The 57671-nt window shown below is 62.5% G+C and carries 50 protein-coding genes, 1 tRNA gene and 1 pseudogene (2 of these 52 only partly in view); 19 read left to right on the top strand and 33 right to left on the bottom strand.

The features are described 5' to 3' along the window. The 5 genes from C7402_RS22160 to C7402_RS22140 all read right to left on the bottom strand — a co-directional run. Window positions 1-847: the 5' portion of a c-type cytochrome gene (locus C7402_RS22160; RefSeq protein WP_208948976.1), read on the bottom strand. Its footprint begins 488 nt before the window's first position; the window shows 847 of its 1335 coding nt (coding positions 1-847); it begins with the start codon at window positions 845-847; its stop codon lies off the left edge, out of view. 32 nt (window positions 848-879) lie between these two features. Continuing rightward, complete coding sequence (locus C7402_RS22155; RefSeq protein ID WP_116612116.1) at window positions 880-3084, bottom strand: xanthine dehydrogenase family protein molybdopterin-binding subunit; 2205 nt, start codon at window positions 3082-3084, stop codon at window positions 880-882. Window positions 3085-3095: 11 nt separating this feature from the next. Next, complete coding sequence (locus C7402_RS22150; protein ID WP_116612115.1) at window positions 3096-3551, bottom strand: (2Fe-2S)-binding protein; 456 nt, start codon at window positions 3549-3551, stop codon at window positions 3096-3098. 273 nt (window positions 3552-3824) lie between these two features. Beyond that, window positions 3825-4457, bottom strand: a complete 633-nt coding sequence (locus tag C7402_RS22145; protein WP_116612114.1) for a flavin reductase family protein — start codon at window positions 4455-4457, stop codon at window positions 3825-3827. 97 nt (window positions 4458-4554) lie between these two features. Next, on the bottom strand, window positions 4555-5433 hold the full coding sequence (locus C7402_RS22140) for an NmrA family NAD(P)-binding protein (RefSeq protein WP_116612113.1): 879 nt from the start codon (window positions 5431-5433) through the stop codon (window positions 4555-4557). A 411-nt stretch (window positions 5434-5844) separates the two neighbouring features. Between C7402_RS22140 and C7402_RS22135 the strand changes: the two genes are divergently transcribed. Together C7402_RS22135 and C7402_RS22130 are read left to right on the top strand one after the other, a co-directional pair. Further along, window positions 5845-6234, top strand: coding sequence for a tautomerase family protein (locus C7402_RS22135; RefSeq protein WP_116612112.1), 390 nt, complete (start codon window positions 5845-5847; stop codon window positions 6232-6234). Between the two features lie 244 nt (window positions 6235-6478). Beyond that, a complete protein-coding gene (locus tag C7402_RS22130; RefSeq protein ID WP_116612111.1) occupies window positions 6479-7591 on the top strand; it encodes an alkene reductase in 1113 nt (370 codons plus the stop codon). Window positions 7592-7760: 169 nt separating this feature from the next. Here C7402_RS22130 and C7402_RS22125 read toward each other — a convergent pair whose 3' ends face one another. Together C7402_RS22125 and C7402_RS22120 are read right to left on the bottom strand one after the other, a co-directional pair. Beyond that, a complete protein-coding gene (locus C7402_RS22125) occupies window positions 7761-8672 on the bottom strand; it encodes an EthD domain-containing protein (RefSeq protein ID WP_116612110.1) in 912 nt (303 codons plus the stop codon). A 195-nt stretch (window positions 8673-8867) separates the two neighbouring features. Continuing rightward, a complete protein-coding gene (locus C7402_RS22120; protein WP_116612188.1) occupies window positions 8868-9929 on the bottom strand; it encodes a LysR family transcriptional regulator in 1062 nt (353 codons plus the stop codon). Between the two features lie 353 nt (window positions 9930-10282). Between C7402_RS22120 and C7402_RS22115 the strand changes: the two genes are divergently transcribed. Then, window positions 10283-11179, top strand: coding sequence for a metal-dependent hydrolase (locus C7402_RS22115; protein ID WP_165841953.1), 897 nt, complete (start codon window positions 10283-10285; stop codon window positions 11177-11179). A 14-nt stretch (window positions 11180-11193) separates the two neighbouring features. Here the strand turns inward: C7402_RS22115 and C7402_RS22110 are convergent, their stop codons facing one another. The 7 genes from C7402_RS22110 to C7402_RS22080 form a co-directional block, all read right to left on the bottom strand. Next, entirely contained in the window at window positions 11194-11862 is a 669-nt protein-coding gene (locus tag C7402_RS22110) for a DsbA family oxidoreductase (protein WP_116612108.1), read from the bottom strand. Window positions 11863-11922: 60 nt separating this feature from the next. Further along, the gene (locus C7402_RS22105; RefSeq protein ID WP_116612107.1) at window positions 11923-12519 is read right to left on the bottom strand and encodes a helix-turn-helix domain-containing protein; all 597 of its coding nucleotides are present in this window, start codon (window positions 12517-12519) and stop codon (window positions 11923-11925) included. Between the two features lie 258 nt (window positions 12520-12777). After that, window positions 12778-13632, bottom strand: a complete 855-nt coding sequence (locus tag C7402_RS22100) for an urea carboxylase-associated family protein (RefSeq protein ID WP_112171615.1) — start codon at window positions 13630-13632, stop codon at window positions 12778-12780. Between the two features lie 134 nt (window positions 13633-13766). Further along, window positions 13767-14441, bottom strand: coding sequence for a GntR family transcriptional regulator (locus tag C7402_RS22095; RefSeq protein ID WP_224041269.1), 675 nt, complete (start codon window positions 14439-14441; stop codon window positions 13767-13769). Window positions 14442-14449: 8 nt separating this feature from the next. After that, window positions 14450-15976: an amino acid ABC transporter permease/ATP-binding protein gene (locus tag C7402_RS22090; protein WP_116612105.1), complete on the bottom strand. Its 1527-nt coding sequence runs from the start codon at window positions 15974-15976 to the stop codon at window positions 14450-14452. A gap of 74 nt (window positions 15977-16050) precedes the next feature. Continuing rightward, entirely contained in the window at window positions 16051-16920 is an 870-nt protein-coding gene (locus tag C7402_RS22085; RefSeq protein ID WP_116612104.1) for a transporter substrate-binding domain-containing protein, read from the bottom strand. Window positions 16921-17260: 340 nt separating this feature from the next. Continuing rightward, window positions 17261-18496, bottom strand: a complete 1236-nt coding sequence (locus C7402_RS22080; protein WP_116612103.1) for an NADH:flavin oxidoreductase/NADH oxidase family protein — start codon at window positions 18494-18496, stop codon at window positions 17261-17263. A gap of 315 nt (window positions 18497-18811) precedes the next feature. On the opposite strand from C7402_RS22080, the gene C7402_RS22075 reads away from it, so the two are divergent. Both C7402_RS22075 and C7402_RS22070 read left to right on the top strand, forming a co-directional pair. Continuing rightward, a complete protein-coding gene (locus C7402_RS22075; RefSeq protein WP_116612102.1) occupies window positions 18812-20056 on the top strand; it encodes a saccharopine dehydrogenase family protein in 1245 nt (414 codons plus the stop codon). Between the two features lie 81 nt (window positions 20057-20137). Continuing rightward, window positions 20138-20620 (top strand): MerR family transcriptional regulator, encoded by a 483-nt coding sequence (locus tag C7402_RS22070; protein ID WP_116612101.1) that lies wholly within the window; start codon window positions 20138-20140, stop codon window positions 20618-20620. Window positions 20621-20707: 87 nt separating this feature from the next. Here C7402_RS22070 and C7402_RS22065 read toward each other — a convergent pair whose 3' ends face one another. From C7402_RS22065 to C7402_RS22055, 3 genes are all read right to left on the bottom strand, one after another. Next, window positions 20708-22921 (bottom strand): penicillin-binding protein 1A, encoded by a 2214-nt coding sequence (locus C7402_RS22065; RefSeq protein ID WP_116612187.1) that lies wholly within the window; start codon window positions 22919-22921, stop codon window positions 20708-20710. A gap of 163 nt (window positions 22922-23084) precedes the next feature. Further along, window positions 23085-23363 carry a hypothetical protein gene (locus C7402_RS22060; RefSeq protein ID WP_112171622.1) on the bottom strand — a complete coding sequence of 93 codons (279 nt, stop codon included), beginning with the start codon at window positions 23361-23363 and terminating at the stop codon, window positions 23085-23087. 268 nt (window positions 23364-23631) lie between these two features. Further along, window positions 23632-23868 carry an Arm DNA-binding domain-containing protein gene (locus C7402_RS22055; protein ID WP_116612100.1) on the bottom strand — a complete coding sequence of 79 codons (237 nt, stop codon included), beginning with the start codon at window positions 23866-23868 and terminating at the stop codon, window positions 23632-23634. Between the two features lie 168 nt (window positions 23869-24036). Here C7402_RS22055 and C7402_RS47435 point away from each other — a divergent pair, with 168 nt between their 5' ends. Beyond that, window positions 24037-24768, top strand: a complete 732-nt coding sequence (locus C7402_RS47435; RefSeq protein ID WP_208948969.1) for a DNA-methyltransferase — start codon at window positions 24037-24039, stop codon at window positions 24766-24768. Window positions 24769-24782: 14 nt separating this feature from the next. Here the strand turns inward: C7402_RS47435 and C7402_RS22045 are convergent, their stop codons facing one another. From C7402_RS22045 to C7402_RS22025, 6 genes and pseudogenes are all read right to left on the bottom strand, one after another. After that, entirely contained in the window at window positions 24783-25277 is a 495-nt protein-coding gene (locus C7402_RS22045; protein ID WP_208948968.1) for a lysozyme inhibitor LprI family protein, read from the bottom strand. Window positions 25278-25328: 51 nt separating this feature from the next. After that, window positions 25329-26063: an Imm52 family immunity protein gene (locus tag C7402_RS22040; protein ID WP_116612097.1), complete on the bottom strand. Its 735-nt coding sequence runs from the start codon at window positions 26061-26063 to the stop codon at window positions 25329-25331. Window positions 26064-26070: 7 nt separating this feature from the next. Continuing rightward, a complete protein-coding gene (locus C7402_RS22035; protein ID WP_116612096.1) occupies window positions 26071-26682 on the bottom strand; it encodes a restriction endonuclease fold toxin 5 domain-containing protein in 612 nt (203 codons plus the stop codon). Continuing rightward, window positions 26682-27029, bottom strand: a complete 348-nt coding sequence (locus C7402_RS46350; protein ID WP_133254523.1) for a hypothetical protein — start codon at window positions 27027-27029, stop codon at window positions 26682-26684. The genes C7402_RS22035 and C7402_RS46350 overlap by 1 nt, the downstream gene beginning before the upstream one ends. Next, window positions 27013-27519 (bottom strand): DUF4123 domain-containing protein, encoded by a 507-nt coding sequence (locus C7402_RS22030; protein ID WP_165841951.1) that lies wholly within the window; start codon window positions 27517-27519, stop codon window positions 27013-27015. Before C7402_RS22030 ends, C7402_RS46350 begins: the two co-directional genes overlap by 17 nt. Before the next feature lie 58 nt (window positions 27520-27577). After that, window positions 27578-29911 (bottom strand): annotated as a pseudogene (locus tag C7402_RS22025) (type VI secretion system Vgr family protein). Between the two features lie 359 nt (window positions 29912-30270). On the opposite strand from C7402_RS22025, the gene C7402_RS22020 reads away from it, so the two are divergent. Together C7402_RS22020 and C7402_RS22015 are read left to right on the top strand one after the other, a co-directional pair. Next, entirely contained in the window at window positions 30271-30690 is a 420-nt protein-coding gene (locus C7402_RS22020) for a hypothetical protein (protein ID WP_116612094.1), read from the top strand. Window positions 30691-30745: 55 nt separating this feature from the next. After that, on the top strand, window positions 30746-30949 hold the full coding sequence (locus tag C7402_RS22015; RefSeq protein ID WP_165841940.1) for a hypothetical protein: 204 nt from the start codon (window positions 30746-30748) through the stop codon (window positions 30947-30949). Between the two features lie 188 nt (window positions 30950-31137). Here C7402_RS22015 and C7402_RS22010 read toward each other — a convergent pair. Then, a tRNA-Met gene (locus C7402_RS22010) sits at window positions 31138-31214 on the bottom strand. A gap of 522 nt (window positions 31215-31736) precedes the next feature. On the opposite strand from C7402_RS22010, the gene C7402_RS22005 reads away from it, so the two are divergent. Continuing rightward, complete coding sequence (locus C7402_RS22005; protein WP_116612092.1) at window positions 31737-32861, top strand: hypothetical protein; 1125 nt, start codon at window positions 31737-31739, stop codon at window positions 32859-32861. Between the two features lie 91 nt (window positions 32862-32952). Beyond that, complete coding sequence (locus tag C7402_RS22000) at window positions 32953-33963, top strand: alpha/beta hydrolase family protein (RefSeq protein ID WP_116612091.1); 1011 nt, start codon at window positions 32953-32955, stop codon at window positions 33961-33963. Between the two features lie 37 nt (window positions 33964-34000). Here C7402_RS22000 and C7402_RS21995 read toward each other — a convergent pair whose 3' ends face one another. Further along, window positions 34001-35128 (bottom strand): aromatic ring-hydroxylating dioxygenase subunit alpha, encoded by a 1128-nt coding sequence (locus tag C7402_RS21995; RefSeq protein WP_116612090.1) that lies wholly within the window; start codon window positions 35126-35128, stop codon window positions 34001-34003. Window positions 35129-35542: 414 nt separating this feature from the next. On the opposite strand from C7402_RS21995, the gene C7402_RS21990 reads away from it, so the two are divergent. Both C7402_RS21990 and C7402_RS21985 read left to right on the top strand, forming a co-directional pair. Then, window positions 35543-36334, top strand: coding sequence for a cysteine hydrolase family protein (locus C7402_RS21990; RefSeq protein ID WP_112171840.1), 792 nt, complete (start codon window positions 35543-35545; stop codon window positions 36332-36334). 75 nt (window positions 36335-36409) lie between these two features. Further along, window positions 36410-36970 (top strand): helix-turn-helix domain-containing protein, encoded by a 561-nt coding sequence (locus C7402_RS21985; protein WP_112171630.1) that lies wholly within the window; start codon window positions 36410-36412, stop codon window positions 36968-36970. Window positions 36971-37035: 65 nt separating this feature from the next. Here C7402_RS21985 and C7402_RS21980 read toward each other — a convergent pair whose 3' ends face one another. After that, window positions 37036-37719, bottom strand: a complete 684-nt coding sequence (locus tag C7402_RS21980; protein ID WP_112171631.1) for an MgtC/SapB family protein — start codon at window positions 37717-37719, stop codon at window positions 37036-37038. Between the two features lie 234 nt (window positions 37720-37953). Between C7402_RS21980 and C7402_RS21975 the strand changes: the two genes are divergently transcribed. Genes C7402_RS21975 through C7402_RS21965 form a run of 3 tightly spaced genes read left to right on the top strand, consistent with a single transcriptional unit; the run spans window position 37954 to window position 43589 of the window. Further along, the gene (locus C7402_RS21975) at window positions 37954-38373 is read left to right on the top strand and encodes a PGDYG domain-containing protein (protein ID WP_116612089.1); all 420 of its coding nucleotides are present in this window, start codon (window positions 37954-37956) and stop codon (window positions 38371-38373) included. Between the two features lie 53 nt (window positions 38374-38426). Continuing rightward, window positions 38427-40310: a hypothetical protein gene (locus C7402_RS21970; protein ID WP_116612088.1), complete on the top strand. Its 1884-nt coding sequence runs from the start codon at window positions 38427-38429 to the stop codon at window positions 40308-40310. Between the two features lie 57 nt (window positions 40311-40367). Beyond that, the gene (locus C7402_RS21965) at window positions 40368-43589 is read left to right on the top strand and encodes a DUF4062 domain-containing protein (RefSeq protein ID WP_116612087.1); all 3222 of its coding nucleotides are present in this window, start codon (window positions 40368-40370) and stop codon (window positions 43587-43589) included. Window positions 43590-43596: 7 nt separating this feature from the next. Here the strand turns inward: C7402_RS21965 and C7402_RS21960 are convergent, their stop codons facing one another. From C7402_RS21960 to C7402_RS21940, 5 genes are all read right to left on the bottom strand, one after another. Further along, window positions 43597-44406 (bottom strand): aminoglycoside phosphotransferase family protein, encoded by an 810-nt coding sequence (locus C7402_RS21960; RefSeq protein WP_116612086.1) that lies wholly within the window; start codon window positions 44404-44406, stop codon window positions 43597-43599. Window positions 44407-44659: 253 nt separating this feature from the next. Then, entirely contained in the window at window positions 44660-44980 is a 321-nt protein-coding gene (locus tag C7402_RS21955) for a DUF4148 domain-containing protein (RefSeq protein ID WP_112171636.1), read from the bottom strand. Between the two features lie 168 nt (window positions 44981-45148). Beyond that, window positions 45149-45862 carry a phosphatase PAP2 family protein gene (locus tag C7402_RS21950; protein WP_116612085.1) on the bottom strand — a complete coding sequence of 238 codons (714 nt, stop codon included), beginning with the start codon at window positions 45860-45862 and terminating at the stop codon, window positions 45149-45151. A gap of 842 nt (window positions 45863-46704) precedes the next feature. Next, window positions 46705-49290 (bottom strand): bifunctional aconitate hydratase 2/2-methylisocitrate dehydratase, encoded by a 2586-nt coding sequence (acnB, locus tag C7402_RS21945; protein ID WP_112171638.1) that lies wholly within the window; start codon window positions 49288-49290, stop codon window positions 46705-46707. A 328-nt stretch (window positions 49291-49618) separates the two neighbouring features. Further along, window positions 49619-50785, bottom strand: a complete 1167-nt coding sequence (locus C7402_RS21940) for a mandelate racemase/muconate lactonizing enzyme family protein (RefSeq protein WP_116612084.1) — start codon at window positions 50783-50785, stop codon at window positions 49619-49621. A 131-nt stretch (window positions 50786-50916) separates the two neighbouring features. Between C7402_RS21940 and C7402_RS21935 the strand changes: the two genes are divergently transcribed. Next, window positions 50917-51882 carry a LysR family transcriptional regulator gene (locus C7402_RS21935; RefSeq protein WP_116612083.1) on the top strand — a complete coding sequence of 322 codons (966 nt, stop codon included), beginning with the start codon at window positions 50917-50919 and terminating at the stop codon, window positions 51880-51882. A gap of 94 nt (window positions 51883-51976) precedes the next feature. Here the strand turns inward: C7402_RS21935 and C7402_RS21930 are convergent, their stop codons facing one another. Next, window positions 51977-52720 (bottom strand): type IV toxin-antitoxin system AbiEi family antitoxin domain-containing protein, encoded by a 744-nt coding sequence (locus tag C7402_RS21930; protein WP_116612082.1) that lies wholly within the window; start codon window positions 52718-52720, stop codon window positions 51977-51979. A 291-nt stretch (window positions 52721-53011) separates the two neighbouring features. Beyond that, window positions 53012-53926: an AraC family transcriptional regulator gene (locus C7402_RS21925; RefSeq protein ID WP_116612081.1), complete on the bottom strand. Its 915-nt coding sequence runs from the start codon at window positions 53924-53926 to the stop codon at window positions 53012-53014. Window positions 53927-54201: 275 nt separating this feature from the next. On the opposite strand from C7402_RS21925, the gene C7402_RS21920 reads away from it, so the two are divergent. The 3 genes from C7402_RS21920 to C7402_RS21910 all read left to right on the top strand — a co-directional run. Then, window positions 54202-56442: a TonB-dependent siderophore receptor gene (locus C7402_RS21920; RefSeq protein ID WP_224043038.1), complete on the top strand. Its 2241-nt coding sequence runs from the start codon at window positions 54202-54204 to the stop codon at window positions 56440-56442. A 105-nt stretch (window positions 56443-56547) separates the two neighbouring features. Beyond that, a complete protein-coding gene (locus C7402_RS21915; protein WP_116612080.1) occupies window positions 56548-57369 on the top strand; it encodes an ATP-binding cassette domain-containing protein in 822 nt (273 codons plus the stop codon). Between the two features lie 11 nt (window positions 57370-57380). Next, window positions 57381-57671, top strand: the 5' end (the start) of a protein-coding gene (locus tag C7402_RS21910; RefSeq protein ID WP_116612079.1) for an ABC transporter substrate-binding protein. Its footprint extends 612 nt past the window's final position; the window shows 291 of its 903 coding nt (coding positions 1-291); the start codon lies at window positions 57381-57383; its stop codon lies off the right edge, out of view.

Here is a 57671-nt window from a genome sequence, read left to right as displayed (position 1 = left end):
CGGCCTCGGCCATCGGGCCACCGGCGGTACCGCGTCCCGTTGCATGCCCTGACGAGAGGTAGCTTGCGAGTTCGGCTGGCGTCCAGTTGCCGACGCCCGTGCCCTTGTCCGAGGTGATGTTATAGGCGTTCCAGCCTTGCACCACACCGCCGGAGAACTTCAGGCGATTGTCGAGCGACTGGAACATGTTCCGCGGCGTGTGGCATTCGCCGCAGTGCGCGAGCGCTTCCACGAGGTACGCGCCGCGATTCCATTCGGGCGACTCGCTATCGACCGGTCTGAAGCGGTCGTTGCTGTTGAACAGCATTGCCCAGAAGAGCATGAGCCAGCGCTGGTTATACGGGAACTCGAATGTATTCGGTAAGGTATCCTGATGGACAGGAGGCAACGAAAACAGATATGCCTTGATGGCCAGCACGTCGGAGTCGCTCAGCATCGTGTAGGAGGCGTACGGGAACGCCGGATATAGCCGCGTACCGTCGCGTGCGATGCCTCGATGTACCGCGCGAAGAAAATCCGCGTCGGTCCATTCGCCGATACCGGTTTCCTTGTCGGGTGTGATATTGGGCGCATACAGCGTCCCGAAGGGCAGCGAAAACGCGCGTCCACCCGCGAAAGGTCTCCCGCCTTGTGCGGTATGGCAGGCTTCGCAATCCGCTGTTCGAGTGAGATATCGGCCGCGCGTCACGAGATCTGCGTTTGCCAACTCCGCGGGTACACCCGTTGGCGTATGGCCAGGGTAAGAGGCGAGGCTTACCGGCTTGCCGTTTGTGAATTCCATGGGCCCGGGCTGCAACCCCACCCAAGCGGCCACACCAAGACCGGCCACGACGACGAGCGCTGCCACGCCGATCAACGTGTTGCGTGCTGTTCGCGCGGTCATGTTGTCTCCCGCTTCTTCAGCAACTTCGGGTTGATGGGCATGCGCGTGAGTTGCACGCCGGTGGCGGCGTAGACGGCATTCACGATTGCCGGTTGCACGACCACGGTTCCCGGCTCGCCGATGCCGCCTGGCTTCTCCCTGTTGTGGATGAACCAGGTCTCGATTTTCGGCACTTCGTCCAGCCTGAGGACGCGATAGTCGTGGAAATTGCTTTGCTGTACCCGGCCTTGCTCAACGGTGACCTGTCCATATAGAACGGCCGTAATGCCAAAGATCGTGCCGCCCTGAACCTGTGCTTCCAGTGTGTCGGGGTTGACGATGAGGCCCACGTCGGTGGCCGTTACGGTTCGGGTCACGCTCACGTTGCCTTCGTCGGAGACAGAGACTTCGGCAACACAGGCGAGGTAGCTGCCGAAAGCGGACAGGACGGCGATACCGCGGCCCACGCGCGCACCCGCGGGAGCGGGAGGAAGCGGATGCGTCCATCCTGCCTTTTGCGCGGCAAGCTCCATCACCCCGAGGGCACGTGGGTCGTCTTGCAGCATCCGGCGGCGCAACGCCAGCGGGTCCGTGTTCGTTGCGTGCGCAATCTTGTCGACGAGGCTTTCGATTGCGAACACGTTCGCGTTAGGGCCTACACCGCGCCAGAAACTCGTGGGGATCGGCGTTTCCTGACGAACGTATTCGACGAGCAGGTTTGGCACGCCGTACGGCAAGTCCACGGCGCCTTCCACGGCATCCAGGTCTACGTTCTTGATGAAAAACTCGGGCAACCATCGAGCGAGCAGCGCCGGGCCGGTTATCCGGTGGTGCAACGCGAGAATTTTACCGTTCTGCACTTTCGCGCGCGCGTGCATGTGATACATGGGGCGATAGTTTTCCTGCTGGATGTCCTCCTCGCGTGTGTAGACCACTTTCACGGGCCCGCTAACGTGCTTGCCGATGCGTACGGCTTTGCTGATGCCGTCCATCTCCAGCCGCCGGCCGAATCCTCCACCGATCATGTGATTGTGGATCGTGACCTGTTCGGCCTTGAGCCCCGAGGCCGCCGCGGCTGCGTCGCGAGCCTTGCCCATGGCCTGCGTGCCGACCCATACATCGCAGGCGTCGGCGCGCACGTCGACGGTGCAGTTCATGGGCTCCATGGCGGCATGAGCGAGAAATGGCAACTCGTACGTGGCCTCGTACACGCTGTCGCCATTGAGATGGGCGAGGGCGTCGCCCGTCTTTTTTGCGGGAACGCCTGGCGCTTTCGCACCGCTCTCCAGGGCGGCCCAAAGATCGTCTTGCGAGAGGTTTGCGTGGGGGCCGTCGGTCCAGTGGATGGTGAGCGCCTCCAACCCCTGTTTGGCGGCCCACATGTGCTCACCTACGACTGCCACCAGATCGTCGAGTACGACCACCTGCCGCACGCCTGGAACCTTCAGCGCTTTGCTATCGTTGACGTGGGCGACCTTGCCGCCGAATACCGGGCTGCTCTTCAGCGTGGCGAATGTCATGCCGGGCAGCATGACGTCGATACCGTATTCCGTCTTGCCGTTCACCTTGTCGGGCGTATCGATGCGTCGAACGGGTTTGCCGATATAGCGGAAGCTGGCCTCGTCTTTCAGCGTTGGCGCTGCCGGCGGCTTGACGGTAGCGGCCTCGTCGACAAGCGTGCCGTATCTTGCAGATCGCCCGGTCGCGTCGTGCGTGACCATGCCGTCGTGCGTGCGAAGCGCGGCGGGGTCGACATTCGACCGGCGGGCGGCAGCGGCCACGAGCATGTAACGCGCGCTTGCTCCTGCCTGGCGCAGGGGCATGAACCAGCCCATCGTCGTCGTGGAACCGCCGGTGAGTTGCTCGATATAGATCGGGTTCCCGTAGTGCCGCTGGTCAGCCGGCGCATGTTCCGTCGTCACGTGTGAGAGGTCAATGTCGAGTTCTTCAGCCAGCAGCATCGACATCGATGTATAAGCGCCTTGTCCCATTTCGACGGACGGCATGATGAGCGTTACGGTATCGTCCGCGGCGATCCGGATGAATGCATTGGGAACGAATGGCGTTGCGCTCGCCAAGGGCGCGCCGGTTTGCGCTCCGCGCGCCACGAAAGTGAAGCCGAGCAGTAATCCGCCTCCGGCGATTGCACCTGCTTGTTGCATAAAGCGGCGACGCGCGGTGCCGATTGGTGTCAGAGTCGCGCGCTTTTCGTGATGTCGCATCTCGCCTGCCCTCACGCCTTGGTTGCCGCGTGCTTGATGGCAGCTTCGATGCGCACGTAGGTGCCGCACCGGCAGATATTCCCGGACATCGCCGCACGAATGTCGTCATCGGTCGGCGACGGATTGTTTGCGAGCAGTGCGCTCGCCGACATGACTTGTCCCGACTGACAATAGCCGCATTGCACCACTTCTTTCTCGAGCCACGCCTGCTGGATTTTTTTCCCGGCGGGCGTGTCGCCGATGCCTTCGATCGTGGTGATGGCATGGCCTGCGGCCGAGCCGACCGGCAGCTGGCAAGAGCGTATTGGCGCGCCGTCCAGGTGCACCGTGCAGGCGCCGCATTGCGCGATGCCGCAACCGAACTTGGTACCCGTCATGGAGAGCACGTCTCGTAGTACCCAGAGAAGCGGCATATCGGGGGGGACATCAACGGACTTCGATATTCCGTTTATCCTTAGTGTTTGCATATGAAGCCAGCCTTCGCGCCATCCAGTGCGCTTTAAAGGTGAACGTCGGCTGTCTCTTGAACAGCGCTTGAGCCGTTGTGCGGGGAGAACCATGCGACTCCCTGCATATTCGCCGAGTCGATGCGAAACTGCATTAAGACCGTAGTTTAAGAAGGCGATCTTTTGCGATATAGCCTGTGCGTTAAAAAACTCATGTTAGGTTTGGCTAACAATGAAAGCTCAGAGCGAATACGATTTCCATCGCGCGGTACGTACGCCGCGAACATGCCGGCATCAGGATTGAACCGGATTCCAGGCATCGAGGGGAATACGTGGCAACTGAAGAATGTCGGAAGTGCGAACATACGAATTCGCTTCCATGCGGCCCACCAACCTTAGTTTCCGTGTGTCGATATAACATTTTGCGGCGTCGATCACTGCATCGTCGTCGATGTGCATATGGACAACCTCGCCCAGTACCAGCGAGCGCAGCGGGCCAAGAGGAACGATCTGCGTGAGGCGGCACTCGAACGCGACATGACTCTCAGCGATGCGGGGCGTTTCGATTTTCGTCGACCGGGCGGGCGTCAGTTCCGCTTCGGAAAACTCACTGAAATGCGGCGGAAACTCGATCGCGGAGATATTCATCTTTTCGAGGTTATCTTCACTGACGAGGTTGACGACGAATTCCCGGTGAAGCCGGATATTCGATCCTGTATCTTTCATGTCGGCTTCCGATCGATGCTGAATCGAGAAGCCGACGACAGCCGGGTCTTCGCCAAACACGTTGAAGAACGAGAAAGGCGCCGCATTCAGCTTGCCGTTGGGACCGAGCGTCGAGACCCAGGCGATGGGGCGCGGCGTGACCGTCGAGCCAAGCAGTTTGTACCTTTGCTTGCCGTCCAGCGCGTCAAAATCAAATTCCATTGTCGTACCTCTTTGACTCGTATTGAGAGAACACATCCATAGACGGCGAGCACGCCGTTGCGAAAAGCCGCGCCGAGCCTGAACGGGCGGCGTGGCTTCAGTAATCGAACCGGGCGCGGTGCTTGTGCGCGAACATCGGCCATGTCGTGCCCGGCCGACCAAGAACGGATTCCATGACGGCAAACGGCGCACCGTCCTCCGGCTCCGACCCTTCCGAGTAGCGCGCATAGTTCTCGTAGGCGGAATGCATGTAGGCATGGTCGGCGCCGGCAGCGAGCGCCTTGTCGAGGAATTCGGCGGCGGGGCGCGGTTCATAAACGAACGGCTTGCCTATCGCGTCCGCAATGTCACGCGCGACCTCGTAATACGACTTGACATCGGATGCGAGCCGATAGATCTGTCCTGAATGCTTTTGGGTGTCGGTCAGACAGGCAGCGGCGACGGCCGCGACGTCGTCGGTATCGACCCAGCTGATGCGCGCCCCACCCACATAGTGTCGAACGACACCCTTGTCGACGGGGCGAGCGCCGCCATAGCCCAAGAGATTCTGCATAAAGATATCCGGGCGAAGATGGGTGAACGAAAACCCCGCCCACTCAATGTAGCGCTCGACAAATTGCTGCCACCCCCAGTGCGCGACCTGGGTGTCGTTCGTGCCGCAAGCGCCCAGGTGCACGATGTGCCTGACACCGGCCGCTTTTGCCGCGTTCACGAACGCTTTGCTCTGACGAAACATATCGACTGTGTAACCCGTCATCATGAACACGGTGTCGATGCCGTCCATCGCAGGCAACAGCGTCTCGACCTTGTCGAAGTCGAGATGGGCAGTGGTTACGCCCAACGTGGCGGCTTTTTCGGGGGAGCGAACCCCTGCCACGACGTCGTGAGCGGGGTTGTCGCGAAGAAGCGAGACGAGCGCGGACCCCACTTTTCCCGTCGCGCCCGTGACCAGAATTCTCGATCCGGTATGGCTCATGCTGAATCTCCCAATGCGGCTGGTCCTGCGAAGTTGCACCGTCGCGGCATCGCGCATCCCCGGTGCCCGGGATGGATATTACCTCGAAAACATACTACCGAGTATGTTGCTTCGTGGTCAACTGCCGAGGAAGTGAGGGGCGAGTCTCTCGAAGTCAAGAGGGCGCCGATCATCTGGATGACGTCAACAACGCTTGACGGGCCGCTTCCGCGCGGGTTACGCGGCAGACGGCGGTGGCGGTGCCTCGCGCATGCGACGAGGGTAACGACTCATCGCGGGCGCATTGTTTAGCGGCGATGAAAACTCTATTTATTCGCGGGGTGTGACGCGAGATTTCAGCGAGCAGTAGAGTGGGGCCGCGTGCTTGCGGCCGAGGAATACGCGAGTGCATTTGCTAACCGGGAGACACTCATGCCCTTGCTTCGCTTCGACATTCTCAAAGGACATTCCGAGACCTATATCCGGAACATGCTGGACGCGGCGCATCGCGCTGTCCTGAAGGCCTTTGCCGTTCCCGAGAGGGACCGGTATCAGATCGTGCACGAGCACGACATCGGCAGGATGGTGGTCGAGGACACCGGACTCGGCATCGTGCGGTCCCAGAACGTGGTGGTAATCACGGTCGTCAGCCGTCCACGTTCAGAAGACGCCAGGCGGCTTTTCTATGAGGCGGTATGCAGCGAGCTGAAGGCGGCATGCGAGATTCGTCCGGAGGACGTCGTCGTGTCGTTCATCATCAACAGCGACGCCGATTGGAGCTTCGGCAATGGCCGTGCCCAGTTCCTGACCGGTGAACTCTAGTGGACGCTGCAAAGAACGTCGCCGGTTCAGCGGGCAGCCGCCAGGGAAACGGTGTCGCGACTGCGGGATTGTTGGCGAAACGTGAGAACTGTATTGGAAGCGACGCGGACAAACCGGACGATATGTGCATATACACTACGATCCAACGATGTCGCGGCGGAGTTAGCGAATTCTGCGGCTTCGCCCCTGTCACGTCGGACAACCAGTGATCGACGCGCTTTCCAAATTTTTCTTCGAGTGAATCATGTCCAAGCTCTTTTCTGAAGTCAAAGTCGGCCCTTACACGTTCTCGCACCGAGTCGTTCTGGCGCCGTTGACCCGTATGCGCGCCGAAAACGGTGCGATTCCCGGCCCGCTCATGGCGGAGTATTACGCGCAGCGCGCGTCGGCCGGCGCGTTCCTGATTGGCGAGGCCACCATTGCTGCGCCGAACGGCAACGGATATCTTGGCGCGCCGGGTTTGTACGACGATAGCCAGATCGCAGGCTGGAAACTCGTGACTGACGTCGTGCACGCGAAAGGCGCGAAGATCTTTCTTCAGCTCTACCACGCCGGGCGTCAATCGAACTCGGAGTTGCAACCCGATGGCGGTCGACCCGTTGGCCCTTCCGAAGTGCCTCACGGCGGTGTCGCGTACACGGACGCCGGCTGGGTTCCGAACACGCCGAATCGCGCCCTGGAGACCGACGAAATTGCGGGTATCGTCGAAAGTTTCCGCAGCGCGGCGGCGCGCGGCGTTGCGGCGGGTTTCGACGGCGTGGAACTGCATGCCGCAAACGGTTATCTGTTCGACCAGTTCTTGCAGGACGGCAGCAACAAGCGCGCGGACATCTACGGCGGTTCGTTTGAAAACCGTGCTCGTCTGTTGATGGAAGCCACGCGGGCGGTGATTTCCGTGTGGGGAAGCGACAAGGTCGCGGTGCGCCTGGGTCCGAGCGGCTCATGGGGAGATATGTCCGATAGCGACCCGGTCGGTTTGTTTACCTATGTCGCGCAGGAACTGGCGAAGTTGGATCTCGCGTACCTGCACCTCATCGAGCCGCGGATTCTCGGCAACGTCGAGGACGAAAACGCCAACCCGAATCCGATTGCTTCACAATTGATCCGTCAGCACTACGCGGGCACGATCATCGCCGCCGGCGGTTTCGACGGTGAGAAGGCCGAAGCCATCTTGAAGGCGGGCGACGCCAACCTCGTTGCATTCGGACGCCATTTCATTGCGAATCCCGATCTTCCGGAACGGTTGCGTCTCAATCTTGCGCTCAACCCGTACGACCGTCCGACGTTCTTTGGTGGCACTCATATTGGTTACACGGATTATCCGTTCTATCAATCGGAGTCCGAAGCGGTAGCCTGACACGCGAATGAGTAACGGCAAAGAAGGGCGGCGCGGTGCGGCTGCCCTTCTTTGCCGTTGCCAACCGGCTTGTGCCGAAGCACGACGTTATTTATCGTGCTGGTCAATGTTGTCGCGATGGAGGCTGCCGTAAGCGAACAGGCGAACATCGGTGGCAGCGGCAATGTTGTCAAAAACCGGCGCTACCCGCCGCCGGGAGAATGCCGAACAAGGAGACGACCTCGTCGGCGACCTGATTGGCCGCGCCGAGTGTTTGAATCAGCTCGGCGGGCCGGCTCCCTCGCACGCCGGCGAGGGTAGGTTGTCCGTCGCGAACGAACGTGTAGAAGCCCGTGACGCGATAGACACCGATGGCTTCGATGTAGCGCGCTTGCTCACTGTGTACGCTTTTGAATGCGCGAGAGGAGAACAGAGTGCGCGCAGCGAGCACGCTGGTGAACGCAATTTCCGCGATCGCCAGATTCAGGCGGTCGGGTCCAACGATGTGATCGACGTTCGGCGACGGCGGCGCGGGATGCGTGTTGTCGTATGGCTCCGGAAGATGGAGTTTCAACCTCACGACGCTGTCATGCGTGGCCAGCGACGTGCACGCTTCCTTCAACCACACGGACGAATCTTGATCCGGCTTTCTGCTCATGTACACGTGAATCCGGTGGAACGGGTCCGGGCCGTTTCGATGCGCGTCTGCATCGCGGTCGACAAAGGTGAGCGAGCCGTTGGGCAGGTTGTAGGCGACAGCTTCACCGATGAAATTCGACTCGTCGCTGTAGAGGATTTTCCCGGCTTCAGCGAAGATGGCCTGTTCTTCGAGGTTGGCAAACCCCAACTCGGCGGAGCCGTCGAGGGGGGCATCAATGCGACCGACGCCTTCAGCGACAGGCCAGAAGTTCGCAAAGTGGTCGCGGTCGAAATGCTGCTGGACGTAAAAGTTGAGGCCAGGGAGGCGCGAGCATAGCGTCGAGTGCACGTCGCGCCAATAGTGGGCGAAGAGATCGTGCGGAAGCCCGTCACGCCGCCGCACAGACGCATAGACGTTATGTTTGACAACCTTGTCGCGCGCCGAGAAGTCCGGGTTTGGCATGTGATGCTCCTTGCAATAGCGGGTTATGCCCTTTCGAATGCGATCTGGTCGAGTGAGATTTTCGGATGTGTGAATCTGCGTAGGGCGGCGAGATTCGGCGGTGAATTCCGGGTCATCCAAATGTGCCTTTGCTAAACCCGGACAATCGCGTCGAGGAACGACAGCAACGTGTCGCTGATGGACGGTGCTACTGCGTCAGCTTGCACAGAATGACGCCATAGCCGCATTGGCGTCCTGTACAGGCGCGTATCTAGACGTCGCGTTGCGCATGGCCGATACATCGGCTTGCGGTGCGCTTTCGCTTTCGGCCACCCTTGCGGCCACGTCTGGTTCCTCTCGCGTAGCGGGCGCCGGGGCAAGGAGTGCGTGACTCCGAAATAGCGCAGCGGTCCAATCGACGAAGACACGAACGGTCAGCGACAGATGCCGGCTTGTCGGGTAGACCATCGATATCGGCATGGTCGGCGCCGGAAAATCGGGGAGGATTTCCCGCAACCGTCCGCTCTGCAAATAGGGCAACGTCAGGAAACGAGCAGACTGAATGATGCCCATACCGTCGAGCGCGCCTTGCAGGTGTGCGTCGACATCATTGACGGCGACATCGCTCGTCATATAAACCTCTTCAATGCGCTCACCGACGACGAAATTCAGGCCGCAGACGCGCCCCGTGCAATGGGAGAAGTAGTTCGCGGCGTGGTGCCTGGCAAGATCGCCGATCGACTCGGGCGTGCCGTGGCGGCGCAGATACAGGGGACTCGCGACGGTGATCTGCTGATAGATGCCGATTTTCCTGGCGACGAGCGTCGAATCCTCGAGTTCGCCGACGCGGATAACGCAGTCGATGCCTTCCTGAATCAGATCGACGCGCCGGTCGCCAAAGCCGAGAACCAGGTCGATATCCGGGTACTGTGCACAAAATTCGTGGATGCGGGGCATCACGACCGCGCGGCCAAGCGCCGTCGGCATGTCGACGCGAAGCCGTCCACGGGGGCGCGTTGCCTTGGCGTCGAAGCCGCCCTCTGCCTCGTCGATGTCCGTGAGGATCCGAACACAGCGCTCGAAGTAGGCGGCGCCGTCCGGAGTGAGTTTGAGCTGGCGCGTAGTGCGTTGCAGTAGACGGACTTTCAGATAAGATTCGAGCTGCTGCACGGCAATGGTCACGGACGCGCGCGACAATCCAAGCAATTCCGACGCGCGAGTGAAACTGCCGCTTTCGACCACGCGTACGAAGACGGTCATAGCGTGAAGTCGGTCAATACGCATATCGCCACTCCATCACGATTTGTTGAAGGCTCGAACTTTCCGGTTGGTTCGGGTGAGGCGCGACTGTCAAGAACAGAGATGTGCGTGCATCGTAGCCGTCGGGAAGTCATGATGAAAAGGCTTCCAGGGCTGAAATTGGTACGAGAATGCTGAATTGTTTCGCGCGACGCCCTGCTGGCGAATCTCGTGGCTTTCGAAATATTTACAAAATCGGCCCGTTGATTTGCGCAGCGCGGCACGCCGACATATCGCGTTCGTGAGCGAACGATTTCAACGCTGAAGTGACGGAGGGATGCATGGCCAGCCTTCGGAAATCCACCGAGTCCGTGCTTCCAACGGACCATCCCATGGATGGGATTACGATCAGGCCATTGGACTTCCGGTTAGCTTTGAAAACCTCAGACGATTGCATCTGGAATCGTCGCCGCCCCGAGTGCGCGGTGTTCCTGAACGCGCTTGGCGTGCATGTCCCGCATTTCGAGCGCTATCTGGTCTTTGCGCTACGCAAGGCGCGGTCGTCGACGCAGGATGCGCGGCTCAGGAAGAATATGGGCGGCATCATCGGCCAGGAGGCACACCATGCACACAATTACACCCAGTTCTCGGCGGCGCTCTTTCAGCGCTACGCAGCGCTGAGCGGTGTCGACGAGCGCGCAATGCGCTACTTCGAAAGGCACGCACAGTGTGATTCCGATCGTCGCCTGCTGGGATTTACAGCAGGGTACGAGACGTTCACGTTTCTTGCCGGGCTTCTGCTGCTGGATGAGTTCGAAGACTGGTTTGGAAGCGCGGATCCGGAAGTCGCGGCGTTCTGGATCTGGCATCAGGTCGAAGAAGTGGAGCACGGCTGCGTGGCGTTCGACACGTACAAGCACTTCTACGGCGACAACGAACTCTATCGAAAATGGATGATTGTCGTCGCGATGTTCGTCCTGGCGCGGGAAACGGTGGTGGCGTATCGCGTCATGATGGTGGCGGAAGGGTGGTGTAACCGTCCGTGGTTTGCGATTGCGCGTGCACGCTTTTGCGTTTCGATGTTGTTGCGGTTTGCGAGAAATGCGCTGCCGGCGTTCAGGCGCAGCTACCACCCGCGTAACCATCCTTTGGTGACCAGTCGACAGAACCCCGTGCAGCAAGGCTGGCGACGCTTCAGTGCCTCGGGAGGCAACGTCCTCAGCTTCGACCGGGACAAGATCAATGAGGTCATCGGATGGGCACGGCGGAGATCATCTGACGCGCAATGATCACTGCATGCACCTCACCCGGCTGCCGCGCGTGGGAGGCCTTCCGGGAAGAGATGGGAAATGGCTTGCCTGAAATCCTGTAGCGGTGCGGTTCCATGAATGCCGACCGTTGGCGAAGCCGAGTCCCGGATATCGCCATCGGATCGGGAAACGAGGGCGAACGGCACGCCGGTGATCCCAATGGATTCGGCCAGACGAATATCGGCCACGATATCGTTTTCGAGCGTCGAGCTTCTCAGCAGGTTCGCGACATCTGCTTTATTGAGTCCGCAGGAATACGCGATATCGAGCAATGCGGAGGTGTCGCTGATGTCGACACCGGCAACAAAGAAGGCGCGAAAAATGGCGCGCTGCAATTCTTCGAACTTACCGGCGTCGCGAGCCGCGAAAGCTGTCATGAACGCCTTGCGCGTACGCGGCACCTTGCTCTTGGGGAGTTTTAGTTCGACCTGACGCTCGCGTGCGAGGGGAAAGACCTTCTCGACGCACAACGCGATCAGGGTTTCGTCGTCCATGTCGATGGGCGGCGCCGGGTCCGGGCAAATTTCGAAGGCTCGCCAGCGCAGCTTGAGCGCGTCGCCATATTGCGCGCGCAACTGGTCAAAAACGGGTAACTGGACATAGGAAAACGGGCAGATAAAGTCCAGCCATACGTCCACCCACGCATGAGATCCGGCTTTCATTTCGTTTCACCTGAAAAGTTTGAGGCGATGACGGCGTCGCCGCCGAGGTTTACGCAACGCCTACGCGCAACGCTGGCCGCCGGCGTTGTTCTGCGTCTGCCTTCGAATAATCGCGACGCCACGCGGATCCGTCTTGCGACGCAGTCGTTGCCACGCCTTGGGCGTGAGTCCGGTTGCGCGCTTGAACCAACGTCCGAAATGTGAGTGATCGACAAATCCACACTCGTCAGCGATTTCGGGAATGGAGCGCGTTGTGCGCAGGAGCATGTCCTTCGCCCGAGCGACCTTGTTCAGCAGGGCCCACTGGTGTGGCGGGAAGTTCGTGGACTTCTTGAATTCCCGGGCGAAGTGCGCCGTGGATAGCCCGCAGGCTGCGCTAAGCGCCAGCAGCGTCACGCTGTCGTGGTCCCGCACGGAGAGCATCGCTTTCGCGAGCTTTAGATGATGGGGGGCCAGGCCGCCTTTATGTCTCCGCCGTCCTGCGTTCGCGCTGCGGTCCGCTTCGAAAACGTAAGAGACGATTCTCCGTGTCGATACCTCGAAGAAAAGCGCAGGAGGCAGTTCGTTCTCGAGCAAGCCGCCTTCAGAGCCCCCTCCGGCGAGGTCGCTCGACGAAAAGCGAAGGCTTTCGACAGCCGGGAGATGTCGTTTCAGCATGGATCACCTTGGACCAGGGCGAAGCTGTCAAACGGTGGTGGAGACGGTTTTGCAGCATCTTACTTCGCCCCGTGCGTCGGCGTTTGAATACGGCGGGGACCTGTAGGGAAATGCTATCGATGCCGTATTTTGCACCAATATTCTGTTCCCCCGGCATTTTCAGTTTGTAATCTACGTGTCGGCATTTCCACCAGACTCGTCAGAGCGCCACCGGCCGAGGCTAACCGCCCGGCCGGCGGCATCGCTACTCACTCGCGCTCAGCACCCGCACTTCCATTGCGGCTGCGTCAGACTCATACCGTGCTGGCCTTTGTACGCGGCAACCGAAGGCGACGTCCACCCTTCAAGCATCGGCGGCGCAAGCCGGTAGATCTCGATGCCCAGCGGCCGGCACACTTCCAGCGGGTCGCGCGCGTCCGGTCCCCACATGGGCAACGACAGATCGCCGCCCGGGCAGGTCGACAGCGCGCACAGCAGGTCGATTTCCGCGAAGAATTCGAGGTAATCGCCCTTCTTGGCGGGGCATGCCTTCATGAAATACTTGTCCTCGAGATTCAGCCCCGTGCACTGGAACACATTCAGCACATCGTGCACATCGTATTCGGTCAAGCCATACGGCGCGATGGCCCGTGTCAGGTTCGAGTGACAGTGGAAATGAAAATCTTCGCCAGTCAGCATGCGGTTCACGTACGGGTCGCAACGTGTGCCGAGCAGATCGTGAACGCGGCCGCCATGTTCGTCGACGCCGTAGTCGGCGAGACTGTCGTCGGTGATCGTCACCATCGGCCGCAGGAACGGCAGCGTCGACCACAGGCGATCGAAGGTGCTCACGTGCGCCTGCTGCAATTGACGCGTGCGCGAGGCCCACATGCGCTCGCGCGGGTTGTGCAGGTTCCACATGTTCAGGTCGGCCACTTGCGGACCTTCGATGGTGACGATGCGGAACACGTGTCCGGCCGGAACGGTCCACGCCTGGCCCGAGCGGATCGGCACCACGATCGATTCGACCAGCGTGCGCGTATCGTGCTCCGAGGCGATGCGCCGGTAGAAGTCCTTGTCGGGATCGAGCGCGGAACCCTTCGTGGATTGATAGGCGGCAGGGTAGTTCAACATGATAAAGACTCCTTATTGGACACGCGAACAGGCTGGCTTGGTTGTGCTAGCTCGCCCGTTTAAACGTTACGCATTCAATGCGCAACGGTGTGGATGAGATATCGATGAATGAAACGCGAAAGCGCGGCAACAAATCAAAGGTAATCGAGCAGGGCGTGCTCCGATTGCGTCAGGTAATCCGCGAGGGCGGCGCGGGCCTCGGTCACGCGAGCGCTCGCGATCAGTTCCAGAATCTGCCCGTCCTTTTCGATCCAGGGGCGCTGGAAGCGCCGCTCGTCAGGGGCGGAGGCAAACACCAGACGCAGTTGCGCCAGGATCGTCGTGAAGAACGTGTCGAACAGCGGGCTGGCGAGCAACTGCACGATGCGGCGGTGAAACAGCAGGCTGTACGTGCCGACACTGCGCCAGTCGCCTTCGTTCGCCGCCGCTTGCGCACGCTCGACCGCGTCGCGCATCGCGGCGATTTCCTCTTCCTCGATCGGGGCCTCGCGCATCAGGGCCTGAAGTTCGAGCGTGCGGCGCACGCGATAAATGTCGCGCACGTCGTGACGCGTCAAGGTGCGCACGATCACGCCGCGATGCCGGTAGTGCACCGCGAGCCCTTCACGGCACAAGAGTCGCAACGCTTCACGCAGGGTGTTGCGCGAAACGTCGTGCGCCTGCGTGAGATCGTTCTCGACGAGCGCGGTGCCCGGCGGCAATTTGCCTTCGATAATCTCGTCGCGAATCGTCGACAGGATTCGGTCCGTGACCGATTGCGCGGACTCCTGGTCAGTCAGTGCGGTTGCGGCCGGGTAAGAGGTAGGCATACGGTTTGTCATGCAAAGTGAACGTCTTTGAGGAAGCCGCCGATTCGCGAAGCTTTGTCGAGCCTGGCCAGTTCGTGCGGTGGTGCATCGTTCACGATCATGCCCGATTCCATGAACACGATGCGGTCCGAAATGCGGAACGCAAAATTGATTTCGTGGGTGACGATAATCATGGTCATGCCTTCGCGCGCCAGTTCCTCAATGACCTTGAGCACTTCGCTGACCAGTTCCGGATCGAGCGCCGAGGTCGGCTCGTCGAACAGGACGATCGAAGGCTGCATCGCCAGCGCCCGCGCAATCGCCACGCGCTGCTGCTGGCCGCCTGACAACTGATGCGGATACTTGTGCGCATGCGCCGCCATTCCCACCTTGGCCAGCAAGCGCATGCCCGATTCGTCGAGCGACGCCCCGTTTTGGCGCCCATGATAGCGCGGCGCGAGCGTCACATTCTGGAGCACGGTCTGATGCGGGAACAGATTGAAGCTCTGAAACACCATGCCGATATCGAGAATCCCGCGCATGTGCTGCGCATGCGGCACCTTGCCATGCCTGGCGCGCGGCGGCCACAGGAAGGCCTTGGCATGCAGGCGCACTTCGCCGTCGTCGAGCGTTTCGAGGCCATTCAGCGTGCGGATAAGCGAAGTCTTGCCCGAGCCTGACGGGCCGATAATCGACACGACCTCTCCCGCGCGCACAGTCAGATCGATTCCTTTGAGCACTTCATGATCGCCATAGCGCTTGCGGATTCCGATGGCTTCCAGCGCACGCGTCGCGCTACCGCCTCGCGCCTTGCCGTCGCCCGTCATGGCCGCGCCGGTGCGCGGTGTTTCCGCAGGCGCGACGGCGACGGCAGCGTGCGTGCGGCGCGTGACGTCCAGATGCTTTTCGAGCATTTTCAACACGTGGCCGAACACGGTGACGATGAGCACATAGTAGAACGAAACGGCCAGCATCGTCTCGAGCACCTTGAAGTTCTGCGTGTACAGGCGCTCGCCGACCAGCAGGATTTCGGCCAGCGAGATGACCGATACCAGCGACGTCAGCTTGACGATCGTGATGTACTCGTTGATGAGTGCCGGCAGCGCAACACGAAACGCCTGCGGCAGCACGATCAGCCGTTGCAGCCCGACGAAGCGGATCCCCAGCGCCTTGCCCGCTTCGAGCTGGCCCTTGTGTAGCGACAGCAGGCCGCCGCGATGAATCTCCGCAATATAGGCGGCCTCGCTGATCGAGAGCGCAAGGAGACCGGCCCAGAACGGATCGGACAGCAGGCCGCCCGTCCAGGGCAGCACCTGCGGCAGGTTATAGACGAAGATGAGCAGCACCAGCAGCGGCAGGCTGCGAAAAAGCCAGATGTAGGCGCTGCATGCCACGCGCAGCGGCATGATCGTGGACTGCTTGCCGAGCGCGAGAGCGAAGCCCGCGACGATGCCGATTATCCAGGTTGCCGCGCTCAGTTCGATCACGAGCCACGCTGCTTTCCAGAAGGCGGTGTCGAACAATAACGAAGCCGTGTAGTGCCAGTCGAATACCATGTGCGTTCTCTCACGAAGCGCAGTCACGAGGGCATGGGCGGCTGCCCGGCCGCATGCCGCACGCGATCCTGCCTTTAGTTCGATGCCGTGCCGAGCGCACGGGCGATGTCGTCGTCGGTCGGCTCGGCCACGTTGTATTGCTTCAGGAGCGCCTGGTATTCGCCCGCCTGCTTCATCGACGCGAACGCGGTCTTCAACTGGCCGAGCAGCGCGTCATTGCCTTTCTTCACGCCGAGCCCGATGACGACCGGATAGAGCTGGGCGGTCGAGGTGATCGCCACACGGCCGTCGAGCTTGTTGACAGTCATCTGCGCGACGGCCGAGTCTTCGAACTGCGCGTCGACCGCGTGTGCCAGCACGGCCTGGGCCGCTTCCGGCGACGTCTCGAACTCGCGCACGTCGATCGCGCCGCGGCCGGCCGGCACGCAGACCTGCTTCGACACGTCGTTGAGTTTCGGAATCCACGAGGCACCCTTGATCGAACTCACGCGCTTGCCGCACAGGTCTTCCGGCTTCTTCGGTGCGAAACCGGAGTGACTGAGGGCCAGCAGCGAGCCGCCGGTCTTCAGGTAGGGCACGAAGTCGATCTGCTTCGCGCGTTCCGGCGTCACATAGAGCGCGGAGGCGATCACGTCGAACCGGTTCGCGTTGACGCCGAGGATCAGGTTGGCGAAGCGCGTATCGACGAAGCCCGGCTGGAGCTTCAGGTGCCCGGAGAGCTTCGCCATGAACGCGGGATCGAAACCGGCGGGCGTGGCGCCCTGCGTGTAGTCGTAGGGCGGATACGTCAGATCCGCGCCGATCGTCAGCTTGCCGGGCGCGACGGTCGGAACCGCGCTCGCAGCGAACGCGTGAACCGTGCCGCACAGCGCGAGCACGGCGGCGCACTTCGAAATGCGCGGCAGGCAGGACAGGACAGACTTCAGATCAAGTTGGGCTTTCATGGGGTGCTCGCTCGTCCGCGTGAAGGTGGCTGAAATGATTGTAGAACAACTCATAATCGATTGTTCAACAATATTCAGAACCTAAGCATGAGTCATGCCAGGATGGTGGGAAGGTGGCGAACACCGGTATGGAAGGCGGTCAGGCGCGGCTCGACGACCGCGTATCGAGTTTCCGACGGGCGATGAGACTATCGTCGATGCACCAGTTTCGAGCGCCTGCATGCGGGGTGGAATGGCGGGCGCGTGCCGGAACGGTGCATGTCGTGGCGAGGAATGGGGCACGGGTCTGGACGCCTGGGGCGTACGATTTCGCAGGTCCGTGCCGGGATGTCCGCGAAGACTAGGGCTTCGAGCGCAGCGCTATCCAGCGCCGGTATTCGCGGCTGCGTGCTGCATCGGCCAGCTGTTGCAGGATCAGCGCGCGCAAAGGCGACACGTTCGGGTGCGGCGGCTTTCCCAGGCTCAATCGGCGCAATTGAAACTTGACGGCGGCCATGTTGGCCAGAGACGCCAGCGGCTTGTTCTTCCATGTGATTGGCGCGAGTGCCGGCGCGCTGTCCTTGCCGGCCCGCCATTCACGGGGCAGATCCGGTTCGATAGCCAGCGCCGTACCGATCCCGACCATATCCACCCCGCTCGTGATGACCTGTTCGGCGACAGTCCGGCGGCGGATGCCGCCGGTGACCATCACGGGCATCGTTGCGATCGTCCGGATGTCGCGCGCGAATTCCACGAAATAGGCTTCGCGGGCGAGGGTGCGGCCGTCACGCGCGTCGCCTTGCATGGCCGGCGCTTCATAGCTTCCGCCCGATAGCTCGACCAGATCGACTGCCAGATCGTTGAGTTGCTTCACGACCTGGCGGGCCTCGTCGGCACTGAAGCCGCCGCGCTGGAAGTCGGCGGAATTCAGCTTGACGGAAACGGCGAACCGGGGAGAAACGGCCGCACGAACGGCTTTGACGATCTCCATCAACAGGCGAGCCCGGTTCTCGAGCGACCCACCCCATTGGTCCGCTCTCTGATTGGTGAGCGGCGACAGAAACTGGCTGAGCAGGTAACCATGAGCCGCGTGGATCTCGACGCCCGTGAAGCCGGCCAGTTCGCCCAGTTGCGCAGTGCGCGTAAAGCGCTGGATTACCGCATTGATCATCTCGTGCGTCATCGCGTGGGGCGTATTGAAGTGCCTGGACATCTTGCCCAGTGCCAGCGGCACCGCCGAAGGCGCCCATGTCGGCTGCCCGAGATTGGCCCGCATCTGGCGGCCCGGATGATTGATTTGCAGCCAGAATTGCGCGCCTTTCGATCGACCGATCTGCGCCCATCGTCTGAATGCTTCGATGTGCTTGTCATTTTCGAGCACCACGCCGCCGGGGCCCGTCATGGCGCGGCTGTCGACCATTACGTTGCCGGTAATGAGCAGGCCGGCGCCGCCTTCCGCCCACGCTTGATACAGACGCATCAGCGACTCCGACGGGGCGTGATCGGCGTTCGCCATGTTTTCCTCCATGGCGGCTTTCGCGATGCGGTTCCGGATGGTCGAACCGTTGGGTAAGGCTAGCTTGTCGAACACGTTCATGGATTCACCTCGTTTGAGCGTGGTTCGACTCTAAGATTAAAGGTAACTTGAATGTCAATGCCTCTTGCGGGCTTGAGCGGTCTCCGGGCGGATCTTCATGCTTGACCTTCAAGTTGGGTTTAACCTTATAGTGCTCGCTGACACGCCGCGTGCCGGGTGAGCCATCGAGAAAGGTCAGCGAACCTGGGGCGAAGCGGCGCGGGAAATATCGATTGTTATAAAGGATTCCAAACTAATGGGTTGCTTCGCGAGTCGGTCCCACGTGGATGCCCGACTTCCACTACTGCACCAGAGAGCGCGTGCGAGGAAACATCCATGAGCACGCTCCGCTATGACATCGTCGTGTTTGGCGCCAGCAGCTTTGTGGGGCAGATCCTCACGCGCTACCTAGCCGAATACTTTTCGGCGCAGGGGGAAACCCTGTGCTGGGCGATTGCGGGCCGATCGGAAGCGAAGCTCAACGATGTCAAGCGCTCGCTCGGCGCTGAGTGGCAGTCCTTGCCTGTCATCGTCGCGGACGCGGCGAGCGAAATGCAGTTGCGAGCGCTGTGCGAGCAGACCCGTGTGGTCGTGTCCACGGTCGGCCCCTATGCGCTCTATGGCGAACCGCTCATCAAGGTTTGCGTTGAGAGCGGCACCGATTACTGCGACCTCACTGGCGAAACCCAGTGGATCAAAAGGATGATTGAGCAGTACGAGTCGACGGCTCAGAGGACAGGGGCGCGCATCGTGCATTGCTGCGGCTTCGACTCGGTTCCCTCGGATATGGGCGTGCGATTCCTTCAGCAACACGCGATGCGGCAATTCGGTACGCCGGCTACGCACGTCAAGATGCGCGTCAAGACCCTCAAGGGAGGCGCCTCGGGCGGCACGGTGGCGAGCCTGATCAACGTGGTCCAGGAGGCGGCTGCCGATCCGTCGTTGCGCCAGGCGCTGATCAATCCCTATGCGCTTTGTCCCAACGCTCACGGTTACACGGCGCGCCAGCACGTCGTCAGGCGCGCGGAGTTCGATGCCGCGTTCGACGCATGGATCGCCCCCTTCGTGATGGCGGCGATCAACGAGCGCGTCGTGCACCGCTCCAATGCCCTCAGCGGCAACGCCTATGGCAGTCAGTTCACCTATGACGAAGCCGTCCTCACAGGGCCGGGCTTGAAGGGGCGGCTGAGAGCAATGACCACCGTGGCAGGGCTGGCGGCGTTCATGGCGGGCATCGTCATCGGCCCGGTTCGCCACGTGATGCAACGCTTCCTGTTGCCCAAGCCGGGTGAGGGTCCAAGCCCGGAGGCTCAACGGACCGGGCGCTACGATTTGCGGTTTTTCGGCCGGACCGATGAAGGCCAGGTGGTGCGCGTGAAAGCGACCGGGGATCGAGATCCTGGGTACGGCTCGACCGGCAAGATGCTGGGGCAGGCTGCCATCAGCCTCGCTCACGATCTCGTCGAGGACGGCGTCAAGGTCGGGCGTGGCGGCGGCTTCTGGACACCGGCCACGATTTTCGACGAGCGCTTCATCGAGCGTTTGACTCGCCATGCGGGTTTGCGTTTCGAGCGGATATGATGTGTCAGCACGGTTGAAGTTGCTGTGGGGCAGCCGTCAAGTCGATGGTCAGTTGCGGCCTGGGCGGGGAGGATGGGAAACATGAAAATTGGCGAGCTTGCGCAGCGCACGGGTCTTGCGGCTTCGCGCATTCGCTTCTACGAAGATATCGGTCTGCTCAAGCCCGAGCGTGAGCCGAATGGCTACCGGACGTATTCGCCTCAAGCCGTGCTGGTGCTCAATCTGATTGCGACGGCCCAGCAGGCCGGTTTCAGTCTGGACGAGATTCGCATGTTGCTGCCGCCCGACATGGCGCAATGGCAGCACGGCTCGTTGATCGAAACGCTGCGCGGCAAGGTGCAGGATATCGAGGCACTGGAATCGCGACTCGCGCAGAGCAAGGCGCATCTCGTCGCGCTCATGGCGGAGATCGAGGCGAAACCCGAGGACATGGACTGCACGACCAATGCGAAGCGAGTGCTGTCCCGGCTACGTTCGGGGGAAGTGAAAACACCGGCGCTGGAAGCCGCAGACGTCACGACGCTTCGCAAAGCGAAGCGTCGCGTGCCGCTCAAGCGTGGCTAGAAGGCAGCACGCTTTCGCTGGAGACCAGGCTATGACGCCATACGCCGCCGTCATCACGGGTCTGCCAGCCGGTGCCTCGCAAGCGCCCTAGAAGTTCCAGAAGAGGAAATGGTGGCGCTTGTGCGCACGAGGTGCGCGCGGCGTAACCCTCCCTGGGGCCAACTGCTCGTGTGCGTCGATAACCCGGGCACGCAGCGCCATGTCATAGAAGGCGCCGACCACCGGCAAGGCGCTGTGCGCACCTTCACCCCAGTAGTCGTTGCGTAGCGTCACGCGCGCGTCGTCGAATCCCACCCATGCACCGGCAACCAGTTGGGGGTGAATCAGGATGAACCAGCTATCGGTGCTGTCCTGCGTGGTGCCCGTCTTGCCGGCCACGTCGGCGTGAATCCCGAAGCGTGTGCGGATGTCGCTGCCCGTGCCGCGGTCGACGACATCGCGCATCGCGTCGACCAGCTTCAGTGCCGCACCGGCCGGCAGCGCCTGCTCCGGTCGTGCAGCGGGAAAATCGGCGAGCACGTTGCCGTCGCGATCCTCGATGCTTGTCACCATGCGCGGCTCGACATAGGCGCCGCGGTCGGCGATCGTGCAATACGCCGAGACCATCTCCCTGAGCGTGACCGGGCTCGTGCCCAGCGCGAGCGACGGCACCGGGTCGAGCGGGCTCTCGCGCACACCCATCGCACGCGCGAGTGCGGCGACCTTCGCTGGCCCCTCGCGTTGCATGAGCTGGGCAGTGACGCGGTTACGTGAAAAAGCCAGGGCGTCACGCAGCGACATCGGCCGGCCGGTCGGCGGCTCCGCGTCGGTCGGCTTCCATACCGCATTGCCCTTCAACGGGATCGCGACGTTGCGATCGACGATCGTGTCGCCCGGCTGCGCGCCATCCGCGAAGGCGGCGCCATAGACGAACGCCTTGAACGTGGAACCCGGTTGCCGTCGTGCTTGCTGAACATGATCGAACGGCTCGTCGTGAAAGTCGGGGCTGCCGACCCATGCCTTGATGTCTCCGTTGCGCGGATCCATGGCGACGAATCCGGCCTGAATCTGCGTCTTGCTGTGGCAGAGGCCATCGACAAACGACGCGTCCATTGCCAGCTTCCTGATGGTGGCCTGATCCGATAGTCCGGTATCCCGTGCGCTCCGGTACTCCGCCGTTTGCCTGATGAACGACTGGAACAGCGCGTTGCCCGGCCAGCAGCCCGTGCGCGTGTTCCACGCGCCGTTGGCGATCGACTGCAACTGGCCGGTCTGCCACGCAACCGCCTGCGTCGCCATTGCCTGAAGCCGGGAGTCGATGGTGGTGCGCACAACGAGCCCGTCGGAATAGATGTTGTAGCCGTTTCGATCCGCCCACGCGGTCAGCCACCTGCGCAACTGGGCCGAGAAGTGTGGAGCTGAGCCAACGGCCTCGGCCTGGGGCTCAAAGTTGACGTTGAGCGGCTGGCGCATGAGCCACGCGTAGGCACCCGGCGGGAGTTTGCCGAACTTCACCATTTGCTGGAGCACCGTGTTGCGGCGCTCCAGCGCGCGATCCGGATTGAGCACCGGGTTATAAGCGCTGTTCGCTTTCAGCATGCCCACGAGCGTTGCACTCTCGAGGACATTCAGCTTCGCGGCGGGCTTGCCAAAGTACGTGCGGGCAGCCATCTCCACGCCGTACGCGTTGTACAGAAAGGGCACCGTGTTCAGGTACGTCTCCAGAATCTGGTCCTTGCTGTACACGGATTCGATCTTGAGGGCGGTGATGGCTTCCTTGAGCTTGCGCGTCAGCGTGGGCGCGCGGCCGATTTCATCCGGATACAGGTTGCGTGCGAGCTGCTGCGTGATCGTGGAGCCGCCCTGGCGACTGCTCGTGAACGTATGAAGCGCGGCCCCCGCAACGCGCTGGAGGTCAATGCCGTGATGCTGGTAGAACCGGTGATCCTCGGTCGCAATCAGCGCGTCCACCACATGCGGAGAAATCTGGTCGAGCGTGACCCACTCGCGATTGACCGGCTTGAACTCGGCGAGCACCTTGCCATCGGAGGAAAGAATCAGCGCGGGACGGTCGACGCGGGCCTTGCGGATGTCACCCAGGCGCGGCGTGAACGGCACCAGCGCCAGCGTGTAGGCCAGCACAAACAACGGCAAGGCGGCGAGCGCCAGAAGGATGCCGCGACGCGTCGGATGGCGCATGCCGTGCAGCGTCGCGCGGACAAGGCGGCGTGACTGCGCGCCGGCGGAGGCGGCGAGCGAGCGCCCACGGTTCACCCAGCGTGCGCAGAGTTCACGAAATAGCGACACATACGGGTGGTTCACAGTGGCGGCGCAATGGACGAAAGGCGGGATCGTACCAAAGCGCAGGCGCGGTTCCGGCGGCAAAACGGGCCGATGCGCCTGCCGCTAACAGATCATTACACTTGTTTCGATTCTCAGAGGTCGCGCGCCGTGTGCGCGGACTGCCGCAGAGGCGCGGGTGCGATCAGCACTCGCCTTTCTTGGCGTGGCCGGGCGGGCAATGCCAACCCTTGCCGTGATGATGGTGCTTTTCCCAGTCGTCACGTTCCCAGTAGCGGTGGCCATCCCAGTAGCGGTCGCCATGCCAGCCCGGCGTAACGACGATGGCGGCAGGAGGGGGCGGCGCGACCACGACAGGGCCGCCCACGTTGATGCCGACATTGACGTCGGCGGCGTGTACTGCGCCAGACAGGGCGATGGCAGCGGCTACGAGTGCCCACTGTGCGAGTGCTTGTTTCTTCATGGAACGGTCCTCCAGATTTCAACGCGTGCCGGATCGAATTTCGCTGGACAACAAAAAACCCACGCTACGGTGGGTTCTTTGGCACGACGGCTTCTTGCAGGATTTGCAGGAAGCCTGACTGGGTGTTGGTTGCGGGGGTAGGATTTGAACCTGCGACCTTCGGGTTATGAGGGCGAATTTTCAGTGCCACCCAGTCCCACTCAGTGCCAAATCGTTTGATTTTAAGCCATTTCCGGTTCTGTTGTGTCTCTCTCAATGTCACCCGGTATCACCCGGTATCGCCCTTGCGGTCGATAATCTCGCTTTCGCGGCGGGCCGCGTCGCGCGCTTCGCCCGGCTGCATGGCGGGGTAATATCCGATCGTGCGGCGGCCCTGGGTGCCGTCTGGTTTCGTCCAGCGGTACGTGTACGACTTCGCGCCCGTGGGCGTCACCTTGATGCCAAAGCCGCGCAATTCCGTATCCTGGAACGCCTGGTATTCGCCCGTCGCGCGCAGCGCATCCATGAATTTCCGGTCAATCTACGAAGCGCACTGAGCTAACCAGGGCGGTGCGCGGCGTGCCGACTCTGCGCCGCTACCTCGAAGACAACTACGCGAGCATGCGCAGGAATCGCAGACGTGAGCGCGCCCGTTGTCATCGGCCCCGCGACGCTCTACAACGCGGACGCGCTCGTGGTGCTGCCAGCACTCGCGGGACTTGACGCGCTCTTGTGCGATCCGCCGTATTCCAGCGGCGGACAGTTTCGCTCAGACCGCGTACAGGACACGCGGAAAAAATACGTCCGGTCGGGCTCATCAAGTGCAGAGCTACCCGATTTTAGCGGCGATAACCGCGATCAACGCGGCTTCTCGTATTGGGCCGCGCTATGGTTGGCGGCAGCGCTGCGTGCGTGCAGACCCGGTGCCGTGGGCATGTTCTTTACGGACTGGCGGCAACTGTCCGCGTCAATCGATTACATGCAGGCCGGGGGCTGGGTATGGCGCGGCGTTGTGCCGTGGTGCAAGCCCGATGCACGCCCGCAACTCGGACGTTTTACCGCGCAATGCGAATACGTCATATGGGGCACGGCGGGCGCGATGCCTGGCGATCCAATGGCCGCAACGATACCGGGCTTTTACGAATGCAGCGCACCGCGCGAGCGCGTACACGTCACGCAAAAGCCGCTTGCGTTAGTGCGCGAGCTATTGCGGATCGTGCCGCCTGGTGGGGCCGTGCTGGATTGCTTCATGGGTTCGGGCTCTACCGGCGTAGCGTGCTTGCAGACCGGGAGGCGCGTCGTTGGTATCGAACTGTACCCCGTGCATTTCGAAAGCGCTTGCGACCGCATCAACGATGCGCACCGCCAGGGTGCGCTATTCGAGCATGCCGACACGGCGCAGGAACAGGCGCGGTTGACCCTTTGAGGGTAGGTCACGCGTCAATCGAAAAACTGTCCAAGCTCCTTTGTGCGAGCCTTGGTCATGGATGACATGCAGATAAAAAATCGAATGTACTTTTCCGACCCTTCGCCCATATAGTAGGCCGCGCTATAGCAGTAGTTATCGCGGTACTGGACCCACGCGGCTTGTGCTTCCAGGAAAGACGGCAGTGCTACAGGTTCATCTTCCGGCTTCGCATCAGTTTCATCGTTCTTTCTGATTTTCGCAGTAAGCTCCGTAATCTTCCGCTTCAACGTCGCCGTCGCGCGTTCGAATTCCCTGAGTTCACATTCCTCCAGGTCTTCGGTTGACGCGTGTTCCGCTGTAGGACATAGGTGTGCAACTTCTGCGGGGCTACGGCCGTGGAAGTAAGCGGCGGACGGCTTGAAATCGTGATAGTCGAATGGCCCCGAATAGCGTGTTTTTCCCGATGCGCAAACCGTTACAGCAAGCAAAGTGCAGACGTTGCGATAGTTCGTTTCATGTTCTCTCAATGAAAAGCCCCGCCGAAGCGGGGCATGTGTCTCGGTCAGTGAAACCAACGATCAAAGGTCAACGAAGCGCGGCAACAGGTCCTGGTCTGCAAGGCGGATTTCAATATCGTTCGCGACCTTGACGTGGGCCCGGTTGTTCACGTCGAACACTTCATCCGTCACGCTAACAATGATCGTGCCTTGCTGCTGGCCGTCGCGCATTAGCGGAATCAGGGCGCGCGCCTCAGGCAACTGGGCGGCTGAGAGAGCGTGCGGCAGGTAGAGCATCCAGCTAACGCCGGGACGATCTTCAAACACTTTTTCCTTGAAATAATAATACGGACCAAATGTGATGTAGAACGAGCCATAAATCTCTACAACTTGAGCGATAACATCTGCAACTGATTTGTAGTCGCCAAGACGGGAATCTCGATTTTCACCTCCCTCGCTCAGAGAGATATCAAGTGATTTTGGGAAAACCTCTCCGCCATCGACCTCCACTGTTATTGATGCTCCAACTCGATCCGATTTAAATCCATTCCATATTCCAATTGATTTTGGATCATCTTTGTTTTTTCTTGAATACTCTTTTGATAGCGCATCTACGGCGGCTGATGATGGATCTTTGTCATCATAGGCTCGATACTGAAGTGCTTCCTGTTCGCTCTCGCCCTGTAGATACCATTCGCCCAACGTCCGATCCTTATTTTCCAATAGATCTATGATTGGCCGCAGGCGGCTCAAGTGAAACTGCCAATCTGCATTAGGCAGATCGGTGCGATCACGATGTTGCTCTGACAGATTCATTATTTCCTCACGGCTGAAGAACGGAAGAAACGCCAAACCTTTGCAGTGTTGGCAACATATATTCTCTCGTTTTTGATATCTGAAAATACCACATCAATTTAGCGGGCGGATTGCTGCGTACGATTGTTCCTTGTTTCTTAATTTGTTCGGCCATGTTTGTAAATCCCTTAAAGAAATCAAACGGCTTCCCATTTGCACCGATAAATTGATCGTAGTTTCCCTTGGCTTCCTGCAAGAGGCATTGGGAAGCCTGAAATCCATCAAAGTCTGTGCCAAGCCAAGCCCACTCCATATTCCAACCCTGGCCGGTTTCCGTGCCTTTTCCGTCCGTTACTATCTCGTACTCAAACCCGGTAATGCGGGCTTGGTAGCGTCGCGGTTCGGGGTTCATGTTGTGGTTCCGCTGTACCTTTTCGCCGCCCTTCTCGGGCGGGCACTTGCACGGCCGTTCGCGCTCGCGGCTCCGGTCACGCGGTAGTGAGTCTAATCCACCGCCTGCGCCACTGCCGCCCATCGGACCCGCAGAAGGGCCGGGAACCGGCGAAGGCAGCGGTACAGGCATGGTCTGGAGAAGCGAGTTGGCTGCGCTTGCAAGCGTGCCGGGGAATGGAATACCCATCAGTGAACCTCCTTTTGTTCCTGTTTCTTTTTGCGCGTGACCTGCAACAGCATTTCGAAACGCTGTTCGCCTGGCACGCCTGGTTTGTCCAGCCATGCTGCAATGGCCGGAAGCAGGTAAAAGCCGGGAGTGGTGGCTTCCAGATAAAGGAAATCCACGGTCGGTCCGTCGTGGGTGAATCCAAGCTCTTTCGTTCGCGCATAGGCCTCGTTTAGTCGGACGCCCAATTTCCGTTGATCGGCAAGCCAGGGATAGGCTCGCACAATATCCTCGCGCACGGCCGCCACATAGTTACGATCTTCATACGCCTTCAGGATGGCCCATTGCTGTTCAGTTAGACGTTTCATGGTCGGTGACGTGGCGTCGTTGTCCTTCGTAGAGGTATTGCCATTCGAATGCGGTCCTGAAAAGCTCGCGGTCGTCCGGGGTCTGATACGCGTCGTTCAGCGCGTGAATAATCCTGGGGTCCCAAAAGCGCAGCAGTGCATAGCTCCCGTCCGGTAGACTGACCTTCAGGTGCGGGCGCAACTTTTCTGCTTGCGCCTCGATGCCATGCGAAGTAATTAGCCAGATCACGCCGGGGCGGGCCTGTTCGAGTTCGCCCAGGTCCGCGAGATGCCCGCGTGATTTGTTCGGGTCAACCAGCCACGGCCCCGCGTGCGCAAGCGCAATGTCTTTCGTGCCCGCGAACAGCGAGACCGTCATATCGTCTTCGGGGGTAAGTTGCTGGCCGGTGTGCTGCTGATACTGGATGCCGTCTACAAGCGCCAGGACGTGGCCGCCGTAGTGGCGTTTCCGGTATTGCCGGAGTTGTTCATTGACTGAACCGGGTATCACAAGCGCTCCTCGTGTACGGAATAAGAGCGGCGCGGAGTATCGCGCCGGGAAAACATCATCAGCGCTCCAGCGACATTGCGCCTTGTTCGGCCGCATGGATCATGCATTCGAGACAGATGGACGGCTGCGGGAGTATTTCCCACGGCGTGACGCCATACATTGACGCCTTGCCCTGCTTTTGCACAGTGATGTTCTTGAGGAACAGGTCGCCGGGGCCGCCGAGCGTAATGCTGCCGTCCTTGATCTACACGAACGCGCCGCCGCACTCCAAGATGATTTCCTTCGCCGCCGAAATCTTTAGCTTCCCGTTGACGCTCGCGGCGCTCACGTCCTTGTCCGCCGTGAATGACATCGGGCCGTCCTGGGCTTGGACTTCGACCGGACCTTGGGACGCGAAAATCTTGATGCCAAGTTTCTGTGCGAACAGCGATATCTTCTCGCCCGCTGCAACCGTGAAGCGTTTCAGCACGCTCCAGTCCGCGCTTTTGCCCGCCACGGCGTTGATGTTGTCCTGGGCCGCTAACTGGATGCCCTGGCCTGTGACTAGTGCCGCCGATGCGGGCGTGCTCATCAGCAGCCCCGGTTTCTTCAGGCCGTCCAGATCGTCCTTCATCTGCTGCTGCGCGTCGGTGTCGGCGGGTTCGGCCTTCGCGCTGCTGGCGGACGCGGCAAGCGCTTTCGCGGTCGCCAGCGCGCTTTCCAGTTGCGCAATGGTTTCCTGCATGTCCAGTTGCTTGCCGGTCGCGCCAGGGCGGTCGTAAGCCGTCAGCATCAGCCCCTTGCCCGCGCGATTGACCCCGTAACCCGATGTGCGCTGCTCGAAGCCTTCGCCCCGGTATTCCAGTTTGTTGTTAACCAGGTAGCCAAGGTTTAATTGCGACTTGCCCGAGTGCTCCGTGTTGAGCTTGACGCCCTCCTGGCCCGCCCAGTCCTCCATGCGCAGCTTGTTGTTCTTCTGCGTGCGGATCGTGTTGCGCGAGAGCCAGCGCCTGTCACTCGTGATGAGGTCGCGCGACTGCGAATGATGATGAAACGCAATAATTTCCGGTTTATCAGGGTCGCCATCTCGAAAAGAAATCACCGCTTCATCGTTGTCCAGCGCAACAAAGTGGAAGCCCGTTTGCAGCTTGCCCGCGAAGGGCTTGGCGAGTCGCAGGGGTACGCTCTCGCCCCCTTTGGGCCATGTTGCGAAGTCCACATCGAAGCGGACAACGTAATAGCCGGAGGCATTCAGGTAGGCATAGGTGTACTTGTCCGGGCTGCAAATCCGGGCGCTCAGTGTGCCGCCGATTTTTGCCCAGGTTTCCGGCTTCAGTTCCAGACGGAAACGGCGGTCAGCAGGAATGGCCCGGAACGTATTTGAATACGCCGCGTCACACGCACCGCTGTGCGTGGCCTCGATGATGACCATGCCTTTGGGCGCATCGGGCAGCACGATATCCGTTTCGAGTACGGTGGCGCACTGCAAGGCAAGCACGTTGCCCGCGCCTTCGTACACAACCTGGCGGGCGATGGCCGCTTCGTGTCTGAGTTGCGCTTCCCACTGCGCCCCGTCCGCGTCGAGGTGGTTCGTGCCGTAGATATACGGCTGGCCGTAGGTGGTCGGGTCCTCGGGCGCGACGGTCGCCGAGGCGCGATAACGTTCCCACGCTGCGTCCGGGTTGTACTCGGCCACCATGAATGATTGCGGCACTGTGACGGTATGCGTCTTGATCGCCGTGACGGCTTCCACGCCGCCCGCTTCGAGTCCCGCCGCTTCACGGTACGGCACAACGCGTTGCGGTTCGTCGTAAATGTAATGGTCGATGTCATCGCCGAAAACCACCTGGTCGCCGTACTCCGTCTCCACGATATAACTGTAGATGCCGGCCTTCTGCATCAGCATCTGTGCATAGGCCATATCCGTCATGCGGTGCTGCATGCGGAACAGGTGTTCGCGGTACTTGCGGCGCAGCCGGAAGCGGAACTGATGGCCTCTCAGGCCGTGACGGCGCAGGATGGCTGCAAGAATGTCCGGCGTGCTCCGGTGCTGGTAGTTGCCGGTGTTCATGACGGCTTCGAGTCGCCCGAAATGCGACTTGAGCACCATCTGGTACTTCGTGAAATCCTTCGTCGTTTGAACGTTCGAGAAGCGCTCTATAAAGCCAGAAAAGCGTCTTACGGTCCCGTCGTCGGCCTTGATGCTGAACACCGCGTCACGGCTCAGGAAGTCGGCGCGCAATAGCTGCTCCGGGTGGGTCAGTTCGATATGGACGATGTTGGGTTCGCCCATCTTCTCGGTGGCCGTGAACGACACGACCGAGAGCGCTGCTGCGGCCTCAGTTCCTGGCACGTCCAAGTAGTACGCCTGGCGACCCGTGACGGTATGCCCCAAGGGATTAAACTCTGCCATTCGTTTTCCCTTTCGAATCGATTGTTCGTGTAGCTAGTTGCGTCCGGGAGTGGCATGCATCGTTCACGATCTGATGCTTATCCGATCACGGAGCATCGGCCCGGCAGCGATCAGGTAGACTTTCGCCAGGAGCAGACAGAGATACGCCATTTGATTAAGTGCAGACATAAGACGCTTCTGAATTGGGGGAACTAACATCTGTTGCGCAGTGCGGACTCATTCAGGTTTGACATTCGCCAAATGCTGGCTAATATGCCGATTAATTCATATCGTCTGAATTTGCCCCGAATATCTGAGAGCCCGCGCAATGCGGGCTTTTTCGTTTCTGCGCGGCACAAATCCCCCCGCAAAGGCTCACCATGCGCGACCTCTATTCGAGCTACGCCGCCGCACTGCGCGACGCGCTACGCCACGCCGTCGAGCGCGGCGGCATGTCTTCGCTCGGCGTGCTGCATCAGGGCGTACCGTCAGCCTCAACGCTCACCGGCACAGATGCGACCGGACAGGCCGCGCGCATCCGTCGCCAGTTCGATCGCCTTGCACCCGCGCCGCGTGCGCTGCTTGTCATCGCCTACGCGCCGCGCTCGCTTAAATGCGCATGCGGTACGCGGTGCTGCGCGGGGAGTTATCCCAATCCCGAATGGGCCGAAGCGATGCGCGTCGTGCTCGCACACGTCGCGCCACTACTCGCGGGGCACGGGCCTAACGACAAGCTGCGCGCCGCGATCATTGCCAACGCGCTCACGCGCACGAAGGAAACGACCGTTGCCGCCGTTTGAGACTCCGACTTATCGCGAGCTACGGCGAATCTGGACGGCACACCCGAACGAAGACGTGCGACGCCTCGCGCTCGAAGTGCAGACCGGGCGGCACGCGCTCTACGAACTCGAAGCACTCACGGCGGGGGAGCTTTGGTATCTGGACAAAAAGAGCGCGACGATTGATGACGCGCGTAAAGCGCTCGCGCGCATCCGCCGCCGCTTGATGCAGGAAAAGCACCGCATCGGGCCGCTCACGGGCGAAGGGGGGAAGCGATAGGGGAAGGGTTCGGCGCAGGGGGGCGCTGGATCAACGGACAACAAAAAACCCGCTCGGGGCGGGTTTAGTTTTTTCGGCAAATCTGCATAAAATCCGCAGGACTTGCCCTCAGTTTGCCCTAACAGCGAATTCAGGGCAGTTCAAACGGATACACAAACTGGCTAGAAGCCTTGCTGCCCTTGCTGCTTTGGTTGCGGGGGTAGGATTTGAACCTACGACCTTCGGGTTATGAGCCCGACGAGCTGCCAGACTGCTCCACCCCGCGGCGCGTAGTGTACTCGCACTAATGAGGTGCGTCAACTACCGATGCGCGCGGGCTACGTGAAACGCATCGGTGTTCGTTGTTCGGCATATAGTTAGGAAGCCTGATTATTTGAGGGATTGGCGCGGTAACAGGGGCAATATTGATGCGTTAGCCGGCGCGCCACCACAGATGCGTGCTATCTCCTGATGGCGTGAGGCCAGCAACCGGCAGTCTCTCACCCGGACGCGTGCGCGAAAAAAGGCACAGGCACGTCTCCCGTGCAGTCCAGTCACCATCCCTCTGCAAGCGCATACATACTCTGGTTAGCGTTCTGCAATCCTCATGCCATGCGAGCAGGATTGGGAGTTTCACGTCATGAACATGCCTGCGTCACGAACTTTTCGCACACACGTGGCTGTCGCGACCTAGAGTTCGAGCGACGCCGCAGCGAACACAACAGGGAAAAGACGGTCCGGGCACGCGCGATGCACTCCTCGCCAGGACGGGGTGAGAGCGCCTCGTTGAATGGCGACGGAGGCTGGCATGAAGCAGACAGTGATAGGCGTATTCGACAGCTATGCGCAGGCGTATTCGGCGAAACTCGCACTGGGTGGCGCAGGCATACCGCAAGCGGATATTGCGATCTATTCAACGAGCGCCGATGCTCCGGTCGAAAAGGGGCCACGTGTCTACGCGCCGGGTAGCGGGGAGGTGCGCCATCACAAGGCGATGTTCGACCGGCTCGAGCAATTGTTCGCCCGGCTCTTCAAGACGGGAAAGTATCCGCCGGAAGTCGACGACTACAGGCAGTTCGTCCGCCGTGGCGGGACGATTGTCAGCGCTGATGTTTCCGAGCCGCAGGTCGACATGACGCTCGATCTGATGCGCCGGGCCGGTGCCGCGGATATTGGGGAACGCGCCGACGAATGGCGCAACCGACCCGTGGACGCCAAAGCTCCTGCGCCGGAATTACATCGGCAGGACGCGACTTCGCGTGACGGTGCCCATCAACACGAGTCGTCGACCCAACCGCACGACGAGGCGCGCGAAACCGCCATGCCTCGCAGCGCGCCCGCGGCAACGAATGCGCCCATGGCGCCCACCGGCGATGCGTCTCCCGGTGCTGACGCCGGGTTGCACGGCAAAGCCGCGGCTCCGAAGGGCCCGAAAGCGGTTGACAAGATGCAGCAGGGACCGACGCGCACGGAGTGGCACGGATCGAGTCCATGGGGCCATCCTGTGTCGCGAGAGCCGGGGGCGCCTGAGGCCGGCGCCGCGCGAGCCTCCCAGAATGAAAATCTGAAGTCGAGCGCAGCGCACCCGGCCGCGGGCAACGCGAGTGCGGCAAAGGCTGACCCTGCGTCGGCAACGGGCTACGCGGGGGACCCGAATCTGGAAACGCTGTCGTCCAAGGACGCCGCCTACGAAAGTCAATTGCGCAAGGACTATGAGGCCCACTACGCCAACACGGGCGCGACCTATGACGAGTATCGCCGGGCCTTCACGCACGGCGCCACGCTCGGGCAGGACGAGCGGTATCGCGGGTCGGACTGGACGAGGGCTGAGTCGAGCGTTCGCGAAACCTGGGAGTCGCGCTACCCGGAAAGCCGGTGGGAGCGTTTCAAGGCCGCCGTGCGAAACGGTTGGGAACGCGTCAGGGGCAACTGAGCGGATCGGTTGACGACGCGCCCTGGTCATCGAAGGTGCAAGGCGTTCTGATATCCTTCGCGTCTCACACTGCTTGCCCAGGAGTCGTGACATGCGTTGGATCGCGATCGTTGTACTGGCAATCGTATGGACTTGTTCCGCGCGGGCAGAACCGGCCGCTTTTAACGCAGGGGTCATGCGTCTCACGGTGCCGGATGGGGCGGCTCCTTTCGAAACGGTAGTTTTTTACCCCACGCGTGAGCGCGAGGTTCCATGGCAAGCAGGTCCGTTTACGATCGAGGCGACGCGCGATGCTTTGCCGGTACCGGACAACCGCTTCCCCGTTGTGCTGATTTCACACGGACGCGGCGGCGGCCCCCTCAGCCACCGCGAATTGGCCACGGCGCTCGCTCATGCCGGATTCATCGTCGTCTTGCCGACGCACGTGGGGGACGCCTCAGGGCATCCCCGGGCCGCGTCTCAAGCCCAGATCCTGATTGATCGTCCGCGACAGGCGCAAGCCGCGCTCAACGCTGTTCTCGCCGATGCACGGTTTTCGGCGCGCGTCGACGCCGGGCGAATGGGCTTGATCGGGTACTCGGCCGGTGGCTACACCGCGCTGATTCTGGCGGGCGCGAAACCCGACTTTGCGGGCGCGAGTGCGTACTGCGCGAGTCATGACGATCCGGGATCGTGTCCGTCTTCGGCAACCGGCAGCGGTCCACACGGCGCGCAAGGCAGCGCGGCCGTGCCCGCTGAACTCGTTGCCTGGCAGCCGCCCGTTGATCACCGCGTCAAGGCCCTGGTGCTGATGGATCCGCTGGCCATGATGTTCGGAGCCTCGGGCTTGTCCGCTGTGCACGTTCCGGCGATGCTCTATCGACCGCAGGATGACAGCTACCTGGGTGCCGCGAGAAACGCGCTTGCCGTTGCGGCGAATTTGCCTGGCCCACCGGCGGTGCATGTCGTGCCGGGCAACCACTTCGTCTTCATCGATCCGTGTCCGCCGTCGGTCGCGGCCAGTGCGGCGCTGATTTGCCAGGATGCGCCCGGGATCGATCGGGTGGAGATTCATCGCCAGATGGACCACGAGGTCGTGGATTTCCTGCGCGCGCATCTATGACTCACCCGAGCTTGATCCATCGGCGGGGCTCGCGGCCCTAAGGTTTGTCCTGGCTGTTTGTTCGCGCGGTGAGCGCCGCATCGAGCGCCCAGGTTTTCACTTCGTGGCGCGCGGGGCAGGCGATTACATTTACGCTGCGCCGGGCTTCTCCCGTGCCGTCGGCCTGGTTTGCCGGGGCGGCTAGCCAGCCGCGCTGTTCCAGCGCCTGCACACGCTGGCGGAACGCAATCTGCAAGGCGTCCGATTTCACCGATACTTCGTTATGCCAACCTTGTGGCACGCATTCCGGGCGAATCCGGCGCAGCACCGCGTGGTCTTCGGCGAAGATGCGCAGGTTGCGCCGGCGAAAGCGCGCGTCGAGCAGCGGGCTTCGCAGGAAGGTGCGGCCCATCATCCAGACGGTGCGCGTGTGGAGCGCATCGACCGGGACATGCGCCGACGCGATAAAAATTTGCCAGCCGTTGCCGAGGGTGAGTTCCAGCGTGGCGCACGGGCCGCTCAGATGAAAACCCGTGCGCGTGACAACATCGACGTGTTCGCCGCTGGGCGTGCGCCGGAACACGCCCTTGCGCACGGGCCGCCGCATGACGAGCTTCGCTTGCGCGCTCCAGTCGTCTTGCGCTTCGACGTCGAACGTATCGATGTCGGGCCGATCCGGGGCGCCGAACGACGTCCCGTGCACGAATGGCGCGTGCGCGAAATCGAGTCCGTTCTCGACGATGCGCTCCCAGTTGGCCGCCCACTCGAACGTCCCGTATATCACGCGCACACCGGGATCGTCGGCCCACGACAAATCGGGCAGCGGTGGGCGCGCCTCCTCGGGTAGATCGCCGAGAAACGCCCAGACCCACCCGTGTCGTTCGACTACCGGATAGCCGTCCACGCGGGCGCGCGCCGGAATGCGCGCCTGCGGCTGCGCCGGAATGTGCACGCAGACGCCGTCGCCGCCATAGCGCCAGCCGTGATAGGGGCACTGCACGGTGCCGTCCACGCGCCGCCCCGCGGACAGCGATGCGCCGCGGTGCACGCAGATGTCGGAGAGCAGGCGGGCGTGCCCCGCGTTGTCGCGCAACGCCACGAAGCGATGGCCGAGTACGGTGACGGGCAGCAGCGCGTCGCGCAGATCGGCCGACGCGGCTACGACATACCACAGGTTCTTGAGCATGAAGATCGGGGCATGTTGAAACTGTCATGCAGTGTAGAGGAGTGTGTGGCGCTGTTGCAGAAGCCGTGCAAGCCGCGCAGCACACGTGAGAACTGTCCTCACTGAGCCCATCCAGCCGCTCCTCGCAGTGGATATATCCGTGGCGCTGGATTTTCCATTCAATGCACGGGATTTCGCGTCACGTTGGTGCGCGGGTCGGCAGCCACGGTGCATGGGAAACGTGGATGACCGGCGATGCGACGCCCACGCGCGTAATGCGCTTCTTCTATCAGGCCCGGACTGGCATGCCGCGAACGACAGTCGTATCACTATATTGATACATGATATTCTTATAGTGGCACACCTCTTGCGATTGAGCTATGGCCAGTGCATCGATTTGCACCGGCGTACATTTCAAACTTCAAGAGGATTGTGATGGCGGATTTCTTTGCGACACGACGTAAAACCCTGCAAGGACTGGCACTCGGTGCAGCGGCGCTGTCCGGCGCAACGTCGGCACGGGCAGCCGACACCAGCAGCAAGACGATTGGCGGCATTCATGCCATTCCAGAGATGGCGCCGCAATGGAGGGAACTCGATCTCGCTGAGATTCTGTCCCGTCCCGCTGCCTATTGTTCCGTTAGCCAGACGAAGTCCGTCTACGATCCGGGCGGCTTGCAATCCGGCGAGGGCCACAGGCAACGCGGCAGTCTGGAAGCCACCATCAAGGTCGTGCAGGCTGCCCGGAAGAAAAAGAATTTCGTGTCTTTTAACTGGATCGGCTACGAGCTTTTCCGTCAATCCTATCCGCAGAACGACTTCGATCATGCGCAATTTGGAACATGGACGAAAGGCATTAACTGGACGAAGGAGCAGCAGGCCCGGGATAACGAACTCGTAGGTGAACTGCGTGCGCTGGTGCGTCCCGGCGATAACGAATTCAACGAACGCGCCTTGCAGTCGGCGTGGATCGGCACGGCCATGCCACTTGAACTGACACGGAAGCGGGTTCAGGTGATTGTCCTCACCGGAATCCACCTCGACTGGTGCATAGAAGGGAACACACGGATAGCGCGAGATAATGGCTATCTTCCTATCGTCATTGGCGACGCATGTGGTTGCCAGAAGCCGGAACAGGAGCCCGCAGCGATGGAGCGAATCAACAATTTCTTCGCGCCCGTCATTTCGGCCGATACATTTGTGAGCTACCTGAATAAAGCCACCTAAAGCGAAACGGCCATGACGACGACTGACCCGGTTTCATGGCCGTCCTGACGATTCAAGTAACCATTATGATGAACGATGACAGAAGAGATTGATCGCCGCATTGGCGCGCGGATACGGATTGAACGGGAAGCCCGTGGATGGTCGCTTTCGGAACTGGCTGAGCGAGCCTCGGTGTCACGCGGGATGATCTTCAAGGTCGAGCGGGGCGACAGCAGCCCGACAGCAACCCTGCTCGGAAAATTGTCTGGCGCGTTCGGCTTGAGCATGTCAACGTTGATCGCGCGCGCTGAGGTCAGCAAGGGAAAACTCTTGCGCAAAGCCGACCAGCCTCTCTGGGTCGACCCCGACACAGGCTATGTGCGTCGGCACGTTTCGCCGAACTCTGATCTCCCGCTCGACCTGATACACATCACCTTGCCTGCTCGCGAAAGCGTTGCCATGCCGGCATCCGCCTATGCCTTTCTACGTCAACTCATCTGGGTGCTGGAAGGGGAACTTGTGTTCAGCGAAGGAGAAGCAAGACACGTCATGAGTGAGGGCGATTGCCTCGAACTCGGGCCGCCCACTGATTGCCTCTTCAAAAACGAAAGTGACCGCACGTGCGTCTACGCTGTTGCCGTGCTGACGGGTAGCTGACCCGCGCTTCACATCTCGCTCTCATCGAGGTCGGACGGATCAGCCGACCGCTCATGGTGATGCGTTCATTCTTGAATACTCCAGCGCACGGCTGAGACATACGGCGCCAAGGCCAGTTCGCCCACCAGCGTTTCCAGCGCACCGGCCTGCCTCTCCAGGCCAAGCACGACAGCATTGACTTCGGATTTTCCGCCGCCCTTGAGGCCGTGACTTTCGAGACTTTGCAACGCGAGGCCCTGCTCATTCAACTTGAGCAGAAGTGCGGAGCGAACCAGTGCTTCCTGCTGACCGTCGACCACGATCTCCACCTCGAAGAGGCACTGAACGACGGTCTCCGCAGGCGCGACCCGATAGACCCATCGGGCCAGATACGGCAGCGACAAGTTGCAGAAGACGATCATCATCGTAGAGAGCACGGCGCCCCCCAGAAGCCCGCATCCCGCCATGACGCCTACCGCACCTGTGCACCAGACGGTAGCGGCTGTGCTGAGCCCCCGGATGCTCACGCCATCACGCATGATGACGCCTGCACCCAGAAACCCTATCCCCGTTACGACTTGTGCAGCCATGCGCACCACATGTTCCTGCGCACCCAGCAGGAACGGCAGCGCTGCGAAGGTGGCGGCACCGATTGCCACCAGCGCATGCGTCACGACACCTGTGAAACGTTGACGCCACTGACGCTCGAAACCGATTACCGCACCCAGCAAGAACGCGGTGAATATGTGCACGGCCATCACGTAGTACATGACTGACTCGCTTGGCAAGGGTAAAGCCCGTCGTGGATAAGCGCCTGGATGGCGCGAAGGCAGAGGGTGGCTTCGCCGGACCCGGAAATGATAGCGTGTGCCGCTGTTATCGAGAGGCTGGCCGTCTATGACCATCTACGGCAGCGAATTGGCAAATCCCGCCATCCCACCCGTCACACGACGCACAATCGAAACACGCTAAGATTATCTTTTCGATTCCGCATGGGAGCGCGAATGGCGACGGCTTCACACGACATGGATCGCTACGCGAAGCGGCGCGATCCCGTCGACGTCGAGATCGCCGCTCATGACGGCGTGCTGACGACGCTCGAAGGCCCGGTCTCCTATCGCGCCGGCGACGCGCTGCTCACGGGGGTGCGAGGCGAGCGCTGGCCGGTCGCGCGGCAACGCTTCGAGCGGACCTATGAGCCCGTACCGCCCACGCAGGCGGGGCAGTCGGGCCGCTATGCGCGTTTGCCCAACGAAGTGCGGGCGCGCCAGATGCCCGAGGCGTTCAGCGTCGCGACGAGTAGCGGCGACACCTTGCAAGGGCAGCCCGGGGACTGGCTGCTCGAATACGGCCCCGGCGACTGGGGCATTGTGGCGAACGATATTTTTGCGCAGACATACGTGCGCATTCAGGATCCGGATTAAAGCGCGCCGCGACAATGCGCGGCGCATAACGACAATAACCTGACCAACTATCCATGCAAGCAAGCTACCGGCAAGCGCATGTTCCGGCAGTATTCGGGGTTGCCGTCGCCGCGCAGGCGACGAATTCATTCGTGGAAGACCTGCTCGGCGCACTGGAACCGTCCTTCACGCATACGGACTGGATCGTCGTCGTCGCGAACGGCACGGACTGCGTGCACGTCCTCGCCCGCAATGCCGCGGGCACGCTGGTGGAGCGCGAGCGCGTCGATCCGCGCGCGAGCCTGCCGCCCGACGAAGACATCGCGCCGGACGTCGCCAGCGCCACCTACCTGCTGCGCAGTTGCGCCGTGGTGTTCGTGGCGACGGGCGCCGCCGCGCCTCCCGGCACGTTACGCAAGGCGCTCGACGATCATGCGGGTGCGCTGCCGCTCAATACGCCGAACGCCGGCAACCAGGTCTCGGTATTCAGCCTGCCCGAACCGGCGCCGATCGTGCGCGTGCCCGACGATCTGCCCTTGCCGCGCTTGAGCGCCGACGCCGCGCGCGCCATCGACGGCTTGCGCGCGCGCCCCGCACGCGTGGCGGCGAGCCTGCTGTATGGCGAGCGGGAGGTGAAGGCGCCCAAACACGATCCCGCGCTTGCGTTGTTCCGCACGCGGGAAGTGCTGCGCCAGTGGGCGAGTATCGAAGAATTCAATCGCGACGCGCGCGCGGCGGAGGCCGAACATGGCGCGCGCGGCGCGGTCCCGGACGGTTCACCGCTCGGCGAGCGCGCCAAGGCGCTGGGCAGCCTCGGCGTCACGCCCGAGCCGCGCCCGGATCTCGCGGCGATGAACCGCGCCTTCGTGGCGGCCGACCAGCTCTCGGGCGAACGGCAACGCGAATGGAGCCGCTTGCGGCTGACCGAGGTGAAGGCGCTCGCGGGCGGATTCGCGAGCGCATGGCCGCGCATGCTCTCGCTCTTCGTGCTGGCCATTGTGGCGGCCTTCTCGCTTGCGGTCGCCTCCGAGTTTGCCGAGACGTCGCCGTTTCCGCATGGCCTGCTGCCCGAGTCGCTCGAGCGGCTGCCGGGCTCGCTCTTTTTCATTGCGTACGCATCGATCCTGCTGTTCGGGCTGGGGCGTTTGATCCTTCACCGCGCCCGTCGCATCGAGGGCCGCCACCAGGATTACCGCTTGCTGGCAGAGGGCCTGCGCATCCAGTTCTTCTGGTCCGCCACGGCGCCTTATGGTTCGGAGGCGAGCGGCGCGATGCGCTCCTATGTGGCCGACCACATTCCGCTCGCGCGGCGCAGTGCGATGTTCTGGGTGCGCGCCGCCTTGCATGCGATCCGCTTTTCGGCTGCGCCCGCCCGCGGCCTCTACGCCGACGCGCCGCAGCGTGCGCAGGCCGAGTGGGATTCGATCGCCAAATCGCTGATCGAGCATCAGCTCCACTACGGCGAGAACACCTTGCTCACGCGCCGCCGCGCTGCCCTGCGCAGGCTGCACATCTGGTCCCGCGTTTGCCTCGTGACCTTCCTGCTGTGCCTGGGCGTCCTGCTCGCACGCGCGGTGGTGCAGGTGGTGGAATCGTTGCACGGCGGCCTCTTGCCCGAGGCCATCGTCCAGTTGTTCGAGCATCCGACGGCGGGGCACTGGTTTGTGGTCGGCATGGTGGTGTCGCTCGTGATCAGCCTTTCGGCGGGCGAAGCCGCGGAGGGCTTCGGGCTCGAAGCCGAGATTCGCCGCGGCGAGGCGACCAATGCCATGCTGCTGTCGGCGCAATGCCACTGGGGCGCGACGAAGGAGGCCGCGGCGGCCGACCCGCGCGGCCTCGCGCGCGCCGTCAAACAGCGCGAAAAGCTGCTGTTCGACCTGGGCCGCCTGATGATCGACGACTACACCGAGTGGTTCCACATCCATCGCGAACGTCCGGCGCAGCCAATCCACGGCTGACGAACGCGGCGTACGGTTTTCCCCCTCTTTTACAACGACTGGAACGGAGTACAGGCGATGCGCGCAGATTCCCCGGAGCTTTGGCAACTCAGTACGGCGGAACCGGAGCCGCCGGTCGATCACGACGACCTGCGGCTCTCGCCCGATTCGATCGAGATCGATCGCGACGAGCACACGGCGCTGATGCTGCTGCGCGAGCGCCACGGCGAGTCGACGTGGGTGCTCCAGCAGCCGGATGGGCGGCGCGAGCCTTTCACCGAGAACGAGGCGCGCTTCGCCATTCCGTCCTATACGCAGCAGCGCGAGATCCGGGTGTTCCTCTCGTCGACGTTTCAGGACATGCAGGCCGAGCGCAGCTATCTGGTAAAGGTGGTGTTTCCGCGGCTCAAGCGCCTCGCGTCGTCGCATGGCATCGTGCTCAGCGAAATCGACTTGCGTTGGGGCGTGTCGCTCGAAGAGGTCGAGCGCGGCGAGACGGTGGCGATCTGCCTGGACGAGATCGACCGCTGCCGCGCGTGCCCGCCGTTTTTCATCGGCCTGCTGGGCGAACGCTATGGCTGGACGCCGGAGCCGGCGGCGCTCGCCGCGCTCGATAACGCCATGGCCAGCCGCGCCGGCGGCGGCGCCAGCGAAGGGATTCGCCAGCGCGCGCGCAGCGAAGCCCTGAGCGTGACCGAGATGGAGATCCGCTACGGCGTGCTCGACACGCCGCAAATGCAGCCGCACGCGTTTTTCTACCTGCGCTCGCCCGCGCTGTCGAAGCAACTCGCCAGCGCGGTGGCGGGCAGCGCCGGGCACGACGCCTGGTTCGACGAAGCCCACGCGGCGCGCCAGCACGCGCTCAAGGACGCGCTGCGCGAGCGCGGGCTCGTGCGCATGGACGGCTATCGCTCGGTGGTGGAAATGGGCGACGACATCGAGCGGGCCGTTTCGGCGGCCATCGTCCGCCTCGCGCGGCAACTCTCGGCGGTGGCGCGATTCACCCAGGGGCCGATGCCGCGTGGCTGGGAAGTGAACGAGAAGCTCACGGAGGCGATCCGGGCGCAGACCTTCTACATCGAGCGCAACGCTCCCGTGTTTCAGGCGGTCGATGCCTGGGCGGACCGCGACAACCCCGATTGCATCCGGGTGATCGTGACGGGGCCCGCCGGCAGCGGCAAGGCGACGGCGGCCGACAGCCTCGTGGTCTCCGCTCGCGTGCGCTGGCTGGCCGCCCTGGAAATCGCCTTGCACTGCCGCACCGGCGTAGCCGTCAACGCCGACGACGCGTTCGATTACCTGCGCACGATGATGAGTTCGGAGGGCCTGCTACAGCCGTGGCAAGGCGCGGCGCGCGTGGGGCTCGTGCAGGCCCTCGCGGCGATCGAGCGGCCCGTCATCCTGACGGTGACCGACATCGAGCTGCTCGATAACTGGCAGGACCTGATCGAGATGCTGGGCGCCAACCGGAATCCGAAGGTGGCGGTCATCCTGACGACCAGCCAGGCGGATCTGGACATGCCCCCCGCGATGTTCCAGGTGACGGCGCTGCGCGAACTCGACCCGGACGAGCGCCGGGGCTTCGTGCGTGACTATCTGGCGCGCTTTCGCAAGTCGCTCGATGCGGCGTTGCTGGAGCGCGTCGTCGCGATGCCGCTGGCGGGCTCGCCTTATTTCCTGCAACTGCTGATGGACGAACTGCGCCGCGGCGCCGTGTTCGAAACGCTGGACGCGGCCATCGACGCTTACGCGAACCTGCGCACGCTGGATGACGCCTTCGAGCGTTCGCTGGCGGGCTGGGTGAGCGACATGGCGTCCGACGCGCCGGGCCTCGCGCGCTGGCGTAGCGCGCTCGAAGCGCTGGCGGTGGCGTACCACGGCGTGCCGAATGACTTCTTCGTTTCGGAGCATGGCGCGGCGCTCAGCCCGCTCCAGTGGACGGCGTGGCAGGGCCGCGCCGAAACGGCGCTGCTCGACGTGGGGGGCGCTTCGCGCTTGCGCGACAAGACATTGCGCCACAGCCTCCTGCGCTACTGCTTCGGCGCCGAGACGGACGCCGCGCCCGCACTCGCGGCTCAGGCGGCGGCACGGCGCCGCTTCGCGGCCTGGCTGGGCGCGGGGCGCGGGCTCGATGACGTAACCGGCTTGCTGGAGCGCATGGACCAGTTGCTCTGGCTGAGCGCCCACGACGACAACCCCGACGACCTGGCCGCGTTGCAGGCGACGCTGGCGATCCCTGAGAACGCCGTCGCGCTAATGGCGTACGGCACCGGACGACTGATGGCGGGCTGTCGCCAGCTCCTGGCCCGCAATGGTTCGCTGACTCCCCTGGCGGATGCAGCCCTTGCGGCGAAGAACGTGGCTTGCCTCGAATACGTCTGCCGCACCTACACGGAACTCGGAAAACCTCAGGATACCGAAGCGCTTGCGCGGCGCGTGCTCGCCGAGGTCGAGCCTGCCGATGCCGCGACATTCGAATTCTTCGTGGGCAACGGGTTGTTCTTGCAGGATCGATGGGACGAGGTGCTCGCGTATATCGAGCCGGGCTTGCGAAAATGGGTGGCCGCGCCGAGCGGCACGCCGCCGCGCACGCTTGGGGTGCTGGCCGCGATGATCATCGACGGCCATGCGCCGCTCGAACCGTGGACTCACGCGATCAATGCAGGCGTTGCCGCCGTGCTGGCCATGGAGCCCACTCAGTCGCCCGATTTCCAGGTTGCCATGCTATCGAGCGTGCTTCCGATCGTCGCGAACCTGCAAGACGCGGAATTGACCCGCTCCCTGGCCATGCGCGCGCTGTCGCTCTCTTATGGCATGCCGAACCCCGGCGGCCCGAGAATGCGCTGCGCGGTCGGTCCTTACGCTGTTGACGCGCTGCGCATGCTCGGACGTTACGACGAGGCGGTCACCATTGGCGGCAGCGTGCTGATGACGGACGCCGGGGATCTGCCGGCGCTCGAACATGCACGGGCACAGTGCGCGCGGTGTCTCGGCCACACGTTCGTGGAGATGCAACGGTTTGGCGACGCGGTGGAGTTGCTCGAATATGCCCTGGAGGCCGAGCCGATCGACGAGACCGATTACGTGCCGAAGATCGTGGGCACGGGCCTGCTGGCTGTCTGCATGTTCCATCTGGGCGACGAGGCGCGCGCGCAGGGCTACGTCGATGCGTTTGCCGCCTGGTATCCGCACGCGTTGGGCGCCGGCATGGCCATGAAAGGGATGGTGAAGGCGCATCTGGAACACCTTGGGCGCGCGGACGCCGTCAATCGGCTGGAGGCGATGTGTCCCGCCGTGTGATCGACTTTCAGCGCTTGCCCGCAAGCCCGAGTGCGCCCGCCGCGAGTGCGGCGACGCTCAAGCGGGTTTGAGCGGGCAATCCGTCCTCCCGCATCCACAGGGCGGAAAGGCCCGACCAGGCGAGTATCCATTGCAGCAGCCTGCGCCGGTCGAGCCCGGCGCAGTCGGCCACGAGCGCCGCTCGCCGGGCGAAGCGAAGCGGATCGACGGCGATGTGATCGTCCGGATTGCAGAACAGATTGGCGTAGTCGAATGTCCGTTCGCCAAGCAGTCCTTTGGGATCGATGGCAAGCCATCCCCGCGCGCCGAAATAGAGAATGTTCTCGTGATGGATGTCACCGTGCAGGACGGCTTCATCGGTGCGCGGCTCGCGCAACAGGGTGTTCGCGACCGTGGCGCAAAGCCGGAGGACAGGGTCCGCAGGCGCTGACAAGGACCGCAAGGGCTCGAACCATTCGGCCAACGGCACGACGCCTGGTCGTTGCGGAGATCGGTGCGCGTGCAACTTGTTGACCACGGCGCACGCAATGCGCATGGCGTCGTCGTCGCGTCCTGAACGGGACACATCGGCAAGCGACGAAGCCGGTTGCGCGCGCTCGATCAGAACAGCGTCGTCATCGTGGGCCCACACGCACGCCGCGCCGTCGCCATTCCACCATGCCATGAGCGCATTGCCTCGGCGCTCTTCGGCGCAGGCGGCCACCTTCAGCATCGCTTCGCGCTCCTGATACTTCACCGGCAACAGATGACTGGTCGCGCTCAGAATGGGCGAGCCGTCCGGGATCAAGTCCCACAGGCGGAGGTATTGGTCGAACATGTCCGCAATGGTACAGCCCGATTACTTGCGGAGCGGCGAATCCGAAAAAGACCCAGACCGGAGCGGTCTGGGTGAAACCAGCGGGGACGGGGCCCCCGTGGTGGAGGTGTTCGTACTGCAACGACGCCAGAACGACGCGAAAACAGCGCGGAGAGCGGTTCGCTGCGGGCTTCGTTGCGGGAGTGCTCAGGTCACTCTATCGGGAGACGTGGGACTGCCGCGCCTCCCCGGGGATATTCGCAAATGCGGCGGCTTACTGGCCGAAATAGACGGGCTTCATGCCGTCGAAGGCAGGGCGGGCGGCGACCGGCACAACCGGTGCGCCCGAGGCGCTTGAGCCGTTCGCCACACCGCCAACGTCGCGGTTTTGCGCGGCAACCTTCGCTTCCGCAGCCAGCAGGTCGTCGGGGTAGTGCGGGTCTTCGCCGCGCGACGGGCTATAGCCGGCCTTTTCGAGCTGTACCAGTTCGGCGCGCACCTGCGCGCGGGTGATCGGCGCATTCGACTGGGCGAACGAGGCAACCGGAACGACGATGGCAACAGCAAGGGCAACCGCTTGAATCAGGGACTTCATGATGACAACCTCCATTGTGCTTTGGTATTCGGTGCGCTGTGTTGCCGCATCCGATGAACAAAGTCTAGGAGTTTCATTGCCTGGGGTTAACCATGTATTCAGGAAAGTATCCTTTCACCCCGTAGAAGGATCCGCCTCACTCGCGCGCCGCCGCATTCCTGCCTGGGCTCAGTGGAGAAGGCCCCCATGTAATTGCTTTACGACGAATACCGCGAGGATGCGCGGCTCATCGAACATGGTCGCGAGTTCGAAGAAGAACAGGAAGGCGAGCATGTACCCCACGGCCGGCCGAAGTTCCATGAAACGCAGAAAGAACGGCGCGATGCGGCTGCGGATCGGCGCGCGCGTGAAGAGCCATGCGCAAAAGGCGCCGATGGCCGCGCCCGCGATGACATCGGTCGGATAGTGCAGTCCCAGGTAGACGCGAGGCAGGCACACGAACAGCACGCAATGCGCGATCGCAAGCACGCCGATCCATCGCCAGACGAGGAAAATGCCGACGGCCACGGCCATCCAGAGCGCCGCATGGTCGCTTGGGAACGAACTCCACAGCCGCATGGTTTCCGGGGTTTCGCTGGCGAGCGGAAACGACAGATGCACGGCAGGGTCGTAAAGCGGACGAAGGCGGAACGGCAATGTCAGCGCGAACAGGCGGCCGAGCAGGAACGCCGAGAGCGCGCCGCACAGCGTCGCGACGACAATCTCGCGATGCGATCGCTGGGCGTCGCCCGGATGGAACCAGATGGCGCAGAGAATCGCGAGCGGCACGACGCCTTTGGTGAAATAGAACTCGGCGATCGCGTGAACCGCGTGGGTAAACGCGAAGGACGATGAGCCGATATGAACGAGCCAGGCCTGAATGGCCGTATCGAATGCGTTCATGTCCCGCGTCTCCGTTCGAATAGGTTGGTTGTCTTAACAGCTTGTGTGGTCGGCGGTTCAATTGAGGGGAGCCGGTTGCGTCTTTATGCGGCGTGGTCGTTTTCGCCCTCGGGCGGTGTTACTCGGCCGCAGCGACTGGCGACCCGCTGCTTGCGTGGAGCGTGGGGAGCGGTCCGGTTGGAGCGTGTGGCGCTCCGTAGAGGAGAGGCTTGGGCGAGCGCATGCCCGCGACGACGTAGTAAGGGGTGGACCTCGTGGCGAGTCGTCGTGCGCCAGGCGCCGCGAAAGCCGCGCCGACCAGAACGAGGACATCGCCCGTCCGGGCGGGCGATGTCTGGTGGCGATATGACATGGCAGGGCCCCCCTTGCACAGGTTCATGTATCGCAGCCAGCGTTTCGGCAAGCCACAAACAACGATGGCTTCGACACGTGCGCAACCGCCGTGCCGATGGAACAAGCCACTGGCACTTCATTCGGACGATGAAGAGCGCCGTCTTCTCGTCACTTGTAAATCATTCGCATTCCGAACGAAATAGTTAGCATTCGTTCACTGCGGTCCACATGATCGCCCGAAAGCGCTGCACAAGACGCCACCTGGTCGCGCACGGCTGTGTTTTGGCGGCGAGCGACTAGTGGCCGCGGTAGCGTGCGAGCGAGTTTTGCGCGTCGTGCAAGGAAGTCTATACCCGCTGCAACACCGGCGAAATGGCGGCCTGCCCTAAGCGCGGCGGTCGGCGCGCCGCACAAAAAAAGCGCCGCGGGCTGAATGCCCGCGGCGCCTTTGCGTGTCGCTGCAACGAGAACTTACGACGAAACCATTGCGTCGCAGCCCGACAGCATGCTTACACCGTTACGGTGTCGGCGACTTCCTTGAAGTCTTCGATCTGGTCGAAGTTCATGTACTTGTAGATCTTGTCGCCGTTGGCGTTGATCACGCCGATGTCGGCCATGTACTCTTCCTTGGTCGGGATGCGGCCCAGACGCGAGCAGATCGCCGCCAGTTCCGCCGAGCCGAGATACACGTTCGTGTTCTTGCCCAGACGGTTCGGGAAGTTACGGGTCGAGGTCGACATGACCGTTGCGCCTTCACGCACCTGTGCCTGGTTGCCCATGCACAGCGAGCAGCCCGGCATTTCGGTGCGCGCACCCGCGGTGCCGAACACGCCGTAGTGGCCTTCTTCGGTCAGTTGCTTCTGGTCCATCTTGGTCGGCGGCGCGACCCACAGCTTGACGGGGATGTCACGCTTGCCTTCGAGCAGCTTCGACGCGGCGCGGAAGTGACCGATGTTGGTCATGCACGAGCCGATGAACACTTCGTCGATCTTCGCACCGGCCACGTCCGACAGCGTCTTCACGTCGTCCGGGTCGTTCGGGCAGGCCACGATCGGCTCATGCACGTCTGCCAGATCGATCTCGATGACGGCCGCGTACTCGGCGTCCGCATCCGGTTGCAGCAGTTGCGGATCGGCCAGCCACGCTTCCATTGCCTTGATACGGCGCTGGAGGCTGCGCGGGTCCTGGTAGCCCTGGGCGATCATCCACTTCAGCAGCGTGATGTTGCTGTTGAGGTACTCGATGATCGGTTCCTTGTTCAGGTGCACCGTGCAACCGGCAGCCGAACGCTCGGCCGATGCATCCGACAATTCGAACGCTTGCTCGACCTTCAGATCGGGCAGGCCTTCGATTTCGAGAATGCGGCCCGAGAAGATGTTCTTCTTGCCTTGCTTGGCGACCGTCAGCGTGCCTTCCTTGATGGCCCACAGCGGAATGGCGTTGACGAGGTCACGCAGCGTGACGCCCGGCTGCATTTCGCCCTTGAAGCGCACGAGCACCGATTCCGGCATGTCCAGCGGCATCGTGCCGGTGGCGGCCGCGAAGGCGACCAGGCCCGAACCTGCCGGGAAGCTGATGCCGATCGGGAAGCGCGTGTGCGAGTCGCCGCCGGTGCCGACGGTGTCGGGCAGCAGCATGCGGTTCAGCCACGAGTGGATCACGCCGTCACCCGGACGCAGGGCGATGCCGCCACGCGTGCTGATGAAGTTCGGCAGCGTCTGGTGCGTCTTGACGTCCACGGGCTTCGGATAAGCGGCCGTGTGGCAGAACGACTGCATGACGAGGTCGGCCGAGAAGCCGAGGCACGCCAGGTCCTTCAGTTCGTCGCGGGTCATCGGGCCGGTCGTGTCTTGCGAGCCGACCGAGGTCATCTTCGGTTCGCAGTACGTGCCCGGGCGCACGCCCTGGCCTTCCGGCAGACCGCAGGCGCGGCCGACCATCTTCTGCGCGAGCGAGAAACCCTTGCCGCTGTCGGCCGGCTGTTGCGGCAGGCGGAACAGCGTCGACGGGGCGAGACCCAGCGCTTCACGCGCCTTGGTGGTCAGGCCGCGGCCGATGATCAGCGGAATGCGGCCGCCGGCGCGCACTTCGTCGAACAGCACGTCGGACTTGACCTGGAATTCGGCGATCACGGCACCGTTCTTGAGCGCCTTGCCTTCGTACGGGCGCAGTTCGACCACGTCGCCCATTTCCATCTGCGACACGTCGAGTTCGATCGGCAGGGCGCCGGCGTCTTCCATCGTGTTGTAGAAGATCGGGGCGATCTTGCCGCCCAGGCACACGCCGCCAAAGCGCTTGTTCGGGATGAAGGGGATGTCTTCGCCCGTGAACCACAGCACCGAGTTGGTGGCCGACTTACGCGAGGAGCCCGTGCCGACCACGTCGCCCACGTAGGCGACCAGGTGGCCCTTTTCCTTGAGCGATTCGATGAACTTGACCGGGCCGCGCTTGCCGTCTTCTTCCGGCGTGATGCCAGGACGTGCGTTCTTCAGCATCGCCAGTGCGTGCAGCGGGATGTCCGGGCGGGTGGTCGCGTCCGGTGCCGGCGAGAGGTCGTCGGTGTTGGTTTCGCCCGTGACCTTGAAGACCGTGATGGTCAGGCTTTGCGGGACTTCCGGACGGCTCGTGAACCATTCGGCGTCGGCCCAGCTTTGCAGCACGGCCTTGGCGTTGGCGTTGCCCTTGTCGGCCAGTTCCTTGACGTCGTGGAACTGATCGAACATCAGAAGCGTCTTCTTCAGCGCGTCGGCGGCCACGGTGCCGACTTCGGCGTCCGACAGCAGCTCGATCAGCGGGGCGATGTTGTAGCCGCCCAGCATCGTGCCGAGCAGTTCGGTCGCGCGCTGGCGCGAGATCAGCGCGCAGGCGGTTTCGCCCTTGGCGACCGCGGCGAGGAAGCCGGCCTTCACGCGCGCGGCTTCGTCAACGCCTGCCGGCACGCGGTTGGTGATCAGGTCGACCAGGGTTTGCTCTTCGCCGGCGGGCGGATTCGTCAGCAGTTCCACCAGCTCGGCGGTTTGCTGAGCCGTGAGAGGCAGGGGGGGGATGCCGAGCGCGGCGCGTGCGGCTACGTGAGCACGAAAGTTTTCAAGCATGGGGGACCTGCTGATTTTGCGTTTCAGGGGAAGGCTTTTCGGGCACTACGATGCTGTGCCGGTACGGCTTCGAACGCGATTTTAATTGCAATCGCCCCGTAGCGTCAAATGTCTTATGTCTTATATAAGAGTTGGCGGGCGAGCGTGAGGCGGATCAGGCCCGAGGGGCGGGCGATCCGCGCGATTGCGGCGCCGTCCGCCCCCTTGCGTCATGGTGTGGCCCTTTTAGCGGCTTCCGGCGCGTGTTGCTGACGATCCATGCCAGGCAGCGGCACAAGACCGGGTTCGCGCGCATGAAGGCGGCGTTCAGGCCAACTTCAAGCTGACATCAGGCCGACAGCTTGCGCATTTCGGCAAACAGGTCGGCCTTGCCTTCGAAGCCGATGCCGGGCAGCTCCGGCAGGGTGATGTAGCCGTTGTCGACCTTCACGCCATCGGGAAAGCCGCCGTACGGCTGGAACAGGTCCGGATAGGACTCGTTGCCGCCAAGGCCGAGACCGGCCGCGATGTTCAGCGACATCTGGTGGCCGCCGTGCGGAATGCAGCGGCTCGGCGACCAACCATGCTGATGCAGCATGTCGAGCGTGCGCAGATACTCGACGAGGCCGTAGCTCAGCGCGCAGTCGAATTGCAGCCAGTCGCGGTCGGCGCGCATGCCGCCATAGCGAATCAGGTTGCGCGCGTCCTGCATCGAGAACAGGTTCTCGCCGGTCGCCATCGGCTTGTCGTAGTAGTTGCGCAGCGTCGCTTGCAGTTCGTAGTCGAGCGGGTCGCCCGCTTCCTCGTACCAGAACAGGTCGTATTGCGAGAGCGCTTTCGCGTACCGGATGGCGGTGTCGAGATCGAAGCGGCCGTTCGCATCGACAGCGAGTTTCTGGCCGTCGCCGAGCACGCTCAGGATCGAGTCGATGCGGCGCAGGTCTTCGTCGAGCGACGCGCCGCCGATCTTCTTCTTCACGACCGTGTAGCCGCGGTCGATGTAGCTGCGCATCTCGTCCTTGAGCTTGTCGTGATTCTGGCCCGGATAGTAGTAGCCGCCCGCCGCATAGACGAAGATACTGCGATTCGGCTGGCCCTGGCCGTAGCGCTCGGCCAGCAACTGGAAGAGCGGCTTGCCTTCGATCTTGGCCACCGCGTCCCACACCGCCATGTCGATCGTGCCGATGGCGACCGAGCGCTCGCCGTGGCCCCCCGGTTTTTCGTTGGTGAACATGGTCGCCCAGATCTTGTGTGGGTCGAGATTGTCGCCGGCGTCGTTGACGAGCGAGGCGGGATCGGCTTCGAGAATACGCGGGATGAAACGCTCGCGCATGAGCGTGCCCTGACCGTAACGGCCATTCGAATTGAAGCCGTAGCCCACGACCGGCTTGCCGTCGCGCATCACGTCGGTGATCACGGCGACGAGGCTCAGCGTCATCTTGCTGAAGTCGATATAGGCGTTGCGGATCGGGGAACTGATCGGAACGGTGTGTTCGCGAATCTCGACGATTTTCATGAAGGTGTCTCCTGGTCTGACACGTTGGCTGGATCTCTGGGCGGCATGCGGCGCCGCTGCAATGGGACCCAAGCATAGCCGCGCAAGCCCCGCCTATACTTCACCTCAATTCATTTCATTTTTTACCCAAAGTGAGAACTGACTCCACCACCGACTTCGAGTTTTTCGTCCAGCTGGCGAAGCTCAAAAGCCTTTCCGGCGCGGCGCGTTCGCTAGGGCTCACGCCTCCGGCGGCAACCAAACGGCTTGGCATTCTCGAAGAAAGATTCGGTACGCGGCTGGTCAACCGGACGACGCGCAGCGTGAGCCTGACCCCCGAGGGCGAGACCTACGCGCGCTACGCCGCGCAGATTCTCGATCAGGTGCGCGAGATGGAGGACGCCATTGCGGGCACGCCGGCCGATCCGCACGGCCGCCTGCGCGTCAATGCAACGCTTGGATTCGGGCGCACCACGATTGCGCCTTTGGTGTCGGAATTCGCAAAACGCTATCCGCACGTCGATATTCAGTTCGTGGTCACGGATCGTCCTGTCGATCTCGTCGAAGGCGCTTTCGATCTGGCGATCCGGTTTGGCGAGTTGCCCGACCAGCGGTTGCGGGCTCGCCGCCTGATGAGCAATCGCCGGTTTCTGTGCGCGTCGCCGAAGTATCTGGAGCGGCACGGCGTTCCGCGGCGCATGGAGGATCTGGTCAATCATCGCTGCATCATCCATACGCAGAACGACGATGCCTTCGGCGTTTGGAGATTCATGCAGGACGATCGTCTGGAGGCGTTGAAGGTGCACGGCTCGCTCTCCAGCAATGACGGCGATATCGTGCTGCGCTGGGCGCTGGACGGCCACGGCATTCTGATCCGCTCGGAATGGGATCTCGCGAAGTACGTCCAGAGCGGGAGGCTCAGGCTGGTGCTGCCCGACGTCGCGCTGCCGTCGGCGGATCTGTTCGTCTACTATCCGGGACAACGCAACGAATCCACTCGCGCGCGTGCGTTCATCGACTTTCTCGTCAAGCACTTCGAGGCGCCGTTTGTTCCGGTCGATGTGGGCAAGGCCAAGGCGGTTGCGGCCCGCAAGAGAGCGGGGCGCACAAAGCGCTGAGGCGAGGCACGGACGGTGGCCATACGAACCTGCGGGGCGAGGCAGCGAGCGGTCGCTCATCTGCTCACGGCCCGGCACATGGGAGCCGTGCGCTTTACGCCTTCAGGTTCAAAGCAGGCGCGCCCTTGCGGCTGCTGGTCCAGCGCTTTCCTGGACCGAGCCTGTCCACGTGGCGTTGCAGGTCTTTTCCCCACGCAAAGCCGCTCGCGTCGCCAAGGTCCCGCACGAGTTTGACGACCTTCACTCTCGTACAGTGGGCAAGGAGGGTGTCGAGCACCTTCGGCCGCAGATGGCTCAGCGAGGACGCGATATGAAACGCCTCTTCGAGTGACTGGCCTTTTGCGTGCCGTTTGCCGATATCGCTCGCGAGTTCGAGCAGCGCCCGCTCGGGCTCGGAGACAAGGATCGACGGATCCAGATGGGGAAGCGGTGAGATGGCGAAGCCATCGGGCAGGTCTTCATCGAACAATTGCGTCGTCTGTAGCGTGTGGAACAGTGCCTCGCCGACCCACGCAGGCATGACATAGGGCCGCCCGGCCCAAAGTGTGACGCGTTCACGGATATTCGGAGCGTGGCGCGCGCCCTGCCAGTCGAGCGCGGTCTTGCCGCCTACATGCAGATCCGTCACATGCCGGCTGAGGTACGCGAGTACGCCGTCGCGCGCAGGCGTGTCGCCCGCGAGCAGGTAGGCCCCTTTCGAAAGGCGCTGAAGCCAGCCGGCGTTCACCAGATAGGTGGTCTGCTGGGCGCTGACACCGCAGTCGCGGAGCATCTGAGGATCGAGCGGCTGTCCGCGCAGGGCGGTTTCCATGAGCCGCTGGAGCGTTTTACTGGCCATTGTTCGTAGAGACGGGAATCCGAGGCTGGATTTGCCGTCAGTGTATGCGATCCGGGACCGGTAGACACATGATTTATTCGAGGTTGGTTCGGAAAAGTTTATATTTACGAAGAAAAATGTATGAAATAGATAGGCGATCGCCTTGGTCGGCGTTCGGAGTTCATAGAGGCATATCGGCCAATATGTCGCAACTAACTGTCAAGCCGTACCGCAGCCTCCAAACGCCTTTCGGCGACAACCACGGTTCGACAACGGGGAGCCGCGCATGTGCCACGAGCCTGACTTTGCCGTTCAGGCATCGCTTTGCGGCGGACACATCATCGCCTGGTACTTCAGTGGCGTGACATTCAGCACGCGCTTGAACATCACAGCGAAGGTGTTGGCGTCGGCGTAACCCAGGCGTGCGGCGACCTCGGGTATCGGCGTGCCGGTGGAAAGCTGGCACATGGCCTCGGACACGCGCATCTGCTCGCGCCACTTCGCGAACGGCATGCCCGTTTCGCGCTGGAAATGGCGGGCGAGCGTGCGCGAGCTCGCGCCGAGCCGGTCGCCCCAATGCTCCAGGGAGTCGGCGTTGGCGGGATGGTCCACCAGGACCTGGCAGATCTTGCGCAAACGCGGGTGCTGCGGCATCGGCAGGCGGCCCGCCTCGGCGGCGGTGTCGGCGAGGGCGCCCGTTGGCGTGGCCAGGGCATGGGCCGCCTCCAGAAGGGACGTGGGCGTGCCATTGATTTGCAGCGCGCTTTCGAGCAGCCGCGCGATGAGCTGCGACAACAAGTCCGCCAGGCTCCCCGGCTCGCGGGGGCGCGCGGGCTCGACCACCATCTGCAAGATCGCTTCGCGCAGCAGGCCGCTCACGGGCAGCAGCCGTCCTTCCACGTCGCCCAGCGCAGGGCACGGCTCGATATAGAGCGTGCGAAACGCGACCTTGCCGACCATCTCCAGTTCGTGCTCCACGCGCGGCGGCACCAGTAGCGCGCGATTGGGGCCCACCACCCAGCTTGCTGCGGGCGTGCGCACGCGGATCAGACCGCTCGTCGCGTAGAGGAGCTGCGCGCGCGGGTGCGTGTGCGCGATCTCGCGGGCGCCCGACTCGTATTCGATCGACTGGCCGAACACGTTGGGCAGTTCGCGCCGCGCGGCGCCCGTCCGCGAGCGCGACTCGTGCACTCCGGCGGGCAGGGCGGTGTCGGGCATGGTGTCCATTTGATGTGAAATTTCCCTAAATTCGTTCTAACCGGACGATTGTTGTCCTCGTGCGGCCCAAGGTTGTCCACCTCTGCGGCAGGGTCCCAGGTATCATTTGCAGCAGACAGGCTTGCTTCCGCCTTGCGCGGCGCCGGCCGTCTTCCAACAAGAAGTTCAAGTCCCTTCAAGCCAGCGCATTTGCCGAATCCCACAGCCTCCATTGTCAGGGAATTCGTGTCATCTGCAAAATTAATAAGACGCATTATCATTCACATTCAATCGGTAAATCGACGATGAAGGGACGCAAGAAGAACAAAAGGGCGGGGCGCCGCGGGATTTCGGCGCGCCTGGCCATGCTTGGCATGCCGCTCGCGCTTTCAGGCATGGCGCACGCCCAGCAGGCCGCTAGCGGGGATGGCACCGCGGCTCAATCGCAGCAATCTGCCCAATCGGCGCAGCCCGCCACCGGCGGCACGGTCACAACGGGCGCCGGTACGGGCGGCACGCTGCCCGCCGTGACCGTGTCGTCGAATCGCGAGTCGCCCACCGGCCCGACGGTCGGCATTGTCGCGAAACGCAGCATCACCGCCACGAAAACGGATACGCCCATCGTGCGTGTGCCGCAGTCGGTCTCGGTCGTCACACGCGAGCAGATGGACCAGCAGGGCGCCACGACCGTCGATCAGGCTTTGCGCTACACGCCAGGCGTCTACTCGCAGGACTCGACCGATTTCCGCTTCGACCAGCTGCGCGGGCGCGGCTTCGACTATGCGGAATATCTCGACGGGCTGATCCTCCAGCCGAGCGCCTACTACGCGAACCCGCGCATCGACCCGTACTTTCTCGAGCGCATCGAGGTGCTGCGCGGCCCGGCTTCGGTGCTGTACGGCGCGGGCAGCCCGGCGGGCATCGTCAACATGGTCTCGAAGATGCCGACCGAGGAGCCGGTGCACGAGTTGATGTTGCAGTTCGGCAATCACAACCGCTACGAGGCGGCCTTCGATCTGGGCGGCAAGGTGGACGAAGCGGGCACGGTGCTTTATCGCGTGACCGGTCTCGCGCGCGATGCGGACAGCCAGGTGGACGGCGTGAAGGACCAGCGCATCGCCATCGCCCCGAGCGTGACGATCCGGCCGACGAAGGACACCTCGCTCACGCTTTACGCGCAATACCAGCGCGACCCCGCGGGCGGCCTCTTCGATTCGCTGCCGGTGAGCGGGGTGGCCACCTACAACCCGAATGGCAAGATTTCGCCGGGCACGTATGTCGGCAATCCTGACGACGACTTCCTGCGCCGCACGCAGTATGCCGTCGGGTACAAGTTCGAGCAGAAGATCAACAACGTCTTCACGTTCCGCTCGAACGCGCGCTACATGCACGACGATATCGACTATCACCAGACCTTCTTCAGCAACTGGGCGAGTGGCTCGACCTCGGTGCTCAACATGAACGCGTTCCTGGATCGCGAGCATCTGAGCCAGTTCGCGATGGACAACCAGGTCGAAGCGAAATTCTCGACGGGCGCGGTGAAGCAGACGGTGCTGTTCGGCGTGGACTATCAGCGGCTGCTCAACGGCGTGAATTCGGGTACGGGCGCGGTGGGCACGCTCAATCCGTTCGTGCCCGACTACTCGTCGCTCAAAGCCATCACCACGACCAGCAAGCGCGTGGACACGGCCACCGACCAGGTGGGCGTCTACGTGCAGGATCAGATCGAATATGGCCGCTGGCTCGTCACGCTCGGCGCGCGCAACGACTGGACGTCGACCAACATCCAGACGCAGACCGCCACGACCAGCACGCTCCAGCATCAAACGCCGCACGCGTTCACGTGGCGCGGCGGCGTGTCCTATCTGTTCGACACGGGCATTGCGCCGTACTTCAGCTATGCGAAGTCGTTCCAGCCCACGGTCGGCACGAACTTCGCCGGCGACGCGCTCGTGCCGACCACGGGCGAGGAATACGAGGTGGGTATCAAGTACCAGCCGAAGAGCTACAACGCGCTCTACACGCTGTCGTTCTACAACCTCACGCAGCAGAACGTCACGACGCCCGACCTGCTGCATCCGGGCTCCGCGGTGCAGACCGGCGAGGTGCGCTCGCGCGGCATCGAGCTCGAAGGCCACGTGCAGCTCACCAACGAGCTCGCCATCCTCGGTTCGTACACGTATCTGAACCAGGTCGTCACGCAGAGCAACACGCCTTCGCAGCTCGGCAAGCGCCCGACCATCGCGCCGCGCAACATGGCGTCCCTGTGGGCCGACTACACGCTGCACGGCGGCCCGCTGCGCGGACTCGGCTTCGGCGGCGGCGTGCGCTATATCGGCATGTCGGCGGGGGATACGGCGAATACGTTCGACGTGGGTAGCGTCGTACTGCTCGACGCCGCCGTGCATTACGACATCGGCAACTGGAAGCTCTCGCTCAACGGCACGAACCTCACGAACCGCAAGTACGTGGCGTATTGCTCCGGAGGCGCGTGCTATTACGGATCGACCATCGGTGTACTCGGGACTGCCAGGTATCAGTGGTAAGCCGATCGTGCATGGCGCTTGAGCGCCGTGCAACCGCAGTGCGTTGCACGGGGCGTGGCGACACGCCCCGTGCTTGCTGGAGAACAGGATTTGGCAACACCCCTCATGCCTTCGAGGCAAACCTCGCGCACCGCGTGCGCGCGAGGCGCGGACGAACCGCTCTATACGATCGATGGCCTGTTCGTCGAGGCCGGCGAGCGCACCTTGCTCGCCGATGTGAGCCTGCAACTCGCGCGCGGCCGCGTATGCGGCCTGATCGGCCATAACGGCTCGGGCAAGACCACGCTGCTGCGCGTGCTCGCGCGCCAGCAGGCCGCCACGCGCGGCGCCGTGCGTTTTCGGGGCCGCGCGCTCGACGCTTGGGATGCGCGCGCGTTCGCGCGCGAGGTGGCCTACCTGCCGCAACATCCTCCGGCTGCGGACGGCATGACGGTGGGCGAGCTCGTCGCGCTCGGGCGCTACCCCTGGCATGGCGCGCTCGGACGCTTCAGCGCAAGCGACGCGCAGCATGTGGAGGAGGCCATGGCGCTCACCGATGTGCGGCGCTTCGCGCACCGCCACGTCGATCAGCTTTCGGGCGGCGAGCGTCAGCGCGCATGGCTCGCGATGCTGGTGGCGCAGGACAGCGACTGCCTGCTGCTCGACGAGCCGATCTCGGCGCTCGACGTGGCGCATCAGCTCGAAGTGCTCGGCCTCGTACGGCGGCTTTCGCAAGCGCGCGGGCTGGGCGTGGTGGTCGTGCTCCACGACATCAACATGGCCGCGCGCTTCTGCGACGAACTGATCGCGCTCTACAGTGGCCGCGTGCTCGTGCGTGGCACGCCCGCCGAAATCTGCCGGCCCGACGTGCTGAAGTCGATCTACGGCGTGCCGATGGACACGTTCGTCAACCCGCGCGGCGGCGTGCCCGTTTGCACGCCGCGTTGAAGGGGGCACGCATGGACCGGCGACAGATGCTTGGGCTGACGATCGCGGCGCTCGCGGGTGGATTCGGCGTGCACGCCGTTGCGCGGGGCGTGGCGCCGCCGCCCACGCGCATCGTGGCGATGGACTTCGGCCTCATCGAGATGCTGCTCACGCTGGGCGTGACGCCGCTCGCGACCTCGGTGCCGGACTGGTATCGGCGCACCAACGTTGCGCCACCTTTGCCGGAAGGCGTGATCGACATTGGCTTGCTGTATCAGCCGAATTTCGAGCTGCTCGAACAGTTGCGGCCCGATCTCTTCCTC

Source organism: Paraburkholderia unamae, from assembly GCF_003096875.1.
GTDB classification, from domain to species: domain Bacteria; phylum Pseudomonadota; class Gammaproteobacteria; order Burkholderiales; family Burkholderiaceae; genus Paraburkholderia; species Paraburkholderia unamae.
The sequence above is the reverse complement of the archived record's forward strand: the minus strand, read 5'-3'. Positions and strand labels throughout refer to the sequence as shown.

Coding starts and splice junctions, on each gene's coding strand:
- C7402_RS22155 (WP_116612116.1), bottom strand. CDS start 3,084: ATGCGACATCACGAAAAGCGCGCGACTCTGACACCAATCGGCACCGCG.
- C7402_RS22150 (WP_116612115.1), bottom strand. CDS start 3,551: ATGCAAACACTAAGGATAAACGGAATATCGAAGTCCGTTGATGTCCCC.
- C7402_RS22145 (WP_116612114.1), bottom strand. CDS start 4,457: ATGGAATTTGATTTTGACGCGCTGGACGGCAAGCAAAGGTACAAACTG.
- C7402_RS22140 (WP_116612113.1), bottom strand. CDS start 5,433: ATGAGCCATACCGGATCGAGAATTCTGGTCACGGGCGCGACGGGAAAA.
- C7402_RS22135 (WP_116612112.1), top strand. CDS start 5,845: ATGCCCTTGCTTCGCTTCGACATTCTCAAAGGACATTCCGAGACCTAT.
- C7402_RS22130 (WP_116612111.1), top strand. CDS start 6,479: ATGTCCAAGCTCTTTTCTGAAGTCAAAGTCGGCCCTTACACGTTCTCG.
- C7402_RS22125 (WP_116612110.1), bottom strand. CDS start 8,672: ATGCCAAACCCGGACTTCTCGGCGCGCGACAAGGTTGTCAAACATAAC.
- C7402_RS22115 (WP_165841953.1), top strand. CDS start 10,283: ATGGATGGGATTACGATCAGGCCATTGGACTTCCGGTTAGCTTTGAAA.
- C7402_RS22110 (WP_116612108.1), bottom strand. CDS start 11,862: ATGAAAGCCGGATCTCATGCGTGGGTGGACGTATGGCTGGACTTTATC.
- C7402_RS22105 (WP_116612107.1), bottom strand. CDS start 12,519: ATGCTGAAACGACATCTCCCGGCTGTCGAAAGCCTTCGCTTTTCGTCG.
- C7402_RS22100 (WP_112171615.1), bottom strand. CDS start 13,632: ATGTTGAACTACCCTGCCGCCTATCAATCCACGAAGGGTTCCGCGCTC.
- C7402_RS22095 (WP_224041269.1), bottom strand. CDS start 14,441: ATGCCTACCTCTTACCCGGCCGCAACCGCACTGACTGACCAGGAGTCC.
- C7402_RS22090 (WP_116612105.1), bottom strand. CDS start 15,976: ATGGTATTCGACTGGCACTACACGGCTTCGTTATTGTTCGACACCGCC.
- C7402_RS22085 (WP_116612104.1), bottom strand. CDS start 16,920: ATGAAAGCCCAACTTGATCTGAAGTCTGTCCTGTCCTGCCTGCCGCGC.
- C7402_RS22080 (WP_116612103.1), bottom strand. CDS start 18,496: ATGAACGTGTTCGACAAGCTAGCCTTACCCAACGGTTCGACCATCCGG.
- C7402_RS22075 (WP_116612102.1), top strand. CDS start 18,812: ATGAGCACGCTCCGCTATGACATCGTCGTGTTTGGCGCCAGCAGCTTT.
- C7402_RS22070 (WP_116612101.1), top strand. CDS start 20,138: ATGAAAATTGGCGAGCTTGCGCAGCGCACGGGTCTTGCGGCTTCGCGC.
- C7402_RS22060 (WP_112171622.1), bottom strand. CDS start 23,363: ATGAAGAAACAAGCACTCGCACAGTGGGCACTCGTAGCCGCTGCCATC.
- C7402_RS22055 (WP_116612100.1), bottom strand. CDS start 23,868: ATGGATGCGCTGCGCGCGACGGGCGAATACCAGGCGTTCCAGGATACG.
- C7402_RS22040 (WP_116612097.1), bottom strand. CDS start 26,063: ATGAATCTGTCAGAGCAACATCGTGATCGCACCGATCTGCCTAATGCA.
- C7402_RS22035 (WP_116612096.1), bottom strand. CDS start 26,682: ATGGGTATTCCATTCCCCGGCACGCTTGCAAGCGCAGCCAACTCGCTT.
- C7402_RS46350 (WP_133254523.1), bottom strand. CDS start 27,029: ATGAAACGTCTAACTGAACAGCAATGGGCCATCCTGAAGGCGTATGAA.
- C7402_RS22020 (WP_116612094.1), top strand. CDS start 30,271: ATGCGCGACCTCTATTCGAGCTACGCCGCCGCACTGCGCGACGCGCTA.
- C7402_RS22005 (WP_116612092.1), top strand. CDS start 31,737: ATGAAGCAGACAGTGATAGGCGTATTCGACAGCTATGCGCAGGCGTAT.
- C7402_RS22000 (WP_116612091.1), top strand. CDS start 32,953: ATGCGTTGGATCGCGATCGTTGTACTGGCAATCGTATGGACTTGTTCC.
- C7402_RS21995 (WP_116612090.1), bottom strand. CDS start 35,128: ATGCTCAAGAACCTGTGGTATGTCGTAGCCGCGTCGGCCGATCTGCGC.
- C7402_RS21990 (WP_112171840.1), top strand. CDS start 35,543: ATGGCGGATTTCTTTGCGACACGACGTAAAACCCTGCAAGGACTGGCA.
- C7402_RS21985 (WP_112171630.1), top strand. CDS start 36,410: ATGACAGAAGAGATTGATCGCCGCATTGGCGCGCGGATACGGATTGAA.
- C7402_RS21980 (WP_112171631.1), bottom strand. CDS start 37,719: ATGTACTACGTGATGGCCGTGCACATATTCACCGCGTTCTTGCTGGGT.
- C7402_RS21975 (WP_116612089.1), top strand. CDS start 37,954: ATGGCGACGGCTTCACACGACATGGATCGCTACGCGAAGCGGCGCGAT.
- C7402_RS21970 (WP_116612088.1), top strand. CDS start 38,427: ATGCAAGCAAGCTACCGGCAAGCGCATGTTCCGGCAGTATTCGGGGTT.
- C7402_RS21965 (WP_116612087.1), top strand. CDS start 40,368: ATGCGCGCAGATTCCCCGGAGCTTTGGCAACTCAGTACGGCGGAACCG.
- C7402_RS21960 (WP_116612086.1), bottom strand. CDS start 44,406: ATGTTCGACCAATACCTCCGCCTGTGGGACTTGATCCCGGACGGCTCG.
- C7402_RS21955 (WP_112171636.1), bottom strand. CDS start 44,980: ATGAAGTCCCTGATTCAAGCGGTTGCCCTTGCTGTTGCCATCGTCGTT.
- C7402_RS21950 (WP_116612085.1), bottom strand. CDS start 45,862: ATGAACGCATTCGATACGGCCATTCAGGCCTGGCTCGTTCATATCGGC.
- acnB (WP_112171638.1), bottom strand. CDS start 49,290: ATGCTTGAAAACTTTCGTGCTCACGTAGCCGCACGCGCCGCGCTCGGC.
- C7402_RS21940 (WP_116612084.1), bottom strand. CDS start 50,785: ATGAAAATCGTCGAGATTCGCGAACACACCGTTCCGATCAGTTCCCCG.
- C7402_RS21930 (WP_116612082.1), bottom strand. CDS start 52,720: ATGGCCAGTAAAACGCTCCAGCGGCTCATGGAAACCGCCCTGCGCGGA.
- C7402_RS21925 (WP_116612081.1), bottom strand. CDS start 53,926: ATGGACACCATGCCCGACACCGCCCTGCCCGCCGGAGTGCACGAGTCG.
- C7402_RS21920 (WP_224043038.1), top strand. CDS start 54,202: ATGAAGGGACGCAAGAAGAACAAAAGGGCGGGGCGCCGCGGGATTTCG.
- C7402_RS21915 (WP_116612080.1), top strand. CDS start 56,548: ATGCCTTCGAGGCAAACCTCGCGCACCGCGTGCGCGCGAGGCGCGGAC.